The 57,671-nt window shown below is 60.5% G+C and carries 47 protein-coding genes and 3 pseudogenes (2 of these 50 only partly in view); 23 read left to right on the top strand and 27 right to left on the bottom strand.

Translation table 11 applies throughout. The annotated features are described in order from the left end of the window. The 4 genes from RFM68_RS25225 to bglB form a co-directional block, all read right to left on the bottom strand. On the bottom strand, positions 1–1,209 hold the 5' portion of the coding sequence (locus RFM68_RS25225; protein WP_320235743.1) for an ABC transporter substrate-binding protein. 60 nt of this gene lie to the left of the window's left edge; only the first 1,209 of its 1,269 coding nucleotides appear in the window; its start codon is at positions 1,207–1,209; the stop codon falls past the left edge of the window. A gap of 86 nt (positions 1,210–1,295) precedes the next feature. After that, on the bottom strand, positions 1,296–3,815 hold the full coding sequence (locus RFM68_RS25220; RefSeq protein WP_320235742.1) for a hypothetical protein: 2,520 nt from the start codon (positions 3,813–3,815) through the stop codon (positions 1,296–1,298). Beyond that, entirely contained in the window at positions 3,812–4,645 is an 834-nt protein-coding gene (gene kduI / locus RFM68_RS25215; protein ID WP_320235741.1) for a 5-dehydro-4-deoxy-D-glucuronate isomerase, read from the bottom strand. The genes RFM68_RS25220 and kduI overlap by 4 nt, the downstream gene beginning before the upstream one ends. Next, positions 4,642–5,745 carry a beta-galactosidase BglB gene (gene bglB, locus RFM68_RS25210; protein WP_320235740.1) on the bottom strand — a complete coding sequence of 368 codons (1,104 nt, stop codon included), beginning with the start codon at positions 5,743–5,745 and terminating at the stop codon, positions 4,642–4,644. Before bglB ends, kduI begins: the two co-directional genes overlap by 4 nt. Before the next feature lie 103 nt (positions 5,746–5,848). Between bglB and RFM68_RS25205 the strand changes: the two genes are divergently transcribed. Beyond that, positions 5,849–6,916 (top strand): LacI family DNA-binding transcriptional regulator, encoded by a 1,068-nt coding sequence (locus RFM68_RS25205; RefSeq protein WP_320235739.1) that lies wholly within the window; start codon positions 5,849–5,851, stop codon positions 6,914–6,916. On the opposite strand, the gene RFM68_RS25200 is transcribed toward RFM68_RS25205, so the two are convergent. Further along, entirely contained in the window at positions 6,901–7,371 is a 471-nt protein-coding gene (locus tag RFM68_RS25200; protein WP_320235738.1) for a flavin reductase family protein, read from the bottom strand. The genes RFM68_RS25205 and RFM68_RS25200 overlap by 16 nt on opposite strands. 11 nt (positions 7,372–7,382) lie before the next feature. After that, a complete protein-coding gene (locus tag RFM68_RS25195; protein WP_320235737.1) occupies positions 7,383–8,540 on the bottom strand; it encodes an LLM class flavin-dependent oxidoreductase in 1,158 nt (385 codons plus the stop codon). 127 nt (positions 8,541–8,667) lie between these two features. Between RFM68_RS25195 and RFM68_RS25190 the strand changes: the two genes are divergently transcribed. Further along, positions 8,668–9,405, top strand: a complete 738-nt coding sequence (locus RFM68_RS25190; RefSeq protein ID WP_320235736.1) for a GntR family transcriptional regulator — start codon at positions 8,668–8,670, stop codon at positions 9,403–9,405. A gap of 21 nt (positions 9,406–9,426) precedes the next feature. After that, positions 9,427–10,542: a Gfo/Idh/MocA family protein gene (locus RFM68_RS25185; RefSeq protein ID WP_320235735.1), complete on the top strand. Its 1,116-nt coding sequence runs from the start codon at positions 9,427–9,429 to the stop codon at positions 10,540–10,542. Between the two features lie 361 nt (positions 10,543–10,903). Here the strand turns inward: RFM68_RS25185 and RFM68_RS25180 are convergent. Beyond that, a pseudogene (locus RFM68_RS25180) lies at positions 10,904–11,299 on the bottom strand (VOC family protein). A 236-nt stretch (positions 11,300–11,535) separates the two neighbouring features. On the opposite strand from RFM68_RS25180, the gene RFM68_RS25175 reads away from it, so the two are divergent. The 3 genes from RFM68_RS25175 to RFM68_RS25165 all read left to right on the top strand — a co-directional run bounded on the left by RFM68_RS25175 (position 11,536) and on the right by RFM68_RS25165 (position 14,667). After that, complete coding sequence (locus RFM68_RS25175; RefSeq protein ID WP_320235734.1) at positions 11,536–11,841, top strand: ribbon-helix-helix domain-containing protein; 306 nt, start codon at positions 11,536–11,538, stop codon at positions 11,839–11,841. 171 nt (positions 11,842–12,012) lie between these two features. Then, positions 12,013–12,486 (top strand): hypothetical protein, encoded by a 474-nt coding sequence (locus RFM68_RS25170; protein WP_320235733.1) that lies wholly within the window; start codon positions 12,013–12,015, stop codon positions 12,484–12,486. A 105-nt stretch (positions 12,487–12,591) separates the two neighbouring features. After that, entirely contained in the window at positions 12,592–14,667 is a 2,076-nt protein-coding gene (locus RFM68_RS25165; protein ID WP_320235732.1) for a sigma-54-dependent Fis family transcriptional regulator, read from the top strand. Positions 14,668–14,768: 101 nt separating this feature from the next. Here the strand turns inward: RFM68_RS25165 and RFM68_RS25160 are convergent, their stop codons facing one another. From RFM68_RS25160 to RFM68_RS25115, 10 genes are all read right to left on the bottom strand, one after another. Continuing rightward, positions 14,769–15,266, bottom strand: a complete 498-nt coding sequence (locus RFM68_RS25160; protein ID WP_320235731.1) for a DUF1097 domain-containing protein — start codon at positions 15,264–15,266, stop codon at positions 14,769–14,771. A gap of 137 nt (positions 15,267–15,403) precedes the next feature. Continuing rightward, positions 15,404–16,093, bottom strand: coding sequence for an MIP family channel protein (locus RFM68_RS25155; RefSeq protein WP_320235730.1), 690 nt, complete (start codon positions 16,091–16,093; stop codon positions 15,404–15,406). A 70-nt stretch (positions 16,094–16,163) separates the two neighbouring features. Next, positions 16,164–17,207 carry an NAD(P)-dependent alcohol dehydrogenase gene (locus RFM68_RS25150; RefSeq protein WP_320235729.1) on the bottom strand — a complete coding sequence of 348 codons (1,044 nt, stop codon included), beginning with the start codon at positions 17,205–17,207 and terminating at the stop codon, positions 16,164–16,166. Between the two features lie 37 nt (positions 17,208–17,244). Next, the gene (locus RFM68_RS25145) at positions 17,245–18,876 is read right to left on the bottom strand and encodes a molecular chaperone GroEL (RefSeq protein WP_320235728.1); all 1,632 of its coding nucleotides are present in this window, start codon (positions 18,874–18,876) and stop codon (positions 17,245–17,247) included. Positions 18,877–18,953: 77 nt separating this feature from the next. Continuing rightward, on the bottom strand, positions 18,954–19,751 hold the full coding sequence (locus tag RFM68_RS25140; protein WP_320235727.1) for an iron-sulfur cluster assembly protein: 798 nt from the start codon (positions 19,749–19,751) through the stop codon (positions 18,954–18,956). A 5-nt stretch (positions 19,752–19,756) separates the two neighbouring features. Further along, complete coding sequence (locus RFM68_RS25135; RefSeq protein WP_320235726.1) at positions 19,757–20,779, bottom strand: amidohydrolase family protein; 1,023 nt, start codon at positions 20,777–20,779, stop codon at positions 19,757–19,759. A 71-nt stretch (positions 20,780–20,850) separates the two neighbouring features. Then, positions 20,851–21,222, bottom strand: coding sequence for an MmoB/DmpM family protein (locus RFM68_RS25130; RefSeq protein WP_140756853.1), 372 nt, complete (start codon positions 21,220–21,222; stop codon positions 20,851–20,853). A gap of 17 nt (positions 21,223–21,239) precedes the next feature. After that, positions 21,240–22,298, bottom strand: a complete 1,059-nt coding sequence (locus RFM68_RS25125; protein WP_320235725.1) for an aromatic/alkene monooxygenase hydroxylase subunit beta — start codon at positions 22,296–22,298, stop codon at positions 21,240–21,242. 49 nt (positions 22,299–22,347) lie between these two features. Further along, positions 22,348–23,409: an NADH:ubiquinone reductase (Na(+)-transporting) subunit F gene (locus RFM68_RS25120; RefSeq protein ID WP_320235724.1), complete on the bottom strand. Its 1,062-nt coding sequence runs from the start codon at positions 23,407–23,409 to the stop codon at positions 22,348–22,350. 55 nt (positions 23,410–23,464) lie between these two features. Next, positions 23,465–25,138 (bottom strand): aromatic/alkene/methane monooxygenase hydroxylase/oxygenase subunit alpha, encoded by a 1,674-nt coding sequence (locus tag RFM68_RS25115; RefSeq protein WP_210243101.1) that lies wholly within the window; start codon positions 25,136–25,138, stop codon positions 23,465–23,467. Positions 25,139–25,739: 601 nt separating this feature from the next. Here RFM68_RS25115 and RFM68_RS25110 point away from each other — a divergent pair. From RFM68_RS25110 to RFM68_RS25090, 5 genes are all read left to right on the top strand, one after another. After that, the gene (locus RFM68_RS25110; RefSeq protein WP_320235723.1) at positions 25,740–26,177 is read left to right on the top strand and encodes a hypothetical protein; all 438 of its coding nucleotides are present in this window, start codon (positions 25,740–25,742) and stop codon (positions 26,175–26,177) included. After that, entirely contained in the window at positions 26,174–26,506 is a 333-nt protein-coding gene (locus tag RFM68_RS25105) for a hypothetical protein (protein ID WP_320235722.1), read from the top strand. Before RFM68_RS25110 ends, RFM68_RS25105 begins: the two co-directional genes overlap by 4 nt. 43 nt (positions 26,507–26,549) lie before the next feature. Continuing rightward, positions 26,550–27,647, top strand: coding sequence for a WD40 repeat domain-containing protein (locus RFM68_RS25100; protein ID WP_320235721.1), 1,098 nt, complete (start codon positions 26,550–26,552; stop codon positions 27,645–27,647). A 31-nt stretch (positions 27,648–27,678) separates the two neighbouring features. Beyond that, positions 27,679–27,852, top strand: a complete 174-nt coding sequence (locus RFM68_RS25095; protein ID WP_320235720.1) for a hypothetical protein — start codon at positions 27,679–27,681, stop codon at positions 27,850–27,852. A 456-nt stretch (positions 27,853–28,308) separates the two neighbouring features. Beyond that, positions 28,309–28,482 (top strand): hypothetical protein, encoded by a 174-nt coding sequence (locus tag RFM68_RS25090; protein ID WP_320235719.1) that lies wholly within the window; start codon positions 28,309–28,311, stop codon positions 28,480–28,482. Between the two features lie 222 nt (positions 28,483–28,704). On the opposite strand, the pseudogene RFM68_RS25085 reads toward RFM68_RS25090, so the two are convergent. From RFM68_RS25085 to RFM68_RS25050, 8 genes and pseudogenes are all read right to left on the bottom strand, one after another. Beyond that, positions 28,705–29,487 (bottom strand): annotated as a pseudogene (locus tag RFM68_RS25085) (aldehyde dehydrogenase family protein); the annotation flags it as partial. 204 nt (positions 29,488–29,691) lie between these two features. Further along, positions 29,692–31,395, bottom strand: a complete 1,704-nt coding sequence (locus RFM68_RS25080; RefSeq protein WP_320235718.1) for an acyl-CoA dehydrogenase family protein — start codon at positions 31,393–31,395, stop codon at positions 29,692–29,694. Between the two features lie 8 nt (positions 31,396–31,403). Beyond that, complete coding sequence (locus RFM68_RS25075; protein WP_320235717.1) at positions 31,404–32,192, bottom strand: crotonase/enoyl-CoA hydratase family protein; 789 nt, start codon at positions 32,190–32,192, stop codon at positions 31,404–31,406. Further along, entirely contained in the window at positions 32,189–33,805 is a 1,617-nt protein-coding gene (locus RFM68_RS25070; RefSeq protein ID WP_320235716.1) for an AMP-binding protein, read from the bottom strand. Before RFM68_RS25070 ends, RFM68_RS25075 begins: the two co-directional genes overlap by 4 nt. Then, positions 33,802–34,848, bottom strand: a complete 1,047-nt coding sequence (locus RFM68_RS25065; protein ID WP_320235715.1) for a glycine cleavage T C-terminal barrel domain-containing protein — start codon at positions 34,846–34,848, stop codon at positions 33,802–33,804. The genes RFM68_RS25070 and RFM68_RS25065 overlap by 4 nt, the downstream gene beginning before the upstream one ends. A 178-nt stretch (positions 34,849–35,026) precedes the next feature. After that, on the bottom strand, positions 35,027–36,073 hold the full coding sequence (locus RFM68_RS25060; protein ID WP_320235714.1) for a quaternary amine ABC transporter ATP-binding protein: 1,047 nt from the start codon (positions 36,071–36,073) through the stop codon (positions 35,027–35,029). Further along, positions 36,066–36,953 carry an ABC transporter permease gene (locus RFM68_RS25055; RefSeq protein WP_320235713.1) on the bottom strand — a complete coding sequence of 296 codons (888 nt, stop codon included), beginning with the start codon at positions 36,951–36,953 and terminating at the stop codon, positions 36,066–36,068. Before RFM68_RS25055 ends, RFM68_RS25060 begins: the two co-directional genes overlap by 8 nt. Before the next feature lie 73 nt (positions 36,954–37,026). Then, entirely contained in the window at positions 37,027–38,037 is a 1,011-nt protein-coding gene (locus tag RFM68_RS25050) for an ABC transporter substrate-binding protein (RefSeq protein ID WP_430694925.1), read from the bottom strand. Between the two features lie 285 nt (positions 38,038–38,322). Between RFM68_RS25050 and RFM68_RS25045 the strand changes: the two genes are divergently transcribed. The 10 genes and pseudogenes from RFM68_RS25045 (at position 38,323) to RFM68_RS24995 (ending at position 52,767) form a co-directional block, all read left to right on the top strand. Beyond that, on the top strand, positions 38,323–39,234 hold the full coding sequence (locus tag RFM68_RS25045) for a LysR substrate-binding domain-containing protein (RefSeq protein WP_320235712.1): 912 nt from the start codon (positions 38,323–38,325) through the stop codon (positions 39,232–39,234). Between the two features lie 201 nt (positions 39,235–39,435). Further along, positions 39,436–39,537 (top strand): annotated as a pseudogene (locus RFM68_RS25035) (proline racemase family protein); the annotation flags it as partial. Between the two features lie 884 nt (positions 39,538–40,421). Beyond that, on the top strand, positions 40,422–41,453 hold the full coding sequence (locus RFM68_RS25030) for an IS110 family RNA-guided transposase (RefSeq protein ID WP_320235711.1): 1,032 nt from the start codon (positions 40,422–40,424) through the stop codon (positions 41,451–41,453). 419 nt (positions 41,454–41,872) lie between these two features. Beyond that, a complete protein-coding gene (locus RFM68_RS25025) occupies positions 41,873–42,703 on the top strand; it encodes a site-specific integrase (RefSeq protein ID WP_320235710.1) in 831 nt (276 codons plus the stop codon). A 78-nt stretch (positions 42,704–42,781) separates the two neighbouring features. Then, positions 42,782–45,787: a DUF8727 domain-containing protein gene (locus RFM68_RS25020; RefSeq protein WP_320235709.1), complete on the top strand. Its 3,006-nt coding sequence runs from the start codon at positions 42,782–42,784 to the stop codon at positions 45,785–45,787. Next, complete coding sequence (locus RFM68_RS25015; RefSeq protein ID WP_320235708.1) at positions 45,778–47,379, top strand: hypothetical protein; 1,602 nt, start codon at positions 45,778–45,780, stop codon at positions 47,377–47,379. Before RFM68_RS25020 ends, RFM68_RS25015 begins: the two co-directional genes overlap by 10 nt. Continuing rightward, positions 47,376–47,597 (top strand): hypothetical protein, encoded by a 222-nt coding sequence (locus RFM68_RS25010; RefSeq protein ID WP_320235707.1) that lies wholly within the window; start codon positions 47,376–47,378, stop codon positions 47,595–47,597. The genes RFM68_RS25015 and RFM68_RS25010 overlap by 4 nt, the downstream gene beginning before the upstream one ends. Positions 47,598–48,170: 573 nt before the next feature. Next, positions 48,171–48,908: a transcriptional repressor LexA gene (gene lexA / locus RFM68_RS25005; protein WP_320235777.1), complete on the top strand. Its 738-nt coding sequence runs from the start codon at positions 48,171–48,173 to the stop codon at positions 48,906–48,908. Positions 48,909–48,958: 50 nt separating this feature from the next. After that, on the top strand, positions 48,959–52,042 hold the full coding sequence (locus RFM68_RS25000) for an HsdM family class I SAM-dependent methyltransferase (protein WP_320235706.1): 3,084 nt from the start codon (positions 48,959–48,961) through the stop codon (positions 52,040–52,042). After that, positions 52,039–52,767, top strand: coding sequence for a hypothetical protein (locus RFM68_RS24995; RefSeq protein WP_320235705.1), 729 nt, complete (start codon positions 52,039–52,041; stop codon positions 52,765–52,767). Before RFM68_RS25000 ends, RFM68_RS24995 begins: the two co-directional genes overlap by 4 nt. Positions 52,768–53,021: 254 nt before the next feature. On the opposite strand, the gene RFM68_RS24990 is transcribed toward RFM68_RS24995, so the two are convergent. After that, positions 53,022–53,666, bottom strand: coding sequence for a dTMP kinase (locus tag RFM68_RS24990; RefSeq protein ID WP_320235704.1), 645 nt, complete (start codon positions 53,664–53,666; stop codon positions 53,022–53,024). After that, positions 53,659–55,950, bottom strand: a complete 2,292-nt coding sequence (locus tag RFM68_RS24985) for a metallophosphoesterase (protein ID WP_320235703.1) — start codon at positions 55,948–55,950, stop codon at positions 53,659–53,661. The genes RFM68_RS24990 and RFM68_RS24985 overlap by 8 nt, the downstream gene beginning before the upstream one ends. A gap of 289 nt (positions 55,951–56,239) precedes the next feature. On the opposite strand from RFM68_RS24985, the gene RFM68_RS24980 reads away from it, so the two are divergent. Together RFM68_RS24980 and RFM68_RS24975 are read left to right on the top strand one after the other, a co-directional pair. Further along, the gene (locus RFM68_RS24980) at positions 56,240–57,346 is read left to right on the top strand and encodes a thymidylate synthase (RefSeq protein ID WP_320235702.1); all 1,107 of its coding nucleotides are present in this window, start codon (positions 56,240–56,242) and stop codon (positions 57,344–57,346) included. Positions 57,347–57,653: 307 nt separating this feature from the next. Then, on the top strand, positions 57,654–57,671 hold the beginning of the coding sequence (locus tag RFM68_RS24975) for a hypothetical protein (protein WP_320235701.1). It continues 354 nt past the right edge of the window; the window shows 18 of its 372 coding nt (coding positions 1–18); it begins with the start codon at positions 57,654–57,656; its stop codon lies beyond the right edge, outside the window.

Below are 57,671 nucleotides of genomic sequence, written 5' to 3'. Positions count from 1 at the left end.
GAGGGTGAGTTCGCCGGCCATCACCTGGCTGACGCGGGTCACCAGTGCGGCGTAGTAGGCGTTGGCCCATTTCCACGGCGGCAGCGCGTCGGCTGCGGGCAAGGTCTCACCCGCCGCCTTGACAAACCTGTCGAGCGCCGGGCCGACATTCTTGTCGGCCGAACCCCACTTCAGCCCGCCTTTCGCGACAACGCCCTTGTGCGCCGGCAGGAACAGCGTGCGTTCGCTGAACTCCTTCACGATGGCTTCGCTGGCCAGGTAGTCCATGACCTTGGCGACATCCTTGGGGTTCTTGGTGTATTTGATGGCGACAAGTGCCGCGCCGCCTTTCACGCCCGAACAGCCGGCCGTGCCGCAGGGCGAACCGGTTGCCACCCAGTCGAAACTGTCGCCGATCTTGGTCGACAGATTGGCGACCTGCCAGCTGCCCGAATAATAGAACGGGATCTGCGCGTTGATGAAATCGTCGGTCGCCGCGCGGTAGGTCGATCCCGCCGCCGACACCCAGGTATCCTTCAGCATCAGGCCCTCGGCGGTCCAGTCGACGAGCTTGGTGACGAACGCCTTGGTGCCGTCGTCCACTTTCGCCGGCTTGCCGTCGGCTCCGATATAATTGGCGCCGTAGGAGACATTGGCGCCCGAAATGCGGTGGCCGGAGCGGTCGATCGCAAACGCCGCCGGTAGCTGCTGGCTCTTCGCCACCTCGGCGGCGGCATTGATCCAGTCGTCCCACGTCGCCTTGTCGCCGGGCAGCGCCACGCCGGCCTGTTCGAACAGCGTCTTGTTGGCAAAGCCGCCGGTCAGCGTCAGCTGCGTCATGAAGCCGGTGATGGCTTTGGAGCCGTCGGGGCGCATCCAGTCCAGCGTGTCGCCGAAATTATCGTCCCAGTATTTCGGGTCGGCAACCAGCGGCCTGAGATCGAGCCAGTGCTGGGCAAGCTCCTTGATGTTGGTGACGCGGGCGATGTCCGGGCCCTGGCCGGCTTCGAGCTGGATCGGCAGCTGCTCCTGGATCACCTTGTAGGCGACATTGTCCAGCGTGACGTGAATGTCGGGATTGTCCTTCATGAAGCGGTTCAGAAGGTCCTGGATGACGTCACCTTCGACGCCGTCCGAATACCACATGATGCGCACATCGCCGGCAAACGCGCTGGTCGATGCGAGCAGGCTGACCGATATCGCGGCCAGCAAGGTGCGGGTCCTGATCATGCTACGTCTCCTCCTTTGTCGGGGCTCAGCCCCTATCAATTCAAGCCGCCCCGCCCTCTCCTCATGAGGGCGCGGCCTGATCCTCCCTATTCCCTGCGTTTCATGCGTGTCGCCTCGCCGCGCACGGTCCAACTGGCCGGATCGAGTGTCCGTCCCTCGGCCACTATCGTTGCGTCGGCGAGGAAACGGACAGTGCCATATTCCGGATCCTCGACGGTGAACTGGCCATCGGCACCCGAATGCAACGACAGGCCGGCGAAGGCATCGCTCCAGCTTTCGAGCGTCGGCAGATCTGTGTTCCGGTCGCCGAGACGGACGATCCACGTCGCCTTGCGCCCGGCCGCACGCAATTCATTGCCGGCGGTCGGGCCGCTGGTAACCTGGGACAGCGGCACATCCGTCATGAGCATCGCGAAAGCGTCGCCGGCCTGCGCCAGCGCCGACTGACCGTCGATGCGGACCGTGTCGAAGACACCGGCCGGAAACCAGGCATGGGTGAAATCAGGCTGTTCGTCCGAACAGGAGAAGCTGACGACGGCGAGATCGCGGTATTGGTGGACCCTGGGCAAGGTGCCGGAGCCGCCCCAGTAGGACGGCCTGCCATAGCCGGACTGCAAGACTTCGCCCGGATGGTTGATCCAGATTTGCGCATCCGCGTTCCCGCCCAGCCGGGCGTGAAGGACCGTTTCTTGGTATCCCCACTGGTTCCAGCGATAGCCGGCGGCGCTGCCCATGGCATGGCCGCGCGTCTTGTGGTGATAGAGCCGCGCGAAGCGGTCCTGTCCTTGCGCGAAACTCCACTCCCACGCCGTATCGTCAGCAACCGAGGCAATGGGTGCAAGCTCGGCGGGAATGCTCAGGCCGTGGTCGCGCAGGCACAACGCAAGCTGCGGCAGCGCATGGAAGCGCATGCCGTAATTGCCCTTGCCCCAGACCATGCGGCAGATGCCCGACAACTCCAGCGAGCGCGCGGCGCGCAGCGTGTGCTCGTAGGAGCGGCCCTGAGCACCGGTCAGCATGCCGTGATGGGCCGAGCGGGCGACGATCTCCAGTAGGCGGATGACAGCTTTTCCGGCACGATCGGCAATGTCCTTGTCCGGGGCCAGCGCGTAAAGCGCACACAGGCCCTTGAGGTCGATCGGAAAGTAGGGCGCCGAATTGAACTCGGCCATTTCCCAGGTCTCGAAATGGTCGAGCCAGGCCCGCACCCGCGCAGCACCTACCGCGGACTGCTCGCGGCCGGAGCGACCCGAGCGCACGAAGCGAGCTTCGGGAAGAAGCCCACCGGCGAGATAGGCCGCGGTGTGGAAGAGCAGCGCGTGGTTCTCGGAAAAGTACCACTGCACGTCGTTGCCGGGCTCGTCCATCCAGTAGCGATAGCCGAGGATCGCCTTGTCGACGCGCCCGCGCAGGCTGGCGTCCAGCCGATCGCCATAGGCCCTGCGGCACCACAGCAGCGGCACCAGGATGAAGTCGGCGCAGTCGTGACAGTCCTCGATCGCCGGCAGCACGCCGGAGATCATGGCGTCGGTCTCGGCACCCTCCTGCCCTTTCGCCAGCCGCGCCAGCGCGCGCACCGTGTCGGCCTCGGCATGACCGGCGACTTCGCTCAGCGCCTCGTCGATGCGCGCCGCAAGCGTTTCCGGCGCGCCGCCCTGTCGTCGCGCGTGACAGATCTCGACGCCGAAGACGCGCGATGCGGCATGGCCACCAATCGTCAGCGTCACCTTGAAATGACGAAAATCGGAGGGCAGTTGCTCGGTGTCGGCGATCGGCAGCCGCGGTTGGCCGGCGGACAATTCGAAGGCAAAGCGCACCGGCGCCTCGATCGACATGAAATCGCCCTCAATCTCGACCGCGACCTGGGCATCGCGCGGCAGCGCCACGCCGGTGACCAGCGCCACCTCGCCGCCATCATAGGCAGGACGCTCGAAACGCATGTCGTCGAGCGCCGCCTCCATCGCATCGGCGACCGCACCCTCGACCTCGATCGGCAAGGCGACCGCAGCGGCCGGGCCCGACAGATAGTCGAGCTGGAAATAGTAGCGGGCGTCACGCTCGGCGAGATCGTCGAACCAGATGCGGATATCGTTGCGGCCGGCGCTGAGAGCGACCCGGAAGTCCTCGGCGCTTTCCAGATTGCGGCCGTAGGGCGCCATCCAGCCGGCTTCCCCGCCGTTGACGAAGAGTATGGCGCCACCGCATGTGCGCAGCCGCAGCAGCGCCTCGCCGGCCGAGGCAGCGTCGATGATCGTCTCGGCCCAGGTTCCAAGCACCGTCGGCCGGAACCAGAAGCCCGACAGGTCAACACGCGGCGAAGCGAAAGGCAGCCAGATGCGCCCGGAGCTGAATTCGGCGCCGACCTGAGGCCGCTTGCCGCGGCGTTCGGCTGCGAACTGCGTGCGGCACGGATATTCATGCGGAATGAAATTCTTGTGCTTGGTCAGGAAGAAGAAGGGATCCATCTCCCCCTTCATCGGTTGGTCGGCCACGTCGTAGCGCTGCTCGGCGATAGGCCCGAGCCGCCAATGAACGACCGGCTGTCCCGCCGCGAGCGGCCGGCGCAGCGTAAAATCGGTCTGAACGGTCTTCGCCGCCACGCTCATCGCAAATCCTTCACAGCAATCGGGTCGACATCGGTGTAGGCTTGGTTCTCGCCGGTCATCCCCCAGACGAAAGCGTAGGGGCCGGTGCCGGCACCCATATGGATCGACCAGGCCGGCGACAGGACGACGTCGCCGTCGGCGACCATCAAATGGCGTGTCTTGTCGGGCCGGCCCATCAGATGAACGACCCGGTCGGCCGCGGCGAGATCGAAATAGCAATAGGCCTCCATGCGCCGTTCGTGCAGATGCGGCGGCATGGTATTCCAGATGCTGCCCGGCGCCAGGTCGGTGATGCCCATGAGCAGGAGACAGGATGGGGCGACCTCGGGGTGGATATACATGCGCAGCGTGCGCTTGTTGGCGCGTACGTCCTCGCCCAGCACCAATGGCTTGGCTTCGCCCTTGGCGATCAGGCGATGCGGGATGTCGGCGCCGGCCGGCACCGAATTCATGTAGAAATGTGCCGGCCTTGCCGCATCGTCGCTCTCCAGCATCACCTCGCGGGCGCCGCGCCCGACATAGACGACATCGCGGTTGGCCACGGCAAAGCGGGTGCCATCGACAGTAACGGTGCCGTTGCCGCCGAGATTGGCGATGCCCATCTCGCGCGCGATGAAGAACAGCTCGGTGCCGACATCTGCGCCGTTGCCGAACAGCAGCGGATTGGCCAGCGGCACCGCGCCGCCGACGATCATGCGGTCGATATGGGTGTAGACGAATTCGATCGTGCCGGGGTGGAAAAGCCCGTCGACCAGGAACTCGGCCCGCAGCCGCCCCGTGTCCATGCCGGCGATGTCGGCCGGCGATGCGCCGTAAACTGTCCGCATCATGCCGCCTGGACCTTTGCTTGAATATGCCGCGTCCCTTCGGCCAGGCACAGGATCGCCAGCGCCTGGCCGTAGCCGGTCGGCTGGATCGGGATGTCGCGGTAGAATTGGAGGTCGTGGCCCATGCGCGTGCCATAGGACACGTTGGCGACCACGCCGTCCGCGTCGATGTTCGCAACCACCGCCTCCAGGGCGCGGAGCCCGGCGGCCCGGCATTCCGGCGGGCCGATCCCCAGCCGTGCGGCCTTCATCAGCCCATAGCCGAATCCGGCCGTGGCCGAAATCTCCTCGTAAGAGGTCGGGTCGTCGAGCAAGGTATGCCATGCGCCCGAGCCCGACTGAACCTTGAGCAACGCTTTGATCTGCGTCTCAAGCACGCCGAGCAGGTAGGCCTTCACCGACGGCGTGATGTCGGCAAATTCGATCACGTCGAGGATGCCGACGGTGATCCAGGCATTGCCCCTGCCCCAAAGGGCGCCGGCGAAATTATGTCGGCCCGCGAAGGTCCAGCCGTGGAACCACAGTCCCGAGGCCGGATCGGCGAGATAGCGGGCGTGGATGAGGAACTGCCGTTCCGCCTCCTCAACGAAGCGGCGCTGGCCGGCGGCCTGGCCGTAGGATGCGAGAAACAGCGCCACCATGAACAGCGTGTCGTCCCACAATTCATCGTCGTTGACCCGGTCCGAAACATTGTGCTGGAAGCCGCCCTCGGGCGTCCGCGGCATGGCGGTGATCACCCGCTCAGCCCATTCGCGCAAGACCGGCTCGAAGCGCGGCTGGCGCTGTCGGCGCCAAAGCTCGCTCAACGCCAGCAGCGGTGCCGTGGTGTTGACGTTCATCGCTGGCAGCCCGGCGGCGATGCGCCGGTCGTACCAGGCTTCCAGCGTCTGCAGCAGGCTGTCGTCGCCGGTCTGCGCCCAAAGCCGGACAAGACCATAGAGCCCGACGCCCTGCGGCCATTCCCAGCTCTCGAAGCTGACATAGTCGCCCGGCGTCCCGTCGAGATTGGGTTCATCGAACCGCCCGTCATGGCGCAAGCCGGTCATGCCGGCCACGAGGCTCGCAAGCGCGGAATTCAGGCGTTCGGCCGACAGCGGCATCATTCCTCCCGTTTCCTCCACCCTGCCGAAACTGTCTCACAGGCATTTTTCTTGCGCAATCTGAAAATTTTTTGCAGGATTATGCAACTTTTGCTGGAGAAGGCGCATGACGATCCACGGAAAGAGCGGCCGACCCAGCCGTCGCGTTCGACTTGAGGAGATCGCGGCGCGTTGCGGCGTGTCGGTCAGCACCGCCTCGCGTGCCCTTAGCGGCGCGGTCGGCGTAAGGGATGAGCTTCGCAGCAAGATCATCGAAATGGCTAAGTCGATGAACTACGTCATTCCGGCCTCGGTCGCCGGCCGCAAGGTCATCCTGGCCGCAAGCAGCGTGGCCATGGTCGACAGTGCCCGCAGCCAGTTCACCTACCATGTGCTCGACGGGCTCAACGAGCGCGCCCGCCTGCTCGGTGTCGAATTGGTGACACGGCCGGTCTCGACGTCCGATGACGAGATCGCCCTGCTGCGCGAATCCGAGCATGACAACAGCGTCGCCGGCTGCCTTTTCCTGACCCTGGACGACAGCGCGGTCCTGACGCTGACAGCCGGTTTCTCCAAGCCGATCGTGCTCATCAACGGCGACGATCCGTCGATGCGCCATTCCAGCGTCACGCCTTGCAACCGCTCCGCCGCCATGCTCGCTGCGCAGCACCTGATCGGCCTCGGCCACCGCCGCATCCTGTTCCTGATGCGGCGCGGCCGGCGCACCATCGAGCGCCGCTATGAAGGCTGGCGCGACGCGTTGATCGCCAGCGGCGCCGCCGGCTTCGACGATCTCGTGGTCGAGGTGCAGGACTGGCTGCCGGAGCTCGCCTGCGAGGTGGTGAAGGAGCGCGTTGCCGCGCGTGGCCTCGATTTCACCGCCGTGCTGACGGCCGGCGACAGCCTGGCCTTCGGCGCCATCGCCGGCATCCAGGAGGCCGGATATTCGGTGCCCGGCGATGTCTCCGTCGTCGGCATCGACGACCTGCCGCTGGCGGCCTTCTGCAATCCGCCGCTGACGGCGATGCACATTCCCATGCGCGAAATCGGCTCGGCCGCGCTCAGCCTGCTGCTCGACGACATGGCCCATTCGATGCTGCCGCCGCGCCGCGTCGAACTCGCCTGCCATCTCGTGTTGCGCCAATCGACGGCACCGGCCCGAGCCGGCGCGGATATTCATCACACCGCGCCGTGAGCCTGGGACTTGCCGCCGGCAAACAGCAATGGCGATCCGTCCTGCGTTTCCAGTTCCAGCACGCGCCCGAGCAGGATCATGTGATCGCCGGCCGCGAAACGGTCGGCGACGCAGCATTCGAAACGCGCCAACGCCCGGGCCAGCAGCGGCACGCCGTGTGCGTTCCAGGAGAGGTCGAGATCGGCGAAATCGGTGCCTGACTTCGAGAAGCGCCAGCACAAATCGGTCTGATCCTGCGCCAGCACGTGGATGGCATAGTGGGCGGCGTTGGCGAAAGCATCGAACCGGCGCGAGTGGCGGCCGATCGACCACAGCACCAGCGGCGGGTCGAGCGACACCGACGAAAAGCTGTTGGCGGTGATCGCGACCGGGCCGTCGGCACCGCCGGTGGTGACCACCGTGACGCCGGTGGCGAAGCGCCCGAACGCGTTGCGCAGACTGCGCGGATCGCACACGACATGCTCCATCAGCGCCGCGCCCCCATTCCCAACGGTGTGCCCGGCATCTGGTTCGGCACCCGGCCATAGGCATGCGGCAAGGAGCAGGTCTTGAGCTGCGGCAGCACCTTGGTGCCGAAATGCCGCGCCTCGTCGAGATGCGGATAGCCGGAGAAGATGAAGGCGCGGATGCCCATTTTCATATACCCCTCGATCTCCGACAGGATCTGATCGGCCGAGCCCACAAGGGCCGCGCCGCAGCCCGAGCGCGCACGGCCGACACCCGTCCACAGATGCGGCTCGACATAGCCTTCCGCATCGGCGATCTCGCGGTTCCTGGCCTGATGCGACACGCCAAGCGATCGGGCATCGAGCGCCCGCTCGCGGATCGCTTTGCCCTGTTCGTCGTCGAGCTTCGAAACCAGCTCTCGCGCGTATTCCTTCGCCTCGGCCTCGGTGTCGCGCACGATCATGTGGATGCGCAGGCCATAGTCGAGCGTGCGCCCGTGCCGCGCGGCGCGCTCATGCACGGCCTTCATGCGCCCGGCCAGTTCTTCCCTGGTTTCCGGCCACATCAGGTAGACATCGCACTGTTCGGCGCAAAGCTCGAGGGCGTCCGGTGAATAGCCACCGAAATAGAGCAACGGACCGCCATTCCGCTGATAGGGCTTCGCCGGAGCCGTCGGCACACCCTTGAACCGATAGACCTCGCCCTCGAAATCGATGCTGTCGCGGGTCCAGGCCTGGCGCAGGATCTGCACCACTTCGCGCGAACGCTGGTAGCGGTAGCCGCTCTCGGCCGTCTCTCCTGGAAAATCCGAGGAGATGACGTTCACCGTCAGCCGGCCTTCCAGCATATGGTCCAGCGTCGCAATCGTGCGCGCCAGCATGATTGGCTGCAACTCTCCGCAGCGCACGGCCGCGAGCAGATTGATCTTCGACGTGAGCGGCGCACAGCCGGCAACGAAGCTCAGCGTGTCCTGGCCGACCTGATAGGACGACGGGCACAGGATGTTGCGGAAGCCGAGTTCCTCCGATGCCTTCACGATTTCGGAACAATGCGCCCAACTCGAACGCAGCGCGCCGTCCGGTACGCCGAGATGGCGGTAGTCGTCCGAGCACAGCGCGGCGAACCATGAGACTTCGGCCGCGTCGAGATCCGGCGAGGTGATGGGGACGATGGTCATGCCGGTTCCTTCGTGAAGCGCGTTGGCCTTGGCGGTGGAATAAGGCTTGCGTAGCATCCGTTTTGATGTAGATCAATACTGTATCAATTTTCGATGCAGCCAAGAAGGCGGATTGGAGAAAGTGGAAATGCCGCTGACACGGGCCGAGCCCGGCCACCGATCGAGCCAGATGCGCGGTCCCCTGCCCGTGCACCTGCAGATCAGCGAGATGCTGATCCGCGAAATCGCGGTCGGACGGCTGGCTGACGGGGCGCGGCTTCCGCCCGAGCGTGAGATGGCCGCCAACCTTGGGATAGCAGTCGGCACGTTGCGGCGCGCGCTTGCCGACCTCACCGACAAAGGGCTGCTCGATCGCATACAGGGTTCAGGCAACTATATCAGGGCGCGCGGCGACCTGCTCGGGGTCTACGCCTTCTTCCGGCTGGAGCGCATCGGCGGTGGCGGGCTGCCGACCGCCGAGGTGCTGTCGGTCGAACGGCTGCCCAAACCCGCCGGCCTGCCGGAGTTCGGCAACGCGCAGGAAGCCCATCGCATCCGCCGGCTGCGGCGGCTCGACGGCGAGCCGGCAGCGGCAGAGGAGATCTGGCTCGAAGCCGGCCGCGCCGAGCGGCTCAAGCGCGAGGAACTATCGGAATCGCTCTATCTCCATTACCGGCTGGCGCTCGGTTTTTCGATCGTCCGCGCCGAGGATCTCGTCTCCGTCGCGCCGGCACCCGACTGGGCGCCCGCCGATTTCAGGCCGCCGCCGGGGACGGTCGTCGGCTTCATCGAACGTGTCGCCTGGGCTGGAGACGGAGCCAGCGTGGAGTATTCCCGCAGTTGGTTCGATCCCGACGTGGCGCGCTACGTGACCCGTTTCAAATAAGCATTGGAAGGAAGACGCAGCGTGACCACATCATCGATCGGCTACGGCATTATCGGCTGCGGCATGATGGGCCAGGAGCACATCCGCAACATCGCGCTGCTGCCTGACGCGCATGTCGCCGCGATCTTCGAGCCGGACCCAGCCATGATGACGGCCGCGCTCGCCCTGGCGCCGGATGCACGCCCGGCGGCGTCGGTCGCCGAATTGCTGGCTATGGACACGGTCGACTGTGTTCTAATCGCCAGCCCCAACCACCGTCATCTCGCCCAGTTGGAGGAGATCGCAGCGCTGCGGCCAGTGCCTGTGCTGGTGGAAAAGCCGCTGTTCACCGACGCCGCCGATGAAAGACGGATCGCGGCGCTGACAGCCCGGCTTCCGTTCGTCTGGGTAGCGATGGAATACCGCTATATGCCCCCCGTCGCCAACTTCATCGAGCACGCTGGCGATGTCACGGGGGGCATCCGCATGCTGACCATTCGCGAGCACCGCTTTCCCTTTCTGGCCAAGGTCGGCGACTGGAACCGCTTCAACCGCAACACCGGTGGCACCTTCGTCGAGAAGTGCTGCCACTTCTTCGATCTGATGCGGCTGATCCTCAAATCAGATCCCGTCCGCGTGATGGCGAGCGCGGGACAGGCGGTCAACCATCTCGACGAACGCTATTGCGGCGAGACGCCGGATATTCTCGACCACGGCTATGTGCTGATCGACTTCGCCGGCGGCGCGCGCGCCATGCTGGAACTCAGCATGTTCGCCGAGGGCAGCCGCTACCAAGAGGAGCTCTGCGCCGTCGGCGGCGACGGAAAGATCGAATGTCGGGTGCCGGGACCCGGGCGCTTCTGGCCACAGCATCTGGGCGCCACCCCCGTGCCGGAGCTCATCATCAGCCCGCGCAATCCGCCGGGGCCGCGCCTGCTGGAGTTTCCGGTCGACCCGCGGCTGCTTGCGGCCGGCGATCACAACGGCTCGACCTATTTCGAACACGCCCGCTTCGTCGCGGCGGTGCGCGGACAAGGCAAGGTGGAGGTGACCCTGCAGGACGGCTGGTGGGCCGTCGTCATGGGCCTCGCCGCTCAGAGATCGGCCCGCGAAGGCCGTACCGTTCACCTCGCCGGTGAGTTCACGTTGCCAACTTAGGGAGCGCTGCCCTGGCAAGATGGCGTCCAGCGGCCACCATCATTTTCAAGCCAGCCACGGCCAAATATTCTCGTATCGTTCGTTGCTTCGAATATCCGAGGGTTCGAGTCCAAAACACCGAGATTGGCATGGCCATAAAATATAATAAAATCAATAGGTTAAAGTATTGGTGGGCCCGGAGGGTCATCGTTTTCCACAGGAAATCAATATGTTAGCAGTTGGTTCGCCAACCCATTTCCTTCGTATGAACTCGTATGGGCTGGCGAACCTGGGGACCAGGTGGAAGACTAGTTTTCAATGCAGGCAGTGTCTCTCACCATCAAACGTTTGCTCGTCTACCGCTACAGAGGCGCGCAACGCCTTATTTGTAGCGTCCATGGCGCTGCAGCACCTCGATCTGGTAGCCGTCGGGGTCGGCCACGAAAAAGAACCGCGCAAGCAGCGCGCCTTCGCGGTTGAACTCGGCAATTTTTCGCGGATTGAAACCTGCGGCCGCCAAGCGCCTGTATTCTGCCTTGAGATCGTCAACGCAAAGGGCTAAGTGGCCGTAGCCGTCGCCAAGCGCGTAAGGCTCTCCCCTGCCCTAGTTGATCGTCAGTTCGAGTTCGAAATCGGCTTCCGCATTGCGCAAATAGATCAGTGTGAACGTGTCGAAATCCAACCGGTCCGCAACATCGAGTCCGAATGCGCTTCCGTAAAAACTGACGGACAGATTCTCATCCGCCACCCGGATCATCGAATGGATTGCTTTCGCCAAAGGAGCCTCCAGTCTGCCGCGTGGCCGAACACCGCCCCACGATGGACCATTAGTTTCAAAAAGGGGTGGCAGCCGGTTACCACGTCAGGAAATTGGCGTAAGGCTGGATCACGCACTAAGGTCCGATTGTGGGCACCGCAAATTGAACGGAAAATGCGCTTCGGGTTAGTATCATCAGGCGAGCGGGCGCAGAAACCGCGCTTAGCCCAAAGCGGCATCAAACGGGAGGTCTTCGCATGTGTAGGGTCTTTGCCGGGCAGGATCCGGAAGGGTATCGGCTACTCAATCGCTCAGTTCGAATAGGTGGCCATTCGACGAGCATCCAGCTCGAGGCCACTTTCTGGACCCTGTTGGACGAGATCGCCCATGGACAGGGGATGACGGCGCCGAAATTCCTCTCGACGCTTTATGATGAAGCGCTGGAGATCAACGGCCGTATCCCGAACTTTGCCTCTATGCTGCGCACCACGTGCGCACTCTACCTGCGCAACAGGCAATCACTTGACAGCGAAGCCTCCGAATTGGCGAACAAGGCAGCCTGACACGGTATTTCTCAAAACACCCGACCCCGTGTAGCAGCCGCCTGCTACCGACGACCTGAATTTTGGCGCTATGGGATTAGAATGGCGAACTTCACCGAGGCGGTGTAGAGTTCACATCAAAAGAGGAATAAGCCGTACTAGCGGCGACGCCAAGCGAATCTGGGAGGATTCATGGTTGAGATCATCTCCAAGCGGGATGGCCCGCGGCGCGAGGACGTACAAGTCAAGAAACTGATTGAGCAAAACCGTTCGACCATCGTTCGCCTTGCCGATCAGATCAGCGGGGGCGGCTATTCGGCTTCCAGGAAGCCGCGCCAGCAACCGAAGGCGGAAGGCCTGATCATTCATGTTGGCGCCACCGCCGCGCGTGTGGCCGAAGCCAAGCAATCCATCCAGGTCACCATCAACGGCCGCGTGATCTCGAAGGATCAGAACACGGGCCGCCAACTTCATCACATCGGCGATATCCGCAACCGGGGCGGAGACCAGATCTTCGTGCTGGCAACGAAACAGAATGGCTTCTTCTCGCCGGTCGACGCAACCGTCGCCGAAGCACTTGCTGGGCTGGACGGATCCCGCCTTGCGCCCACCTATACCGAAGAACAGCTTGCCGCCGATATCGGCGCGAAACTCGGCATCGACTAATGAGGCAGACGCCCGGGCGTGCTTGTGCACGTCCAATCCGCGTCAGCTTGCGAAACCCGACAGCATACAGAAATAGCATACCTCAATAGGTTCTGTGATGACTGAATGAAACGCGAGATAGGCCCCAATCAGATGAAGATCGATGCTCTTCCGGCGCGTGCGTCGCTGACCGCCGGGCAAATTCTGGGCAACATCGACTATGACGAGCGCGCCACTATGCGCGCCTGGGAAGATTTTCTGGCCGACGCGCCCAAATGCGCCCGCGACGCTGTCCGACCAAACCACGTCCGCTCGCTTATTCACGATTCCTGGTATCGCAGCGTCACCGGCGGCATCAACGCCCAGGGGATTGAAGCGCCGCTAAGCAGTGATCGCGACGAGATCGAATATCTGACCCGGTCCAATGCAGAACTGCTTTCGGCGGCGCGGCGGTCGTTCGACTCCCTTGGCCAGTTGTTGCAAGGGACAGGCGCGATGCTTGTGCTTGCCGACAGTGACGGCGTGCTGATCGACGCCATCGGCGACAAGAAGACCCTGCACGACGGCATGGATATCCATCTGGGCATCGGCGGCAAATGGAACGAGGACGCCGTCGGCACCAACGGCATCGGCACGGCGCTGTGGACCGGTGAGCCGACTTTCGTTCATGCGGCAGAGCATTTCTGCGCCGGGATTAAATCCTGGACCTGCGCCGGCGCACCGATCCGCGACCCGCTCGACGGCAAGATCATCGGGGTCGTCGACCTCTCAGGCTATTCGCCGATCTTCCGGCCGCACAACACCGCGCTCGTCGCCGCTACCGCCCGGCAGATCGAAAAGGCGTTGGCCGAACAGCAGCAGGAGCAGCGCACGCGCCTGCTCGAAGCCTTTATTTCCTCGGCCCCCAGCTACCGCAGAAAGGACGGGCTGGTGATCGTCGATCACCGTGGCCGGGCGATCTTCTGCAACAATGTGCCCAACGGCGACACGACGGATATGATGGACGGCCCGATGGAACCGGGCCGCGGCCGTTGGCTTATGAACCTGCCGGCGTCCGGCTCCGACGCCGATCTCGCCAAGGCGCTGCCGACGCATCTGCGATCCTGCCAGGTTACGCCGCTGAAGCTCGACGGCGACCTTCGCGGCGCAGCTCTGGTGTTCCCCTCCGTGCCGGCCGTCTCCAGCGCGATGACAATAAGCCGGGAGGTGAACAAACACCTGCAGACAGCCGCGGCGATGATCGTCGGTGAAAGCGAGAAGCTGCTCGCCGCCGTCGATGTAGCCTCCCGCGTGGCGCGGTCGAACGGCGTCACGTCATTGCTCATAGAGGGTGAAACCGGCGTTGGAAAAGAGCTGTTCGCGCGGCTTGTCCATGCCGGCAGCCGGCGCACCGAAAATGATCCGTTCATCGCAATGAATTGTGGGGCGATAACCAAGGAATTGTTCGGCAGCGAATTGTTCGGCCATGTAGCCGGGGCCTTCACCGGAGCCTCGCGTGAGGGCAAGCCTGGCATCTTCGAAATGGCCAATGGCGGTGTGCTCAGCCTGGACGAAATCGGCGAGTTGCCACTCGAGATTCAGCCATTCCTGTTGCGCGTCCTGGAAGAGCGTGTGGTCCACCGCATCGGCGACTCAAGGGGCCGGCCGGTGGACGTGCGACTGGTTGCCTCGACCAACCGCGACCTCAAGCAGGAAGTGGCGGCCGGGCGCTTCCGCAGTGACCTCTACTACCGGATCGGCGCCGTCTCGATTCAAGTCCCGGCCTTGCGCGAGCGCGGCGACGACATACTTTTGCTGATTGAGCATTTCAACCGCCGGATCGCGGCGCTGGCCGGCAATAAGCCGTTGGAGTTTTCAAGCGCCGCATTCGACGCGCTGCTCGCCTATCGCTGGCCGGGCAATGTGCGCGAACTGAAGAACCTGGTGGAGCGCCTGCACATACTGGCACGCGTCAGCACGATCGAACTCCAGGACCTCCCCGGGGAAATCAATGCGGGCAACCGCAACAACATCCACAGCGACCCCGCAGCCATGCTCGAAGAACCGGTGTGTTCGTTCGAGGATGCCGAACGTCAGGCGATCAAGAATGCGCTTGCCGCGGAGGGCGGCAATCTCAGCAAGGTCGCACTGAGGCTTGGGATTTCGAGGCCGACGCTCTATCGCAAGCTCGGCCAATACGGCATTCGGCGGGGCTTCCTCTAGGGTCAGACCTGCCACCGGCAAAAAATCCCGCGGCATTCGCGCCGCGGGCTGGAAAATGTTCGGCGACTGGTTGCCTTGGAAGCAGCGGTCGCCAGGCATGATCAGGTCCTTACGACAGCCCCAGTCACTTTCTCTGAGACATAGCCGAGAACATTGCCGATGATCAGCGAGATCACCACGGCGGTTGCGACCTTGATTATGCCGCTGGCACCATCACCATAGGCGGCGGCACCAAGCAGAAAAAGTGCGGCGGTCGTTGCGTAGCCATAGACCGCTGACGGAATGGCGCTGAGCAACGGCAGCTTGGCGGCGAGAATCAGGACCACAATTGAAATACCGACGCAAATACCGGCCATCATCGCCGTAACACCGATGGACGTCAGGGCTACCAATGCGGCGGCCGCACAGATCGCCCCCCAGAGGTTTGCAACCGCCGAATTCCTGAACCCGGCTTCCTTGCCGCTACAGTGATAAAAGCTACCCCAGCCGACAAATACCGCCCAGATCAGCAGATAAGGACTGCCTATCGTGATTGCCGCCCATGTTGCAATGCCACCCATAATGCCGATGACCACGGCCAGTCCTGTAATAAGATCCATGTTGTCCTCCCTTTTCCAAACCTCGAAGCCAAGAAACTCGTGTCAGGATCGCGCTTCGCTGACGTCCCCGACACGCAAAACGCCATGGCGTCCCCCACTGGGTTGAAGAAGAATTGCAGGCCGAGTCCGGCAAGCAATCAGGCCGGCTGCGCAGCCGTTTCGGCCGTGCCGATTACGCCAGCGCGCAAGGCCAGCCCGGCGGCGGCGGCGCCCAGGCAGGGCGCCACGATGTAGAGCCAGAGCTGCGATAGCGCTGCGCCGCCAGAGAACAGAGCCGGGCCAAGCGAGCGGGCCGGGTTGACCGATGATCCGGACACAGCAATGCCGGCTAGATGGATCATGACCAACGTCAGGCCGATCGCCAGACCAGCCAGAGGACCGGCGCCGCCTTCGGCGGTGGCGCGCAGGATCACCAGCAAGAACAGAAATGTGGCGATCGCCTCGAACAGGAAGGCGGAAGTTGCGGAATAGGCCGACCAGCCGTTCTGGGCGAAGCCATTTGCCGCCACGTCGTAGCCGCCGCCCCTGCCTTGCACGATCACGTAGAGCACCGCCGATGCAACGATCGCCCCAGCGCATTGCGCGACTACATAGCCGATGAGATCATTGGATTTCATTCGGCCGGCGAGGAAGAAGCCGAGACTTACTGCCGGATTGAGATGGGCGCCGGAAATGGGTCCGATCGAATAGGCCATCGCCACCACCGACAAGCCGAAGGCCATTGCGACGCCCAGTAGGCCGACTTCGGAGCGCATGAACAGAACCGTCGCGCAGCCGAAGAAAACCAGCGCGAAGGTTCCGATGAATTCACAGACGTATTTGTTCATATGTTTCTCTCCCTCTGGATGATAATGGGACCGGACGCGCACGCGCCCGCGCGAAGTCCGGTTCAATGTTTCAGGGTACGATGACGCCGCGGCCGGTGAACCGCCGGTTCTTGAAATCGTCGAGGGCGGTGTTGATGCTGGCGAGGTTGTACTCGGTGTAGTGCATCTTCACCTTGCCGTCGGCGTTGAGCTCCATCAGTTCGACAAGCTCGGTAAAGTTGCCGACCAGGCTGCCGCCGATGTTGATCTCCTCGATGACGAGATGCGCGGTCGGCACGTTGATGTTGCCGCCATAGCCGACGACGAACAGTTGTCCGCCCTTGCGTACCATTTTCCAGCAGATGTTCTCGACGCCGAGCTCGCCGACGAAATCGATGACCACATGGGCGCCGCCGCCGGTGATCGCCTTTACCTCCTCGACGACGTCCGGCCCGCCATCGAGAACGAAGTCGGCGCCGAGATCCTTGGCCAGCACGCGCGCAGCCGGTTCGCGATCGACGGCAATAATGCGGCAACCCGAGATCGCGTGCAGTGACTGCAGAGCGATATGGCCGAGTCCGCCTATGCCGAGCAGGACGCAGTAACTCCCGGGCCGCAAGAGCTTCGCCGCCCGCTTGGCGGCACGGTAAGCGGTGATGCCGGCGTCGGCCAGCGGCGCCACTTCGATCGGCGTGACGTTGGCGTTCAGCTTGATCAGCGAGCGCTCGCTGGTAATGAAGTACTCGGCGAAACCGCCGTTCATGCCAAGGCCGGGGAACTGGCCATTGTCGCAGTACATGTCCTCGCCGTGTCGGCAGTTGAGGCAGATGCCGCACGAGCGGAAGGGATGGCAGATCACGGCGTCACCGCGCTTGACGGACCTGACGCCGCTGCCAACCTCCTCGACCCAACCGGCATTCTCGTGGCCCATGATGTAAGGCAAGAGGGTGCCTTCGGGATCCATCGTCGGTTTCCACACACCCTCGATGATGTGCAGGTCGGTGCGGCAGAGGCCGGCGGCACCGACCCGCACGATCACCTCGTCGGGAGCGGTGATCGTCGGCGCCTTGACCTCCTCGATCTTGAGCTGGACGTTCATCTTCGGGTCATATTCGTAAAGTCTTGCAGCTTTCATCGTCGTATCCTTTCAACGTCGAGATTGTTCGGATTGCCTAGGCGCGGCCGAGCTTTTCAGAGCCGCCGCCGCGAGCCGGTCCGGCCGTCGGATCCTCATCCTCTGCGAGATGGCCAATCAGCGTTTCGGTGGTCAGGATCAGCGTCGCCACGGAAGCTGCATTGGCCAGCGCGGTATAGGTGACGCGGACGGGATCGATGATCCCTGCCTCAAACATGTTCTGGTAGCTGCCGGCGGATGCGTTGTAGCCGTAACCGCCATTGATGCGTGTGACTTCCGCCACGACTGCCTCGGGATCGGCGCCGGCATTGGCGGCGATGCGCCAGAGCGGCTTCGACAGCACCGACCGCACCAGGCGTACGCCTTCGGCGACATCGCCGTCGACGCCGGCCACCACCTTGTCGAGCAGCGGCGCGATCTGGGCAAGTGCGGAGCCACCGCCGGCGACGACGCCTTCTTCGAATGCGGCGCGCACCGCATTCAGCGAATCCTCGATGAGCTGAATGGTTCGCTTCTGCTCGACCGGGGTGACGCCGCCGGCATAGAGGATCGCGGTGCCGCCGGAGAGCTTGGCAAGGCGTTCGCGCAGCTTGTCCTGGTCGATGTTCGGCGGCGAGGCTTCATACTGTCGCTGCACCTGGGCGCGACGCGACGCGATTGCGGCATGGTCGCCGCCGCCGCGAATGATCGAGGTGTAGGACGAACTGGTTTTCACCCGGTCGGCGGTGCCAAGGTCTTCGGCGGTGATGTCTTCCAGCCGGCCGCCGAGTTCGCGAGCGATCACCTTGCCGCCGGTGATGATCGCCAGATCCTCCATCATCGCCTTGCGCCAATGGCCGTATTCCGGCGGATGGACAACGAGATATTTTCCAGGCCCCTGCTTGCCGAGCAATGTCACCACAACTTCCGGCGACATTTCCTCGGACACGATCAGCAGCGGTCGACCATGCTCGTCGGCAATGCGGCGCGTCGCATCCAGCGCTTCGGGCTCCTTGATCTTGAGATCGGTGATCAGGATGTAGGGTCGTTCGAGAACCGCCTCCATCTTCTCCTGGTCGGTCACCATGTGGTGCGAGAGATAGCCGCGTTCGAAGGACATGCCCTCGACCACATCGAGCGTGGTCTCGGTGGTGACGCTGAAGTCCGTGGTGATGACACCTTCGGCTCCTACGCGCTGATGGGCTTCCGCCACCAGGGCGCCAAGCTTCGAGTCGGTCGCAGCAATATTGGCGACCGAAGCCAGGATGCCGTTGCCTTTGGCCGGCTTGGCCGAGGCCTTGAGGGCGGCCACCACCGCAGCCACCGCAAGGTCGATGCCCTTGCACAGATCGACGGATTTGACGCCGCGTTCATTCGCTTCGATGCCACCCTGGATGAGCGCGTTGGCAAGCACTATGGCGGTCGTGGTGCCGTCGCCGGCGACCTCGTTGGTCTGCATCGATACTTCGCGGACCACTTGCGCGCCCATATTCTCGAAGCGGTCGTGCAGTTCGATCTCGGAGGCGATGCTGACGCCGTCGCGGGTCACCATCGGTGTGCCGATCGGCCGATCGATCATCGCGTTCATGCCTTTGGGGCCGAGCGTGGGCTCGACGGCAGCGGCCAGGCGAAAGACGCCGCGGGCAAGAGCACGACGCGCCTCGGAATTGTGAAGCATAATTTTGGGCATGATTCCTCCTTCCGCCTTACGGGCGGGTTGTTGGTTAGGGGCCTCGTGCGAGGGAGGCCGTTGTTGTCAGTTCAGCCTCAGGCGGTCGGCGCGGCTCGAGCCGGCACGCGATCCATGATGAAATCGACCAGCGTCGGTTCGCCGTCGACCACATCCAGTTCCTTGTATCTTGTTTGTTTGAGCCCCCGGCAAAGCGCGCCGTTGAACTCCATGTTGATGCGTACACCGCGCAGTTCGCCGAGATACCCAGTCAGGGCCGTGGGCGGAATCCGCTCCCCATCCCACGTCACGAAGACCGGATCATATGCCCGGCGATCGGGAAAACGTTCAAGCAGGGCGGCCCTGTATCTCGGCTTCTGTTTGGCCGCTTCGCCCGGTTCGAACCCGGCGACGTCGTATACCGGCAGATCCATCTCGAGGATTTCCCGATCCGTTAGGCCTTGCTGCCGCAGCCCGCGCAAAACCGCTTCCTGGCGCCGTTTGAATGCCTTCATCCTGAAGGTTTCGCGCAAGGCCCCGAGATCCTGATCCTCGGCAAGCTCGGCGAAGATGTCGCCGAATGTCTTGCCGGCTTCCATGCCGCGATTGACCTCTTCCGCGAACATGTGATCGTGCAGCTTGACGCGATAGGCAGGCGACCAGGAAAGCTGGTCGAGCGCCTTGCGGACGCCGTCCAGCATGAGGAAGGCAAAGTTGGGCGAGCACCAATAGGTCGGCAGGCGGAAATCTATATCCACACTGCCATCGCTCGTCACCTCGGCCCGCTCGACGAAGCCCATCTCGGTAATCGGTTCGTCGAGCTCGGGGTCGTTTACCTCGCCAAGGCACCGCCAGAGTTCGTTCTTGCGGCTGCCGGAAACGCTGGCGGTTGCCATGGCCCCTACTCCGCCGCGATGCTGAAGGGCGAACTGGCGAGCGCCTTCTTCTTGGCTTCGATGTCGATGTTGTAGAGGCGCGCGGCGTTGAGGCCGAGGATCTTCTCCTTGATCTCGTCGGTCAGCTGCACACCGCGTTCCGCGGCGATATCCTCGGGGATCTGGTAGGCCCAGAATTTCTCGACAAGCCAACGCGGCGTCCAGATCGCGTAGTCGGAACCGAACAGGATTTTCTCCGGCCCAATCCAGAACAGCAGTTCGGCGATGACCTCGCCAAAATAGCGCGGGCGGGAGTGGATGAAGGGCAGCGCCACGGCCAGTCCGCCATAGACGTTGGTTTCCTGCGTGGCAATCCAGCAGAAATCGTCGAGACGCGGCAGGCCGCAATGCTCGACAATCCAGTTGAGGTTCTGGAAATCCGTCGCCGCGTGGTCGACGTCATGCACGTCGAAGGCGTCCTTGCTGAGCGGGATGATGGTCGGACCCTTGTGGACGTGGATGTTCCTGATGCCGAGCTTGTCGCAGAGTTCGAAGCATTTGTAGGCATCGGGGTCAGTGAGCTTCCAGCCCTTGGAGGCGCCGTTCCATTCGGCCGTGTACATCTTCACGCCCTTGACGTCGTAGGTCTCCTTGAGGAAGTGGATGTACTCAAGCGCCTTCTCACCGTCGCGCGGATCGAAGGCGCCATTGACGATGAAACGCTGCGGATAGCGCTTGGCCACCTCGGCGTTGCGCTCGATCGTGTTGAAGCCGTTCTTGTAGAAGTCCTTGAGATAGGTCGACTGGACGATCGCCACATCATCGGGACCGTCGATGAACAGGTCGCGATAGAGGTCGTCGGCACTGTATTTCTCGAACTTCGACTTCTCCCACAACTGGTCCTTGGGGCTCAGGCCGGTGTGATAGGCATAGAAGCACTCGATGAACTGCTTGCCGTGGATGTTCTTCTGGTTCTCGGGGCTGCCGTCCCAGAAATGGGTGTGGCCGTCGACTACGAAAATATCCTTGCCTTCCGGTGTTCTAAACATTCTTTCCTCCGCAGGATGGCGTTGATCGGTTCGGCGCGCCGCACGTCGGCGGCGCGCCAGTTTCTTGGCGTCTACTCGATGTATTCGAACATCTCGTCCATGTTGCCGAACAGGATCACCGTGTTGTCGTCGACACGAACCATGCGGCCGTAGTGGGTGGAGGTGTTGACCTCGAAGGTCTCGGCTGAAATTTCGCGGCCGAGGTATTCACCGATGGCGTCCATCTTGAAGATCAGCTTGCCGTCACCGTCGATGCGGATCAGCGCCGGCTGGTAGGTGATCGTCACCCCAGGCTTCTTGCCCATGAATTCAGCGATGGCCCTGGCTTCGACGGAGTCGTTCATGGTGACGCCGCACTGGTGCGAAATCGTCTGTTCGAAGGTGATGTCCTTCATCTCCTTGAAGATGTTGGAATGCGTGGCATCGCGTGCTGATAGTGACATGATAATTTCCCCTTTTTTCAGCGCTTGAGGCCGAGTTCGCCAAGGATCTGGCCAATCCGTTCGTCGGATTTGGCACGGACATCTGCGAACGCGACCGGCTTGGAATGCGGCATCGACCAGATCGGCTGCAGGCCGGTGGCTGCCTTGTCGGCGAGCGCGCCGTGTTTCTTGACCCAACCTTGGAAGAGCTTGCGGTTGGCGGCGCCATGCGTATCGTCATTGGCGAGAAGGTGCATGAGGTCGATCGTATTGGCGAGGTTGCGCTCATAGTCGGCTTCGGCTGCCGAGATCACCGCCGGTGTGATGAAGTCGTGGTTGGCGGCGGCGATCTGCATCAGGAAGCCGGAGCGGAACACCTCCCCGACCAGCGGTTCGAAGACGATGTTGATGGCGAAATACTGTTCGAGATAGTCGGTCGCGCCCATGATGGTCTCGACCGCTTCGCGGGTGCCTTGCCAGTTGTTGTCCTCGAGCCAGGTCTTCTTGCCGAGTTCGTCGTCCCAGCCGGGCAAGTCCATGCCGATCTCGGCAAGGTAGAGCGTGATGTCCTGCGCAAGCCGCAGCTTGTACGATGAATTGGTCAGCGTCGCGTTGTTGATCATCTGGGTATAGCCGTAACGCTGCGCCTGCATCAGCGAGGTGCCGAGCCCGAATTCGGCATGCTTCCAGGCGCCGAGCTGGGCCTGGAGGATCTTGACCCAGGCCTTGTCGAAGGTCTTCGGTGCACCGGATTTGCGCGCATTGTTGATGACGCTCTGCACCATCGTCTCGATCTTCGACTGGCGCTGGTAGTGCGTGCGCTCCCATTCCTGATCGGGGGCGCGGAAGGCATGCCAGTTGGAGCTCTGCGCGGCGGTGTTCTGCTTGACATAAGCGCCCTTACCGTCGGCGAATGAGATGATCCAGTCCTGGATCAGGTAACGCTCGGGATCGGGCTGCACGTCAACCGTCATGTCCTCATAGTGGGTGGCACGCTGGCCCTTCGGGTCGAAATACCGGTACTTCCGGCTGTCGGAGTCGGCAAAGATCGCCGCGCCGGCGGCTCCTGATCCGACTGAACTCGAGGTTGCAGGCATAGTTCTCTCTCCCTTGTTGCAGTTGTGATTGGCTTTGCGTGGCCGCCCCTCAATGGGCCGGCGTTGCACTTGCCGATGTGGTGAACTTGTCGAAGAAGATTCGCTCCGCTTCGAACCCGTTCATGAACAGCACCGGCTGAAGCGCATCGATCATCGGCGGCGGGCCGCAGGCATGGACATCGCCCTGCCCGTCGACCGCCAGTTGCTTGAGCGTGGCGTCGACACTCTGGTGTACGAAGCCGCGTTCGCCTTGCCACTCGGCATCATCGTTCGCGTGCGACAGCACGGGAATGAAGGTGACCTCCGAATGCCGGCCGACCAGCTCGGCGATCCTGTCGAGATAGAACAGGTCGTTGCGCGTTCGGGCGCCGTAGAAGAAATAGACCGGACGTTTCTCGCCGCTCCTCACATGGTCGTTGAGGATCGACCAAATCGGTGACATGCCCGATCCGGCCCCAACGAGGATCAGGGGTCCCTGCCGTTCGTCCCGGCGGAAACAGGTTCCGTAGGGTCCGACGACGGTGACCTCGGCTCCGGCCTTGATGCCTCCGGAATCGAGTTCTCCGGAGAACTTTCCCTCAGGGTATTTTTTGATGATGAAGGAGAGTTTTTCGGTTTGGTCCGGCGTATTTGCCATGGAGAACGAGCGCGTAATCGTCTCCCCTTTTTGCGTGGTAACCGTGATGTCGACATATTGCCCCGCCCAGAACTTTATCGGCGAGCCGAGTTCGATCTCGATGCCGCGAATGTCGTGGGTCAGGTGCTCGATCCGAGCAATCCGGCCCTTGAACGTCTTCACGGCGATCGCTTTCGCCAAAATCTCCTCGTCGTAGTTGAGAAGCTCGACTTCCAGATCGGAGTAGGCGATGCAGCGGCACAAAAGGACGTGGCCGCTCTCCTTCTCCATGTCGTTCAACGCGAAGGTCGAGTATTTCAGCATGTCGACTTCGCCATCGAGCAACACGCTTTTGCAGGCCGAGCATTGCCCCTCTTTGCAGCCATGCGGCAGGGCGATGCCCTGGCGGAACGCGGCGTTGAGCACCGTTTCGCCATGCTCGACCTCGAAATCGACGCCGACCGGGCTAAGCCTGACCGTGTGGGTTTCCGACATGCGGACCTCCAGTGAGATGAGCCGGGGGCGGGACGAACCCGCCCCTTTGGCCTGATCAGTTGCAGGGGGTGATGGTGAAGCCCTTGGCGTAGTCCGCCAGGTGCTTCTCGCGGTCCGCTGGTGACATGCCACGCAGCGCATTCAGCGGCGATCCGAGCTTGTTGCCGCGCACGTCGTCGAGCGTCCACATTTCCTTGTCGTCGAAGCGCATATGCGGCTGCGGAACCAGCGTCTTGCCGTCGGAACGGACGAAGTTCAGGTCCTTGATCGCATCGGCCAGGTCCCAGCCGTCATAGAGCGTCTCCCACTCGCGCTTGCCGCTGAAGCGGCCCATGGCGGGCGTCGGACGGCCCTGATACTCGTCGGCGAAAGCCACCGTCGCGGTCCACTTGTCGAGTTCGTGGGCGAAGGTGTGCAATTGGCCGTCGATCTCGCCGACCACCATGTCCTCGCGGATCAGGCAGGGAACGAGGCAGGACCAGCAGCGGTGCGGATAGACGTAGCCGACGTCGCTGTTGAACAGCAGCACCTTCTCGCCCTTGTGGCTGAGCTTGGCGTACCATTTCCAGAAATCGCCGAACTCGGCGTACCAGCCCGGATATTTGTGCTCGAACCACTCGAAGTCCTTGTCGGTCTGGGCTTCGATGCGCCAGAAGTTGACCGGCCAGCCGACCGCGAAGAACTGCCCGACCTTGTGGACGTAGTTCTTCTTGGTGATGCGTTCCCAGGCCGCCTGGACGTCGTCGTGATGGACCTTGATGCCGTATTTCTCAAGCGGCAGCATGTAGGTGCGATAGTAGTCCTCATAGATCCAGCGGTGCCACATTTCCGCATAAGATTCCTTGTTCTTGTCGCGGTTGGTGGTGCCGTATTCGATGAAGGTGCCGATGGCGGCATCGACGATCGCGTGGTTCTGCCAGAAGGCGTAGCGCAGGTCGCGCTCGAGCAGCAGGTGGTTTTCCGGTTCCTTGAGCGCCGCCATCAGCAGTGAGTGGCCGTTGCCGATATGCCGGCTCTCGTCCGATTGCACCGACAGGAAGACGGTCGGAAGCGCATAGTCACCGTTGCGGGCGGCCTCCGAAGGCATGGCGACGAACAGCGTGTTGGTGAAGGCCGTCTCGGCGACAACGGTCAGGTACATGCAGGCAGCGGTCATCGTGTCGCCGGTGATGAAGCCTTCGGCGAACTGCCGGCCGATGGTGGTGGCGTAGCATTTTCCGAAGGCTTCCTCGGTGATGTCGAAGCCCGCCGGATCGATGTAGTTCTCCATGTACCATTTCTTCAGGTTCATCTGGATCGTCGAGTGACGGAACTCGTCGATCATCTGCATCGTGAAGCCGGTTCTGAGTTCCTCGCCGGGCGCGATGCGGGCGACCATCGCCATTGAGCGCGCGGCGGAGATTTCCGGGAAGGGAATGATGGCCAGGAAGAGTTTCATCCACTCGACCCAGCGAGGTTCCACATTGCGGAACATGTCGCCGCGCAACGCTGCATCCAGCGCGCCATAGACACGGTTGTCCTTCTCTTCCTGCATTGGGAAATAGGACCGCAGGACCTGCTTCATCGGGTCGCGCGGCGTCTTGTTGATCTTGTAGTCGGTCGGAAACGTCATCGCTTCCTGGACGTAGGAAGGATTCCAGCCGAGGTCGGCGATCTTCTTGGTTGCTTCGCCCACGGAGATTCCGCGTTGCGAGGTGATCTTGTTGAGCGTCAGAGACGTCATCGTCATAAGCCTCCACCAGGTTTGAGCCGCGGGTTCCTTGACCCCGGCATGAAGCGGCGCACGGCACCGCCAGTGAGAGTGCGAACGGCACGACAAAGGGTTGCGCATTCAGGCGCGACTCATGGTCCGGCCATTCAAGTGGATCGCGGCAAAGGTTTTCGAGGTGTCTGGCAGGGGCCGCGAGACGCCAGCCGCATTTTGCGTGGGCGTATCGAAGCGGATGCACCCTGTCCCTGCTTCCTCCGGTCCTTCGTTCTTTTGGCACCGCGTCAAGCGCGATGGGCTTCTTATGCAAATAGGTAAAGCAATCGCCGTGCCAGTTTGAAAATTGGGGCCGTGAGCCACGCGACGAGCGAAATCTCAGCCTGTTCCGCTCATAGACGCATAGGCAACTGTAACGATATTTTACACATGTATATTACGACCGTAACATTTATTCATGTTTGCACTGCAATATATTCGGTTAGCTTCCGCAATATAATCAAATCCTTTCGAGATCTATTTATTTTAGGATCTTGCTCTACTATCTTAGGCGGGCATTGGACGAGCGCAGTGCCAGAGAAGGATGATGTCGAACGACAAAGACAACCGGGGCCCAGCCCCGCCGATGTCCAACCAGGCCGACGGGGTGACGGGCGATCTGGTCAGGCTGATGCCGCGCGACCTGGTTTTCGTCATGCGTTTCATGGGCGAAAGCCAGTACCGGCTGCAAAGCCATTTCCAGGACTTCATCCGAGCCGAGCTTGCCGCCGGTGGCGTCACGACGCAAACCCATCCGATGATCCATCTGTTCATCGAGAGCCATGCGATCCTGCTGCGCGACTTCGTGTTTTCCGGTGTTTCGCTGACGCGCCAGTTCCGCGTCGACGAGATCGAGCGCCTCACCGGCGACACCACATCGATGATCCGCGTCGATATCTGGGACCAGCTCAAGAGCCACATCGAAACGGCCGAGAAGCAGTTCCAATCGCAGGCTGACACTCTGTCTAAGCTGCTTTCGGCTTTCGAAAACCCGGCCGGGCCGGCAGCCGGGGAGGAGAAATGACGACGGGTTCAGTGAAGAGGCAAGCCGCCGCGCGCAAGAGGCTGCTTGAGCGCCGGCTGGCTCTTGTCGGCAGCGTGTCGGCGCTCACCGCCGAGGCATTGCGGCTCAATCAGAAACTCGCGGGTCTCGAGATGGATATGCTGCGCGTGGAACTGGAGATCGGCAGGAGCGGCGCCAGCGCGCAACTGGTGCAGGATTTGCATGAGGCGGAAGAGAGCGCCGAGGCGATCATGAACGCACGCTCGGCGTGCGAAGACCGCATCGCCGCTGCTGAAAGCGAAGTCGCGGATGTCGATCGCGAGCTCGCGACGATAGTGAACGAGGACTGATGGGAGAGACACCGTGAACCAGCAGACGATGCAAAACCTGACCTTGTTCGACCTGCTGGCGCGCAGTTGGCGGCGCCCGTCGGCGATCGCCGATCTGTGCTTCAGCGCCGATGGTTCGACCGTTGCTTTCACATCCGTGGACGGAACGCTCGCCCTAGCCGCGATCGCCGACCAGGAATCGCCGGAGTCGCGCATCAGGGTAAGCGGAGATCTCGGCCAGACGACGATCCGCCCGCGCGAGAGGCCGCCGGTGCCGTTGATCGCCTCCGCGGGGTTTGGCGATGGCGATGCCCCCCTCGCCTCCCATCTGGATTCCAGCTTTCTCATCGGAACGGCGGCCGGCAAGGTAGTGCATCTGACGGCTGACGGCGAAGTTGCGGAGACACAGATCAAGATCGAAGGGCCGATAGTCGCGATCGACCATAGTGCCGCGACAGCGATGACGGCGATCAGCGATGGGCGCGATGTCTTCCTCTCCAGCAACCTCGGTGATGTGACGAAGCTGGAAAGCGGTGCGACATCATCGACGGACGCACTGGCCTTCTCCCCCGGCGGACGCCGCCTCGCCTGTGGCTTGGGCAATGGGTTGTCGATCTGGGCGGTCGAAGGGCCTGCCAGCCTGATACGAGACTTCGCCTTTCCAGCGCGCCCCACATCGATCCGTTGGAGCGGCGATGGTGCATGGCTGGCCAGCGGGCTCGAAACGGGCGGCTTTGCCCTGATCAACATCGCCGATGGTCTTAGCGGCATCATCTCGGGATTCCCCTCGCCGGTCCGCACCGTGTGCTGGAGCCAGCCGGCGAACGCGCTGCTTGCCTCGGGTGCGTTCCGGATTGCCGGTTGGTCGATGATCGCGCCGCCGCTTGAAGGCGAAAGCGCCGGAGCACTGGAGACCGGTCGCGCCGGTCTCGTTCTGGTCGAAACGTTGGCGGCGCATCCGGAGAAGAAACTCGTCGCGGCGGGCTACGCCGACGGTCGGATCACCGTCGCCCAGATCGGCGGACGCGACGAGCTTCTCGTCCGGCACTTGGGCAGTGGGGTAACCGCGCTTGCGTGGTCCGGCGACGGACGGCATCTGGCTGCGGGCATGGTCGACGGCACCGCGGCGATCATCACCTTTCCGGCGCAGATGTTCAAATAGCGGAGCAGTCCGCGCGAAACAGGAGGATAGAATGCAGACTGAAATGACCACAGAGGAAGAGAGCAAGGATGCCTTCTTCGAACAACTCGCCAAATTGTCGGAAGAGATGGTCGCCAAGCACGGCAAGGATTTCAGCATGGGCGCGCTGGTGCTTGCTGCGCGCTGGATCGCCGAAAACCGGATTGGTCAACTGAAGACGAACTAGGGTCGGAGGCAACAGGATTGACGATGACTGACTCATTAGGGCGTCGACTATTTAGCGCGGCCGCCCTGACCGCCCACCGTTGTTGGCTCCGGCCTGGTTGGTCATGGGGCGTTCCTTCAAGGGAATCGGTGACGTTGAGCATCACCAGCCTGCCATGACCGCCCCCTCTCAGCGAATTAGGGCTTTAGTGGGAACTACACCTGGGTTCTCGATGTCGATGAGCCGCTCCCTGAGGTCGCCAAGGATACACTCTTCTCAGCCGATTGCCGGCATAACCACACGCCTCTGCCGTTGGCGGCTTTGCCGTAGGTTATTCGGCGGCCCGCCGCACGCCCGTTACGTCCGACCCCGGCGACCCGCATTTTGACCTGCACGAGAGCTTAGGCCTCTTCGCTGGCCTTCGCCTTTTGGAACCTTTTCAGCGCGCGAGCATCAGGGCTAACGAGATTTCGAGGGATGATGAAACAGAGCGCTTTGCCTGCCGGCATGGCGGGATTTCTTTATAACGAGGATAGCCGTCAGTTGGCCGTCCAGAACATTGCACCCGTCGTCGGCAATCTGCGAGGCTTCTCAGAGAGCGCGGCGGTTGCTCTCCATCTGGTGGCGGGAGATGGGGGCATCCCGATCTGACTGATGCGATCGACATCAAAAATGTCACAGAGCTGTTGATGGCCGTGGAATCGGCTGCAGCTGTACTGGCTGCCGAACGACGGTCTCTTCAGCAGCTTGCGCGATCGAGAAGCGACTGCATCCCATCCAGCAGGCGTTCGACTATAACGAAGCAGGCGTCGAGGAAGAGTTGGCTTTCCCATCGTGAAATTGTCAATGCTTCCGGCAATCCGGCTGCTGCCTTCAAGGGCCGGCGCCGGCGGACTGCCCGTGCCCTACGATGCTCTTGACCTCAAGGAAGTCGTGGATCGCCCATTCGCCGCATTCGCGGCCGTTGCCCGACTGCCTATAGCCGCCGAAAGGCGCGGATGGATCAACATCGGGATAGTTGATCGATACCTGTCCAGCGCGCAGCTGTGCGGCCACGGCCGCCGCGTGCTCGAGGTTTTGCGACTGCACGTAGGCGGCCAGACCATAAACGCTATCATTGGCGATCCTGACCGCATCCTCGACGCTGTCATAGGACATGACGGCAAGAACCGGCCCAAAGATTTCTTCCTTCTCAATCCGCATGCCCGGCTTGACGTGGCCGAACACAGTCGGACGTACGTAGTAGCCGCGATTGAGATTTTCCGGCCGTCCCGATCCGCCGGTCACCAGCGTCGCGCCTCCCGCGATGCCGGCTTCGATCAGCCCCTGGATCTTGTCATACTGGATGTTCGAGACCACCGGCCCAAGCTTGGTGTCCTCTGAGCGGGGATCGCCTACAGTGAAGGCTTCTGCGGCTGCCTTCGCGATAGCCAGCGCCTCGTCGTGCCGGGCGGCTGGCACGAGCATCCGCGCCGGTGCGTCGCAGGACTGTCCACTATTGCTGAAGCAGCCCTCGACGCCCTTCGCCACCGCAGTCTCGAAATCGGCGTCGGGCAGCACGATATTGGCAGACTTGCCGCCGAGTTCCTGCGCCACGCGCTTGACCGTATCGGCCGCCGCCTTCGCTACGATGATCCCGGCCCGGGTCGAGCCGGTGGTCAACGATATAATCGCCAGGCGGCGTGGCACGCGCGGTAGCGCTTCTCTCTCAAGCCTGCCAAGGATGCCGGATCGCTGGGGTAAGGCGCGATTGGCCTCGAAATCCGAGTTTGGGGAATTCGCATGCCCGAGACCAGGAAGCCGAGCAGCGGAAGGATGTGCGGCCAACCGTGTTCTCAGTCGCGCGGCTCAGGTAACCGATTATTCAAGGCCATCCGAACCTGTCGCATCGGCGCCGGATAATGACGCTTTCGCCGCAGCAACTGCCGATACCAATTCAACGGCGATGAAAAACCTTGCGTTGACTGCAGCTTCTGTCTCAAGCGCGCCGCCTCGTGCAAGCGCTGCGGCTTCAGCCAGATGAGCACCGGCGACGACGTTGGCCAAGGCACGCTGGAATGGCACGGCAACCGCGAGTGACAACGAACCGCCGGGCGCATCGCAGAGCATTTTGGCCAAATCCTCCGTGTCGGCCACAGCTTGCATGGCCGGTAAACAGCTTTCGAAGGCGGACAATGTCCTGCGACAAGACTCCAAAATCTGGGACAGCGTCTCTCCGCCCCCAAGGAGCAGTTTGCGCGTGACGAGGTCGATAGCCTGGATGCCATTCGTGCCTTCGTAGATCGGAAGAATGCGCGCATCGCGGTAATATTGCGCCACACCGGTCTCCTCGACGTAGCCCATGCCGCCATGAACCTGGATTGCGGTCGAGGTCACTTCCACCGCGATATCCGTCGAGTACGCCTTGGCCAAAGGCGTCAGTATTGAAGCTCGCGCGTAGGCGCGGTGCCTTTCTTTTTCTGTCTGCGCGTTCACGCTTGAATCGAGCGCGGAGGCCGTCGCCATGCACAGCATGCGCGCCGCGGCCGTCCGGGTTCGCATCTCAAGCAGCATTCGCCTGACATCGGGATGGTGGATGATGGGGCTTGTAGTTCCATCTCTGCCCGGGGCGCTGCCCTGGACACGTTCCCTTGCATAGGCGAAGGCCGCCTGCGTCGCCCGCTCCGCGAGCGCGACACCCTGGGTCCCGACCAGGAGCCGCGCATTGTTCATCATCGTGAACATGCAATTGAGACCACGGTTCTCCTCGCCGATGAGCCAGCCCCTTGCGCCTCCGTTGTCGCCATAAGCCATGGCGCAGGTGGGCGACCCGCGAATGCCGAGCTTGTGCTCGAGCGAAAGACACCGCAGATCGTTGTGTGAGCCGTCAGGAAGGATCTTCGGAACCAGGAACAGGGAAATGCCGCGCGTGCCAGCGGGCGCGTCCTCCAGCCGTGCAAGAACCAGATGTACGATATTCGGCGAGCAATCATGATCGCCATAGGTGATGAAGATCTTGTTGCCGGTAATGCGGTAGCTGCCGTCGCCCGTCCGTTTGGCTTTGCAACGAAGATTTGAAAGATCGGAACCGGCCTGTGGCTCCGTCAGGTTCATGGTCCCGGTCCATTCACCGGACACAAGCTTGGGCAGGTAGCGGTCCTTGAGCTCTTGAGAGGCGTGTTCGTAGATGGCTTCGATGGCGCCCGCAGTCAAAAGCGGGCAGAGGGCGAAAGCCATGGCGGAGGAATTCCAGAACTCGGTGCAGGCCACGGCCAGCGAGATCGGAAGCCCCTGGCCGCAATATTCGGTTGGTCCTGTGAGGCTGTTCCAGCCCGCCTCGCACCAGGCCTGGTAGGTTTCGCGCCAGCCCGGCGGCGTGGTCACCTTTCCGCTTTCGTCGAGGGTCGACGGGGTTCGGTCGCCAACCGGATTCAAGGGCGCGATGCGCTCGCTCGCAAAACGCCCTGCCTCGGAGAGGATGGCCTGGACGTCTTCGGGGGAAAGGTCCCCGCTCTGCGTCGCGGCAAACCGATCGGCAGTCTGCATCGCCAGAAGGATTTGGGGGATGGGCGGATTGTAGGTCATCGCGAACGTCAACTCACGCCGGGTTCGAGGCGCTTGGTCTTCTTGGAAAAGAACGCCTCCAGCCGATCCCTGATCTCCGGATTGGTCTGAACCGCCATTGCGAGGAGGCCCTCCGCAAACAGGCCGTCCGTGGTGGACATGTCGTTGATGCGGGATATGCCGGTGACGATAGCGAAATTGGTGGTCGGCGGATTACGTGCGACCTGTGCGGCCAATTCTCTGGCGCGCGACAATGCTTGCCCGGCCTCTACCACTTCGTGGCACAGGCCAAGGTCCAGGCCACGCCGCGCATCGTAGGTGCGGGCCGACAGCATCATATCGACCATACGCGCCGGGGTAACGATCCGGGCCACGCGCACGGTCGCCCCGCCGCCCGTGAAAATGCCGCGCTGGCCTTCCGGGAGGGCAAAGAAGGTTCCTTCTTCGGCGATGCGTACATGGGCGGCCGCTGCCAGCTCAAGCCCTCCGCCGACGACCGCTCCCTTCAGGGCGGCAATCACCGGGGTTCCGCTGAACTGAATGATATCGAAAGCACGGTGCCACTTCTGGCACATGGTCATGAACTCGATCGGAGACCGGTCCTTGTCATAATGCTCGCGAAGATCCAGCCCAGCGCAGAAGTGGTCGCCCTTGGCCGCAAGCACGAAGGATCGCGTGCCCTCCGGCGGCGCGCGAAACACGTTTTCGATTTCCAGCAGCATGTCTTCGCTGATTGCGTTGCGCCGGTCCTCGCGCACCAGCGTTACGATCGTTACCGGACCGTCCGTCTCGATGGTGATGAAGTTCGGTTTCGTCATGGTGTTGTCTTCACTTTCTCGCGCAGTTTGTATTTTTCGATCTTTCCCGTTGAGGTCTTGGGCAAGCTCTCGAAGACGTAGCACTTGGGAACCTTGAAGCCGGAAAGATGCTGGCGGCAAAATTGGTTCAACTCGTCAGCGGTGACGCTCGCCCCCGGCTTCAGTTCCACAAAGGCACAGGGCGTTTCGCCCCACTTGGCATCCGGCTTGGCCACGACAGCGGCGGCGCTGACGGCCGGGTGCCGATACAAGGCGGATTCCACTTCGATCGAGGAAATGTTCTCCCCGCCGGAGATAATGATGTCCTTGTAGCGATCGCGTATTTCGAGGAAGCCGTCGGGATGTTGCACAGCGACGTCGCCGCTATGAAACGCGCCGCCGGCAAAGGCGGCTTCCGTAGCCGCTTCATCCTTGTGATAGCCTTTCATGATCGTGTTGCCGCGCAACACGATCTCGCCCATCGCGGTCCCGTCCTTCGGCAGACGTTTTCCCGATTCGACGTCCCGGATCTCGGCAGTCTCCATCATCGGGAAACGCACGCCCTGGCGTGCCTTGATCGTCGCGCGCTGCGCGACGTCCATTTCGTTCCATTCTTCCTCCCAAGTGGACTGAACGACGTGGCCGTAGGTTTCCGTGAGGCCGTAGACCTGCATGACTTCGAAGCCCAATGCCTCGACTTTCTCGAGGATCGCCGCTGGCGGAGGCGCCCCCGCCGTCATCACGCGCACCTTGTGAGGAAGCACCGGCCGTTCTGCTTCCGCGGCCTCGACCAGCATGCCCAGCACGATCGGCGCACCGCCGAAATGCGTGACGCCGAAGGAACCGATGGCATCGTAAACGGCCTTGGCCGATATCTGCCGGCAGCAGACGATCGTCGCGGCGAGCGCGGTCATGGTCCACGCATGGCCCCAGCCATTGCAGTGGAACATGGGCACTGTGTAGAGATAGGTCGGATGACCCGACAGACCCCAGCCGGCAATGGTACCGAGCGCCATCAGGTAGGCGCCGCGGTGATGGTAGAGCACCCCTTTCGGCCTGCCACTGGTACCGGACGTATAGTTGAGGCACAGGGTCTGCCACTCGTCGGCCGGGACCACCGGCTGGAAATCTGCAGGCGCCGATCGAACCAGATCCGAATGGCGCTGGCTGCCTGGCAGGGCATCTCCCGGCCCGCCGAGATCGATGATGACGGGTCGGCCGCCCTTGGTGCGCTGCAACGCCACCTCAGCCATCAATGCGAACTGCCTGTCCAGCATCAGGACCCGGGTTTCCGCATGATCCAGGATATAGGCCATCGTGTCGGCATCAAGGCGGATGTTGATGGTGTTAAGAACGGCGCCGGCCATTGCGACGGCAAACTGCGCCTCGAACATCTCCGCCGTATTCGGAGCAAGCACGGAAACCACGTCACCCGGCTTGACACCGATATCCATGAGGGCGGCGGCCAGAGCGTCGCAGCGTTGGCGCACCTCCTGCCAGGTAAAGCGTCGATCCTCATCGATAAGCGCCAATCGGTCTGGATAGAGTTCGGCCGTTCGCCCCAGAAATGAAAGGGGCGTCAGCGGGACATAATTGGCGGGCCTTGGCCGGAGATAGGGTGCTTCGGCGCTCATAGGAATGGGAGCTCCACAAGCCGCGCAGCGGTCGGACCGCCGGGGCGGTGAACGATGACAGTCTCGCCTGCCTTCATGCCGGCGGAGATCAGGGCGTATCCGATGTTCGCCTTCATGCGAGGCGACCATGTGCAATTGGTCATCACACCGACCATGGTGTCGTCACGCGTGATATCCTCGCGTTTCGTGCCGAGCGGCGCAGGCGTTGCACCGTCGAGCACGAGACCCAGTTGGTGCCGCTTCGGCCCCTCGGCCTTGATCCTGCGTAGCGCCTTGATGCCGACGACATCGTCCGGAACATCGAGGTCCACATATTTGCCCAGCCGCACTTCGAAGGGATTGGTATCCTCGTCGGTGTCACCGCCGACGGAAACCAGCCCGCTCTCCGTGCGCTCGGCCGTCGCGGGCGCTCCCGGTCCGATCCCCCAGGGTTTGCCTGCCTCCTTGAAGATGTTCCAGAGCTTCGTGCCCTTCATGCCATCCTTCAGGTAGATCTCAAACCCGCCCTGCTTGGACCACCCCGACCGCTGCACTGCGACGGGAATGCCTTCGATCTCGGTTTCCTTGAACCAGAAGTACTTGAGCGTGCGTACCCAATTGCCGACGACATGGGCCACCACGTCTTCGGCCTTGGGCCCCTGAAGGGCCATCGGAGAGACGTCGGGTTCGCTGATATCGACCTTTAGACCACGCTCCGCCGCGACGGCGCTTGCCCACAGCCACATGTCGCAGTCCGCGATTGAAAACCAGTAGAGATCGTCGGCGTGCTTTAACAGGATAGGGTCATTGATGATCGTGCCGCGATGATTACAAAGCGGCACATATTTGCCCTGGCCGACCTTGCAGGTGGAGAGATCGCGCGGCGACAGGATCTGCGCAAGCCGGCCGGCGTCCTGTCCCTTGAGCTGCACTTGGCGTTCCACGCCTACATCCCATTGTGAAACCCCGTTGATGAGCCGCCAGTATTCGCCTTCCGGATCGCCGTAGGACGTCGGCATGATCATGCGATTGTAGACGTTCGCGGCCACCATGCCTTCCGCCACCGCCGCCTCGAAAAAGGGGGACGGTCGAACGCGTGCCGTCGGTGAAAATGAAAACATCGAGGTCTCCTGTTGCGTCCCGATGGGCACGGGAATTCCGATTGCCGGTTCTTGCGGTTACGCTGCCCTCGCGGCCGCGATATCTTGATAGAAATGTGCCGCCCAAGGGACGGCCGTCAGTTCAACCGATGTCATCAGCCGGAGTCACGATCGCGCGCAAAAGCTGTCGCAGGCTGATCTGGCCGACCGGCGTTCCGGCTTCGTCCATCACGGTGAGATGCTCACAGCAATGCTGCATCAGCACATTCGCTGCGGCATCGAGCGTCGTTTGCCTTGGCACGGTAGCCAATGACCGATCCGCCGGCCTGAACGGCGCCATGACTGCCTCGACATAGACGACGCGGCCCCGGCTGACCTCCTTGACGAAAGCCTTGACGTAATCGTCTGCGGGTCGCAGGACGATGTCTTGGCTGGTGCCCTGTTGCACCACTTCCCCGTCGCGCAGAATGGCGATCCGGTCGCCTAGCCGGAGCGCCTCGTCGAGATCGTGGGTGATGAAGACGATGGTTTTCCTGATTTCCTTCTGGATATCGAGCAGCACCGTCTGCATGTCCGTGCGAATGAGGGGGTCGAGCGCCGAAAACGCCTCGTCCATCAGCAGGATCGGAGCATCGTTTGCGAGCGCCCGAGCAAGCCCAACACGCTGCTGCATGCCCCCGGACAATTGGTTGGGATAGTGCTTTTCGAAGCCGGCAAGACCTACACGGTCGATCCAGCGGATGGCCGCCTCGACTTGCCGGCGTCGCGGCACACCTTGTATCTCCAGGCCGTAGACGACGTTTTCCAGCACGTTGCGGTGCGGCAGCAGCGCAAATTTCTGAAACACCATCGCCGTCTTATGCCGCCTGAACTCACGCAGTTCGTGGACCCCCATTTTCACGACGTCTTCGTCACCAACCAGAATCTCGCCTGCGGTCGGGTCGACCAGTCTGTTGATGTGGCGGATCAACGTCGATTTGCCGGAGCCGGAAAGCCCCATGATCACCTGTATCGCTCCGGCCGGCATGGTGATGTTGACGTTCCTGAGACCGAGGACGTGGCCGTGGCGTCCGTTCAGTTCGGCCTTGGAAAGTCCCTGCTTCAGCAAAGGAACCATGGCTTTGGCATTCGGTCCGAAAACCTTCCAGAGGTTCCTGACATCGATCCCGGGCTGGTTCGCTTCAGCCATGGACAATCTCTCGGTGCTTTTGCAGGCGGCTGCCGTAAGCCTGGCTGATGCGGTCGAAGATGATGGCGATACCGACAATGGCGAGGCCGTTGAAGACGCCCAGAGTGAAATATTGGTTGGCGATTGCCTTGAGCACCGGTTGGCCGAGCCCCTGCACGCCGATCATCGAAGCGATCACCACCATGGAGAGCGCCATCATGATCGTTTGGTTGACGCCTGCCATGATTGTGGGCAGCGCAAGCGGGAGCTGGACGTTGCGCAGCTTCTGCCAGCTCGATGAGCCAAAGGCATCCGCCGCCTCCAGCACATCCTTGTCGACCATACGGATTCCGAGATTGGCAAGACGTATCATCGGCGGGACAGCGTAGATAACGACCGCAATGACGCCGGGCACGCGGCCGATCCCCAGCAACATGACGACGGGGATCAGATAAACGAAACTGGGCATTGTCTGCATGACGTCGAGTACCGGATTGACGATGCTCTGCAACCGGTTCGAACGGGCCATTCCGATCCCGATCGGTATTCCGATCACGATTGCAAGCACGGTGCAGACGAAGATCATCGACACCGTCTTCATCGTGTCGTCCCACATATCGAACCAGCCGATGACCAGAAGCGTCGCGACACAGCCTGCGACAATCTTCATGCTGCGACTTGCGATCCAGGCAATGACCGCGACCGCCGCAATCACGACCGGCCAGGGGGTTGCGAGGAGCAGACGTTCAGCCCAGATCAGGAAGCTCTGAAGCGGGTTGAAAACATTCTCTATGCTGTCGCCGTAGGCGCGTGTGAATGCACGGAAGCCTTCATCGATATTCTTCTTCAAGAGACGCAGCGTATCTGCGTCCATCGTCGGAAATTTCCAGAACGAATCCATTCCCAGTTTCCCCGTGGAAAAGACAGGGCGGCACCAGCTCAGCGATGCCGCCCGCGACCGCTTGCGCGGGCAGTCAGAGGGAGGCCCTGATCTTTTCGACCGCCTCGGGAGAAACCCAGGCTTTCCAGATGTCCTCATTGTTTTTGAGGAAATGCTTGGCGCCGTCCTCGCCGGTCGCCTGATTGTCCGCCATCCAGGCGATCAGCTTGTTGACCGTATCGTTCGACCATGCGCGCTTGTTCAAATAGTCCATGATTGCCGGACCGGCGCGATCGGCGAAAGTCTTGCTGACAAGCGTCTGCACGTCGTCTGCAGGCCATGCATTCGGCTTTGGGTCGGGGCAGTCGCCGATCGATGTGCAGCGCTTCCATTCAGCTGCATCGTAGTCGACCCCATACCCGAGCTTGACCATTGGGTACTTGCCGAGGAGCGAGGTCGGAGCCCAATAGTAGCCGACCCAGGGCTGCTTGGCCTCGTAGGCTTTCGCGATCGAGCCATCGAGCCCGGCCGCGGATCCGGTGTCGATCAGCGTGAAGCCGGCTTTCTCTCCCCCGAACGCCTTGAAGAGCTGCGTGGTTACGACCGTACCGCCCCAGCCTTGCGGACCATTGTAGACGGCGCCCTTGCTCTTGTCCTCCGGAGCGGGAAAGAGCTCGGGATGCTTGAAAAGGTCGGGGATCGTCTTGATGTCAGGATGTGCCTCGGCGACGTATTGCGGAATCCACCACCCTTGGATCGCCCCGTCGGAAAGGATTTTCGATGCGGCTACCGCCTTGCCTCCGTCCAGAGCGCTTTTGACCAGTTCCGGCTGCAGGCTGACCCAGGCCTCGGGAACGATATCCGGTTGCCCCTTTTCGGCGAGCGAGGTCAGGGTTGGTACAGTGTCGCCGGAAACGACTTCAGCGGAACAGTCGTAGCCCTTCTCCAGGATGAATTTGTCGAGACTGGCCGCCACGTCAGCGGATTGCCAGTTCATCGTGGCGATTGTCACTTCGCCACATTCGGCCGCAAACGATGCCGATGCCATCGACAGAAGGCCGAGGGTTGTCCCGGCGAGGCATGCAACAATGTGTCTGTATTTCATTTCGTCCTCCCAAGCGGTTGATGCAGACTTCGCTGTTTGACGACCACCGCTTCCTCAAACAGCTATCGAGAACAGCGCCGGCTTTCGTCTATGAAAGCTTTCCTCCAAGCCGGCGATGGCCGAGGCCGGGCCGACTCCCTATTCCCGTTCTCCCAGATTGTTTTTCTCACCCGGCTTGAGGAATGGACAGACAGATAAGATTCATCGGTGCATTACTTTTTTTGATGATGACTGCTATTCTTCACATTGCCGTTCGGCATCGACAGGCAAAGTGGCTGCTCCAGAATGCATGATTTACCTCCTTTAAAACCGTTGCGTGTTTTCGAGGCCTGTATCCGGCTCGGGAACTTTACCCGGGCGGCAAGAGAACTGAATGTCGGGCAACCCGCCATCAGTCACCAGATTCATGCTCTGGAAAGAGACCTCAACGTTCAGTTGTTCGAAAGAAAGGGCCCGCTCGCCGTGCCAACTGCCGAGGCGCTGTCGTACTACCAGGCGACAGCGAACGGCCTCTCGGATATCGCCAGGGCGAGCGCCAAGCTCCGAAGGAATAACCGACAGGATGCCCTGACGCTCGCGACCTATCCAGGCATTGCCATGTTCTGGCTTATGGCGCGTCTGGAGAGAGTCAGGCGCCTCTACCCCGATCTGGCTGTCAGGGTAACGACGGCGGAACGCGACCAAGACATCCCGTTGGATGAGGTGGACTGCGCTATTCTTTTTGGCAGCGGCGATTGGTCCGGGTACGAAAGCCGCGTACTGATGCAGGAGATTGTGGTTCCAGTGGCCGCGCCCGCTCTTGCTTCGCGCATTGCCGGGGTTTCTCGCGCCGATATGCTCGCTAAGGGGCCTTTGATCCACCTTGAGGATCGAGAACAGCGCTGGTTCACTTGGTCGGACTGGCGGGACCTAAGGTCGCCGGACAGTCAGAATATCGATGCCGGCATCACGGTGACCAACCATGGCATTGCCATTCATCAGACTTTGATGGGGTACGGAATTGGGCTGGGCTGGAGCGGCGTTATCGACGAGATGATCGAGAATGGGCTTCTGATTGCAATGGATCCAGAACCGATCTCATCCGAGCGAGGCTATTTCTTGGTCGCAAGGCAGGACTTTCTGGATAGCAAGATCGGAAGGCTTGTGGTCAATTCCTTGGTCGATCAGGAAACGACATTGCAGGGCAACTCATTGTGAAGTTCGTGTCTTTTTGTCAGCCGCGCATCGCCGCTTTCCACTTGGCGGCGCAATGCTATCGAGCACCCTGTTCGATGACCTTCGCCGATCAAACCATCCGAGTGCGGCGTTCATTCACGGGCTAACCTATTCGAGCCATCCAATCGGATGCGCAGTCGCGATCCGCCATTGAGCTATTGGAAGACGGATTGCTTGAGCAAAGGTATCAAGCCCAGTGTCGGTGGCTGGGGACGGATCATCGGCCACAACACGATCTTCGTCGACGACCGCGATCCGCTCGCGCATGGGTTCCAGATTCGGTGATAGAGCCAAGTTCGAGGCTGAACGTCCGCTTCCAGGTGATGGAGAGGTTGACTTTAGCGACCGCGATTGGGCGCAAAGGCGTCGTTCACTAGGCGCGGCGAGAACGACGGCCATAAATGCCGGTTCGGCGGAAGCTGGCTTCCAAGTCAGGAACGCAGTTGCAATGACCATTGGGACACGGGTTGCTGTTTTCACACCAGCTTATTTTGATCCGACCTATCGATGTGACGCTCCAAACCACCCGGATCGCACGCCGTTACCGCCTTTTACCGCCCCTCTTGTCCAACGATCTTTTCAGCCTTGAAACAGTTGGGCTATGAATGGGTATGCGCAACCCGATTGACGGACAGGAGCAAGGGTAAAAGATAGACAGGCGTAGATCGTCCTCCCCGGCATGGATCATGTTCATGCCAGAGCGATCGAACTGAGTCGTGCGTAGAACAAGCGAACTGGCCCACTTCAGGTCGAAGTTGGCCATAAGTACTTGATATTGAAAGATTTTGGTGGGCCCGGAGGACGACCTCAAATCTTTGATTTTGTTAAGCTTTTCGTGGGCAGAAATCGAGATCTTTCCCGTATCGTCCCGTATGGTTCCGGCACTCATTCGCTCGAACCCAATTCTCAGACGAACCTGCTGGTGTCTGGCAGATGGCACCCAAGCCATCCCCGACCGGGCGGCGTACTGGTGCGGTAGCCGCCGGAGCTTGTCTCATCGGCGGATGTCTGAATTGGGCCGGTGAACGAACATGACGTAATCGCGGGAGCGGTGGCCACCTGAGACGTGACGGCGATGTTCGAACCTCTAGCCGGCTGGCTGTCCCCCGATAGGATGAAGAACGGGCTCACGATCGACACCGGGCCCAGGCATCGAACGGAGGACAGCCATGAAGCAGTATATCGGTCTCGACGTATCCATGAAAGAGACGGCAATATCGATCCGGCAGGACGGCAAGAGGATTTGGCGGGGCAAGTGCGCGTCTGACCCGCAACTGCTCGCGGCGGTGATCCGCAAGCGCGCTCCGTATGTGCGGCGGGTCGTGTTCGAGACGGGGCCGCTGTCGGTGTGGTTCTACCATGCGCTGACGGCAGAGAGCCTGCCGGTGATCTGCATCGACGCGCGGCATGCCAAGGCCGCGCTGAACATGGCCGCGAACAAGACCGATGCGAACGATGCCGATGGCCTAGCACATCTGGCCGAGGTCGGCTTCTACCGAGAGGTTCGGGTCAAGGGTTTCGACAGCATGCTGATCCGCACGCTGATCACCGCGCGGCGCCAGCTTCTGAAGATGCGTTTGCAGATATCCAACCAGATCCGCGGGTTGATGAAGACGTTCGGCCTCGTCGTGCCCAAAGGCGCCGGCAGCGTATTTGAGCGCAACGTTCGCAACCTTCTGCAGGGTGAAGAAAAGCTGGCGCGCATCGTTGTGCCAATGCTCCAGGCATGGAGTGATATCCGATACCAAACAGCAGAGCTGAGCAAGCAGCTGGCTGCGATGGCGCGTGAGGACCAGCACTGCCGTCAGCTCATGTCAGTGCCCGGTGTAGGCACCGTCACAGCCACCGCCTTTGCCGCAGCCGTGGAGGATCCGGCGAACTTCAGAAACTCGCGCGCCGTGGGCGCATGGGTAGGCCTGACCCCGAGACGCTACCAGTCCGGCGAGGTCGATAATGACGGACATATCTCGCGCCGTGGCGACAATCAGTTGCGCGGACTGTTATACGAGGCGGCCGCGGTCATCCTGAACCGGTCGACGGATACCAGCACCCTGCGAACCTGGGCGTTGGAGCTCAAAGAACGGCTCGGCTTTAAGCGAGCGGCCGTGGCCCTGGCGCGCAAGCTGGCAGTGATCATGCATGCGATGCTCCGGACGGGCGAGCTATTCGATCCGCACGGAGGAACGCACGCCGCTGCCTGATCTTCAGACGCTCCCTGCGACGATTCCGTCAGGCCATTCAACCAACAGCGTTCTTACAGGACGCACCGAGCCGTCCCTGCCGGGACGTGGCTGAGATCATTCCGCGAAGCGGGAAGCAACTGCCTCGTTTAGCAGATTGCGCAACGAACATAGGAAGATCTCACCTGCGAAACTCATCCTGCGGCGATCAGCTTTGTGTCGACCGCGTAGACGACCCTGTACCCGGCATACGAACGAGTATCGGCAAAAAGGACGACTGCCTTGCACCTACCCCCTTGACGGTCGGGCGATTAGACGACCCGCTGCGCGGGATGGGCGCGTGGGGTGAGGTAGAGATCACGAGCCGGACGTCGCGCTCGCATTGAGGGTGGTTCGGCAGCGGCAGAGCATCACGGGCTTCTTCAACAAGGAGCCTGACCATGCCCTATCCCGTTCTTGATGCACCTATCAGTCCACTTCGTCAGCGGCTGATCGACGACATGAACATGCGGCGTTTCTCCCAGGAGACGCAGCGCAACTATCTGCGCGACATCGGACGCCTGGCGACGTTCCTCGGCCGGTCGCCGGATACAGCGACAACCGACGACCTGCGCCGGTTCCAGATCGAGCAGCAGGACGACGGTGTTCCAGTGCCGACGATGAACAGCATCGTGTCAGCGCTGCGCTTCTTCTTTACGCATACGGTCGATCGTCCCGATCTGGCGCGCAAGCTTGTTCGTCTGGCGCACCCGCGCAAGCTGCCGGTGGTGCTCAGCCGCGACGAGGTCGCCCGGCTGCTCAACGCCACCACCTGCCTCAAGCACCAAGCCGCACTGTCGGTTGCCTATGGCGCGGGCTTGCGCGTCGCCGAGGTCTCGGCGCTGAAGGTCGCCGACATCGACAGCGAGCGCATGCTGATCCGGGTGGAGCGCGGCAAGGGCGGCCGGTATCGCAACGCCATGCTGTCACAAGACCTGCTCTTGTTGTTGCGTCAGTGGTGGAAGGTTGGACGCCAGCAGGGCGTGATGCATCGCGACGGCTGGCTGTTCCCGGGGCAGCATGCGATGAAGCCCATCAGCACCCGCCAGCTCTATCGCATCGTCGTCGAGGCGGCACAGGCCGCCGGCATCGCCAAGCGGGTCGGGCCGCACACGTCGTGCCGTGGCAGCGGGCCGAACTCGGTGTGGACTATGTCAAAAGCACAGCAATTTAGAGTTGCCCAGGCGAAACGAAGGTGCAATCAACATCTCGATGAGATCAGCATCACTTGACCGCCCCGATTTCGATTTGATTTTCACCCAACTTGTGAAGCGTCAGAGCTGTTCGACCACGAAAATATAGCCAAAAACATGCCCGAGCCTGCTTTCCAGTTCCTATTGCAACACGACGGTCAGCCCTTCTATCCCTCTCGGTGCTACATTATCGCCGACCCGACGGTGAAGGACCGCAATCAGTGGACCTTGCAACTGGAGCCTCCCCAGGATCCGGCCTGGGTCTACCAACTGGACGACATAAAGGGCTGGATGCTGCACGACAGCAATGCGGTGCGCCAGATCATTTATGATCGAAAGGATCCGCGTACGCCCTACCGAAATTTGCAGCGGGACGAAGTCTTCCGGGAATATCTAAGAAAGCTTCTCGAAAGGCTGCCACCCGACTGTCAGCACCGTCGAAAATACGCCTTGATGCCGTCGATCGCCGACGACAAGACGCGTACCCGGTACAGGGATGCAGTCGAGGCAGCCATTCCCGGAATAACGGTCATGCCAGAGCCGGAGATGGTCGCCGAATATTTCCGGCTGCTTCAGCGAAACCTGGAACTCGAGGCTGGGAAAAACAACGTACTTTTGGTTGTTGATGTCGGCGCTTCAACCGCCAACATGACTTTGATCCTCAGCCGACGCGATCGCACGATCGTCGATCTCGATTCAACGGGCGCACAGCGCGATCTGCGGCTTCGTGCGCTTCGTGGCGACAGCGTCAGTCATGCTGGCCGCTGGGTCGATTTGCGTCTCGCCGAAGTCCTGGGAGTGCCCGTATCCGATTTGGCTCTGCGTGAAATCGAAAAGGCAAAGGTACGATCAAGCCTGAGCGGGGAGACGATCTCGTTCAAAGCGCCGTCGGCGAACGGGCAGCTTACCATTGATCGAGATACACTCGTGTCGGTCTCGGGCGAGCTGTGGAATGAATTGCGCCCCCTTTTTGAAAGACTCTGCGAGCGGCTCTACGACAACCAGAATTCGTCGGAAGCCGCGAAGCGCAAAAGTCAGGAGCGGCTCAAGGAGCTTGGCGTGAACGCTCCGACTGATGCCCATCGACTGATTGATACGATCTTGTTGGCCGGAGGTACCAGCTTGCTTCCCGGTTTCGAAGATGCGATGATGGGGACCCTGTTTCCCGATGGCCACCGGGCAAAGGTTCTCCGCGTTGGCGGCTCCTTTGCAATTGCGGCAGCAGCGGGCGGTCTGGCCCACATTCTTCACAATTACGACCCTCCGCGTTTGCGCGAACCGCACGCACCACCGAGCGACGTTTTTGCCGCTCCGCTTGAATCGACCCTTCCCTATCCCCTGCTCCTAGGAGTGAAACAATTCGCCGACCGCGAACAACAGTTTGCGGTGCTTGATCCAAATGATCCGTTTGTAGACGACGGCGGAAGACGCCCAATCGACAGCTTGCCCGCAATGGCAAAGGGCTCACAGCCCAAGATGCGGCTGGTCCCGGGACTGGCTGCTGGCGTGTCCGCTCGCCAAGGACGTCAATTTCGCGCCATGCGCGTACGTCAGTCCCCTGGCAAGATGGAGCTCGAATGGGATCCGTCTCGTGAGCGCGCAAAGATTCATTCTCAGCAGGTAGATGGAACTGATTACCTTTGGATCGATGCCTATAAACTGCGAAGGCGGCAGGAGCCTGCGCTTGACCCCTTTGATGGGCCGTTGGATCCAGGAGTACTGGCGGTCGATGCCGCCGACGACGTGATATTGGATTTGGGCATGTCCAAGATCGTCGCGGTCACCGCCAACCGTGGCTGGATCGCGGCCGAAGAGCTCGAGCGCGTCATGCGCGATGGACTCGATAGCGACACTCATCGATCCGCGGCGACTGCTGAACGGAAAGTCGCTTCGGAAGCAACCAGCCTGGATGTCCATGAGCGCTCCGCTCCTCAACGAATCTCCGACGAAAGCGCCTCAGAAGCCTCATTGCCGACAGGCATGTCATCTGACGACATGCCGGATGGCGGCGTTGTAGCGAAGGGCAACGACGGAATCGTTCGCGACAACCTTAAACCCGTTGAGGTACAGGCGACCGCTACAGCGATTGGTTTGCCACCCCCAGGCGATACCAGGCATGAGAAGGACGATCGCTTCGACTGGGGTGAACGGGTTACGGATTCGGAGTTTTCTCACGCGCTCGCGTCACTGAGAAAGACCGTCAAGGAAGCAGAGCCCCACCTGAATTTCGACGACATTGTCGTTGCTCTGCTTGCGCTCGCGGTTAGGCCAATCGTGCTCCTGGCGGGACCTCCTGGATGTGGAAAATCAACGCTCGTGCGCCTTATAGCGCGCGTGCTTGGCAAAAAAGGAGGCGAGACGTTTCATGAAGTCGCTGTGCAAGCGCACTGGGAAAACGACGCCGTTCTGTTTGACAGCGGGGGACTACTGCATCCCTTGCTCGACAAGAACACCCTTTCGCATCTGATCCTCTTCGACGAATTCAACCTGACGCGGCCGGAATATTATCTGTCTCGGCTTTTTCATGCCCTGGACGGTGGACACGGCGCTATCGCCAAGGAGCAGAAGATCGCTCCATGCCGCGTTTTTGGAACATTGAATATCGACGACTCGTCGCGTCCACCCTCGCCAAAGGTCCTGGACCGATGCTTCCTGTTGGAGCTTTCGCAAGTCTCATGGAATGCCGAGGCGCCAACAGGACTTTCGAACCTAGCCTCCATACCAGCACTACCGGGACTGCCCATGGTATCGATCGGCGGTGCAAGCACGGATGGACGCGTCGACGACGTTCTGAACGCTCTACACGTCGCGGTTCATGAGCATGAGCTGCGGCATGATCTTTTGCCGTCCCGCCGTGTCCTTTCCGATATCAAGGCGCTGCTCAGTCTTCACCATAGCTTGGATCTTCAGGGCAAGGGCCTTTTGGAGCGAGATGATTTGGTGGACCGTCTGGTTGCAAGTCGAATCCTGGTCAAACTGTCGGGAGCGTTCGATCAGCTGCAACCTGCCTTGGACGCGCTGGAAAAGGTCGTGGAGGGCGCTGAGGAACTCCCCAGAACACGGCGGCGATTGAAGCTGGCGCGTCAGCAAGCGCGCCTGGGATTCATCTCGCCTTGGCAGTAGATCGCACCATCATCGAAAGCGTCCGCCTGGTAGGCGCGGACGGTGTTGGCGTTGAGTATCCATGGCAGCCGAACATCTGGTACCTCATCCGCGACGACCACCCCTATCTTGACATTTTGACCCGCGGCCGCCTCGCGATGGCCAGAGGCGACACCAAGTTACAATCTCTGGACGAACCAGTCCAGGATGGCACCCAATGGCAGCGCTGGGATTTCGAAACCGAATTGGCGAGGCAGCGCCGTTTGGGCGAAATGAGCCTCCCGCTGAAAGTTCCCAAGGATTGCGCGTTACGCTGCTACGTTATTCCAACATCGCTTCTGAACTACCGTGACGTTGTCGCCATGGTCGAGGACATCGAGGAGCAAGTTGGTTTCGCGGCGGCTTGGGACATGATCGCCGAACGTCCCGAGCGATCATGGAGCCGCCGCAGCAGCGGCAGCCGGATGGCGATGCCGTCGGAACTTGTTCGATGTCTCGATGAGGAATTGCGTGCCGCGCTCTCGATACGCAGCAACCCGTTCAAGGAACTTGGACCTCATTCCAGACGCGGCGTTCCGCTGGCGGAGAATGCAATAGTCTCACATTGGGCAATGCGCAGGTGGGGTCAATTGCGAGATTCAGCCGGCGGCGTGGCAATCGAACTCCGGTCGCTTCGGTCGAAAGGCGGTCGAAGCAACCCTGATGGAAGGCAAGTGAAGCTCGATGAGCAGATAAGACAGCTATCCTTGATCGAACAACGATTGGAACGCCTGAAGAGCACTTTGGCCCGCCTCGGCAATGACTCTGAGATGGCGACTGTCGTATATCCCAGTCCGCTGTTCCAGCGTGACTATCGTCTTCGAACTCTTCTGCGCGCCTTCGCTCCGCCAGTTTCTGAAGCACTTTCCGATATTGAATCGTCAAGATCGCACTATCCGCCCGTTTTTCTCAATAGCTTGTGGGAGCTATGGGGAGCCGTTTGGCTTGTGAAGGAGCTCCGACGGCTTGGCTTTTCAGGGTCGTGTTTAACGGATGGGCCCAATTTAGGCAGATCGTGCTCCTGGCGTCTGAAGCGAGATGACATCGTCATCGAACTGGACTTTGAACCCGAACCCGTATTTGTCGACTACGAGAAGCTTCCGCCCGCTCATGAACGCGATGTCCCTGCATTGGAATGGGCCGCGCGCAATCAGGAGCTCGACCCTGAGCGGCCCTATCTCGGATTGGAGATGCGCTGCTCTCCCGACTATCTGGTGAGGATCACGACGCCAAATGGAAGGTTCCTGATGGTTGGTGACGCCAGCCTGGCAAGCCCAAGGCACCACGGCAAGAAGGTCGAGAAAGCGGACGCAAAGCCATTTACGGTCGAACGGTACAGAAGGACCATGGGTTGGTCTATCGAAGATCAGGTCGTACGCTGCCACCCGATGGGGGGGTTTGTTATATTTCCCTCGCCTGCAAGCGCATGGGTTGATCTTCAGCGACTACCGGGAGCGGGCGATTGCACACTCCTTTGTCCGAGTCCATTGGGAGACCGGGAGGCAAGCCGTCGATTGGAAGGCTTGCTCTTCGTGGTGGCACCGGAGATTCGCACATCCATGTCCAGCGCTTGATCGACGAAGACAAGGATCCTGAGATCTGGCCAGCCACAGCAGGCTACGCGCGCTGGCTCCACGAACAGTTTTGCAAGCGCCTTCCCGAGGAGGTGCGAATGCACGATGGCATCGGCCACCGCGGCGAACCCGGCATTGATAGCGGATTCATTGCCGCTGTGATACGCATATCCGCAGTGAGAGGACTGACCATGGGTCGAAAGAGTGAGATCGTTTGAAATTTATCTGACCGACATTTGAAGCAGATGACGGATGTCAGTTCGCTGCCTAGCCATGTCCGATTTTGGCGCTAGGCCGAACCCGAAATAACTGAAATGAGGCGCAAAACAGTCATCTCGCCTGGATTAACAAGGATCACTCGTAGACCTTCTCAGGACAGATCCGAAGCGCTTCTGTGTTCACACACCCACCTTGAATCAGTTGTTGAGGATCGCCTGATTCAAATTCTCGGCAACCAGGTCCAACCGCTTGGTTGGATTGGCCAATTCTGATCCCGGAAACACCCGACTTCGGCGGAGTGTAGCGGACGTGCGACCAAATCAGTACTTGGCCAGAACTAGGGTTCGATTCCGCGCCGCGGGTCATATCTGAAAAACTCATAAAAATCAGTCACTTAATCAGTTGTTCTGGTGGCCCTGGAGACAAACCAGCGCTATTGATTTTATTGAGTTTTTCGCGGGCATGTATCGGGGAACCTCCCGTATCATTCCGTATCGTTCCGCAGGAGACAAAGTTCCGCAGGAGACAAAGCCCACACGGCGCCAGTGTCATTGGTCTGCTGAAACAAATTGGTGGCTCTGCAGGGGGGCATCAGCCAGATCAGCGATGGCTCCCGCGTCAAGCCCGTGCCTTGTGCGGAAACCACCCTTGAGTACTGTAAATTTTTACAGTATCTTGGCGGCATGAGCACTGACCGGGAACTGACGCCTAGGCAAAGGCAAATATTTGAATATGTTGAAGAGCGCATGGTCACGGCCGGAGCACCGCCCACTCTCAAGGAGATTTGCGGTCGGTTCAGGTTTAGAAGCCCAAATGCTGCACGCGAACATCTCCGGCTGATCGAGCAAAAGGGCTATCTCAAACGCGAACGACGTCGCGCCCGTGGAATTCGCATTGATCGCGAAAATTCTTCTTTGGACGAGCTCGTACGAGTGCCACTGTTAGGCCGAATCGTTGCTGGCAACCCAAATGACGCTATTGAGAACATCGAAGCTCGGATTCCGTTGCCGCGAGCGCTTTTGCGGGGCACCCGTCTTTTTGCGTTGCGTGTTGGGGGAAGTAGTATGGAGGGCGCAGGTATCTTCGACGGCGACATCGCGATCCTGAACAGCCAAGCGGAGGTCACGGACGGCGAAATTGCTGCCGTTCTCGTCGGCGATGAAGCGACCCTCAAGCGTGTTTTCCGAATCCGTGACGGTATTCGGCTTCAGGCCGAGAACTCGGAGTTTCCTGATCTGGTTCTCGACCAATTCAACGCCGGCGCGCTGCGCGTCGCGGGTGTTCTGGTTGGAATTCTACGGACGGTGTGAACGTGGCTGAACCGTCTCCCTCACCCTCGCTTGCCAAGCTCGAACGCGAGATGAACAAGATTGGCTGCCCAGAGCTGATCGCGCTCGACGGGCCACCAAGCGCCGCCCATCTCAACTACCTGGATCTGATGTCGGGCCGACGCGCCAACGATTTGTGGCCGAATGCTGTCGCCGAGTTTCAGGGTCGTCCGATCCTCTACCTGGTGGATGGCCTGACGGATCGCGATCAGCCGAGCGACGCGCAAGTGCGCGACCTCGGCCAGTTGCTCGCAAACCGAAGTGAGCATGCGGTGCTAGGCGTTGTGCGGCCCGGCGAACTGACGCTCTATCCGATTAACCTCAGTCGCGCGGAGCTAGATGATGCAACACCGAAGCCTGCCTCGCTGACGAGCCCGGATCCCCTGCTCTTTCAAGGCCTGGCAACAGGCTTGGTGAGCGTTGAGGGACAGCCCACCGCTCCCGACTATGTGTTCGATGAGATCCACGAACTGCTGACGGAAGCAGGCGAGGCCCTCGCTGGGTGCATGTCTCCGCTTGAAGTGTTGTCCGTTGCGGGGCGAGCTTTGTTTTTCCGATTTCTCCACGACCGTAGGATCGTTCTGCCAGCCGAGCTCCACGAGATCTCGCCAAGTGCAAGAGACTTGAAAGATGTCTTTTCCGATGCCGAGCGCGCGGCTGCGACGTCATGCTGGCTCGACGAAACATTCAACGGCGATCTGTTGCCGCTCGTGGACGAAGTGGCACATGCCGATCCAGTGAAACGGCTTGCCGCGTATCAAAAGTTCTTTTTCGAAGCCCACGAGAAGACTGACGGGAAGATCTTTCTTCATCTGCAAGCGATCATGCGTGGTTGGAAGCACCTTGGCGATTCAACATTCCAGACGAAGATCGATTGGGACGACTTCGATTTTGCCCATATTCCGATAGGCGTCCTAAGCCAGGTCTACGAAACTTTTAGCCGCCGCTGGAATGAGGTGCACGCCGAAGAGACGAGTGTCCATTATACACCGAAAAATATAGCCCAACTCCTCGTTGAGGAGGCGCTTGCCGGAGTGAAGAATGCGCACGATGCAGTCATTCTCGACCCGGCATGTGGCGCCGGCGCGTTCTTGGTCCTGGCGTTCAGGCACTTGGTGCGATTGCACTGGCAGCAGGAGGGTCAACGACCTGACAAGAACACCATTCACCGCATCCTTTATCAGCAGATACGTGGATTCGATGTGAGCGAGTCCGCGCTTCGTCTTGCTGCACTCGCGCTGTATATCACGGCAATCGAATTGAATGGCACGACGCGACCGCCTAAGATTCTGAAATTCCCTCGCGCGTTGCAGGACGAGGTTCTGTTCAATTTTGATAGCCGGGACGCAAAAAGTTCTACGCGAGGGTTTGTTCTCGGGAGCTTGTCTGCAGCGGTTCCAAGCAAGTTTGACGCGTTCTTCGACGTCGTCCTTGGTAATCCGCCATGGACACGCCTAAGGTCGAAAGCCAAGACTCCCGCGGAGAAGGCCGCTGATCGGGCACGCTATGCGGAGATCAACCGGGCATTCACGGCAATCACACGGCGGGCGTTGAAAGCGCGGAATCTTCCGGATCTCTCGGCGGACGAGTACGAGAATCCAGACAATAATCCGGATTTGCCATTTATCTGGCGTGCGACCGAATGGGCGAAGCCCGGCGGCATGATTGCATTTGCGCTACCCGCTCGGATCATTCTCAAGCAGAGTGACGCTGGGAAAAAGGCACGCAGAGCGCTCTTCCGCGGCCTGACGGTCACGGGAATCCTCAACGCATCCGATTTGGAGAAGACGCCTGTTTGGCGCAACATGGACGTTCCCTTTATGTTGTTGTTCGCACGCAATGCGCCTGCAACGTCAAAGCATCAGTTCCAATTTGTAACGCCATTGCGCGAGAACCCGCTCATTAAGCGGGCAGAGTTTCGCATTGACTATCAATCTGCCCAGCCCGTGTCGCTTGCCGACACCCTCCATCGACCATGGACTCTCAAGGCGCTCGGTGTTGGCACCGTCCTCGACATTGAAGTATGGGACAAAGTGAAGGACCGAAGCCTGTCGACAGTCGGCGAGGTGTGGTCTCGAGCCGGACTCATATCGGGAGAAGGATACAACATCTCTGCCGGACTTTCTCAAGTTCCGGCGCCGCATCTTCTTGATCTGCCGGACTTCGAATCGCCTGCGAATGGTTTTGCCGTCGACTTCGAAAGTTTCGACCGGTGGGAGACTAAGCACAGACGCAAGACAGCAAACAGGCCAAGAGAAAATGCACTATACCGATCACCACTGGTCATCATCCCACAGACCCCGGGTGAGACCAGAGAGCAACCGAAGGCATTCCTGTCGGTAGAGCGGCCGGTTGCGTTCTCCAAGAGTTACTACGGCTACTCCACATCTAAACACCCAGATGCAGAAATTGCGGCGCGGCTGTTATACCTAGTTGTTCATAGCGAGCTTTGGCAACATTACAGTCTCACGCACAGCTCGCGCATAGGTGCAAGCTATCGCACAATCCTCAAGGAAGAACTGGATGCGTTCCCGTTCGTGGAGCCATCGAGTCTGACGGTTCCGCAGGAACACCAGGTCCGCGCACTGTCAACGCAGCTCGCTTCGGACGGTGTCAGACCCTGGGATAGGATCGACCATCTCATTTTCGCCTTGTACGGATTGAGCGAGCATGATGTCGACGTGGTTCGCGACACCATACAATTCGGCGCACCCTACAGATCTTCTCGCGATCCCGCTGCCCTGCCGCCCGATGGGAGCTACTGCGAGCAGTTTTGCCGATATCTTCAGGACATGCTGCAGCCGTTTGTAGAACCTACTGCTGGCGAACTCCGTATCGAGACATTGGCTGACCCCGCGGACACATGGATGCCTTCGTGGAGATTCATTGTGCTTGCACCGGCAGACGTACCTTCCAACGTTTCGCCGGGGCTGGTTTCGAAAGTGATGCGCGAAGCCAACCGCACTGCGGCCAGCCGCGTGATCATGGTCTTAACGGAGCAGCAGGGACTTCTTATTGGGCTACTCAATCAGCGACGTTTCTGGAGTAAGAGCCGAGCTCGTTTGTGCGGACTGCATATTGTTCGGCAGCATCTGGGGGCATTTCGGCGCCGATGAGCATTGCAGGGTTCTTCGCTGACGGTATCGACTATAATCTACCGCATCCGGCGCTGGACGATTCCGTCCTGTTGATTGCCCACAACGCGATCGCACAGGCGTTCTGTATGTTGCGCGTTGCGCCTCCGGCAGGTTTTGAACTTTCATCCGCCCCAGAAAATGCCATAACCCAACAATTGGAATGGATACTGGAAAATCATCTCCGAAAGACTGGCAAAGTGGCTGGCTTCGACGAACGCATTTTTCAGAAAGTTCGCCGTGGCGCCGAGGTCACAAATTTTGATGGAAAGCACCCCAGCAAAAAACCAGATCTCGTCTTCGACCTTGCGAGAGATGCCCCACTCGCCCTCTCTAGTTTGGACGCGCTATTCGTTGAATGCAAACCAGTCGACAAGGCGCACCCGCTGGAGAAGCATTATGGGAGTATGGGTGTGTTCCGGTTTGTCAACGGCGATTACAGTTGGGCGATGCAAGAAGGCATGATGGTCGGTTATGTTCGTGACGGAAAAACGCTTTCCGCTAGTCTCGCCCCCGTCTTCTCCCAGGAACCCCTGCATTCGCTACTTGGAAAGCCCACCGTTATGACTCTTGTTGCACATGGAGCCTGCAGTTGCATGGCCGAGTGGTTGCACGTCACGACGCATCTACGAAATTTTCAGTGGCCACAGAATAAGGGAGGCGCCAGCCCAATCCGTCTCTTTCATTCGTGGCATAGATGCTTATGACGCAAAGGAGTGCTGAGATTTTCGAATATTTGACCCAATCGTTTGGTAGACTTCGCTCTTACACACCGCGCTTGGCTACTGATTACGCTTTGCCCTTTGAGATACCTCGGTCGAATCCAGCATTGGGCCGATTGGCTGCCGTCGCGGTTAAGTCATGTCGTTGACACTGTGCTGAAGCAGCTGCGCCTCATCCCCAAGTAACATGCGTATCTCGGGTGAGGTCAAGCCGATGAAGCAAGAAGCGCATTGCGCGGTTACGCTTCCAAGAGCGACGCGATCTTTGCGGTGGTGTTCTCGACTGTTCCGTCGTTGTTGACTATATACGTGGGATAACGCCTGTTTTCCGACTGTACAAGGTTTCGATATTGTTCGCGAACCGCCCCAATGAAACTGGTCTGTTCAACCCGCAGAACCGACGTGTCCCTGTCAAGAACCACAACGAGGGTGGGCACTTGACCGCCCCATGCGATTAGCTCCGTTGAGATCAGACTCTCCAACAAGCGTTTCGATACCCCCGCCGCGGTCCCATATGCGACCGTCGACCACCAGTAGCGATCGAGGATCACATTGATGCCGGATCCAAGCTTGGGGAGGATGATGCTCTCGATCGCGTCCAGGTGAGCCGCTACGTGTAAAGCTTGAAGTGCTGTGGGCGAAACCCCTTGGACGTCGAACTCACGAGGCGTGTGGTGAAGTCGATGTACATGAAGCCCAAGAGAGCCTGGAGAGCGTCCAGGAAACGAATGCACTTCGCTGCGAGTCCCCCGCTCGTTGAGCCAGTGGGCAAGTGCCTGCGAGATGGTGGTCTTGCCGACCTCATTGGGTCCTTCGAGCACAACCAACCGGCCGGTCCGAGGTTGCGGCAATCTGCGTTGCGTTTGATGTTCGGACTCACCCATTGGTGACTAATCCGGTGTTGGCAGGCCCTACTTGATCCGCATCAGCCAAGGCGACTGGGATGGCTGTAAGCAGATCTTCGCAGAGCTGCCTGATGCCAAGCGACCAATTGTCGAAAGCACTGCGGTCTTTCGATGAGACCTCGTAATTTCTATTCTCCCGTGCCAGCCTCCTAAGCATATCGGCCAATTCCCGAATGTCGTCTGCCGCACCTGAATGGGCTTCTATATATGAAGCCAAAACTTCCAGAGCATTGACGGCAACGGGACAACCATCGGGGTTGAACGCAGACGGATCCGCAGATCGGCGCTGCGACTTGAGGTAGTCACGCCATTCCTCGATAACGTTGCCGGCGCCCCAGGTGTCGCTGACGCCACACAGCAGGCAAGCGAGGACCATGAGTTTCTCAGGGGCCTGGTCGAGCCATCTATCGACGACCGGAACCGCAACTTGGCCGGGTGAGCGGGCCGCCACGGCCCGGGCGTCAGCCGCGATCGTCGTGATGCGGCCTGGATGACAGCTGACCTGGTTAGCGACTTCGACCTGGAGGCGTCGTAACTCCGCGACGTTTATTGGCCACCAGTGCTTAAATTCCTGTGCCCGGTAATACGCCGTGCAGTCAAGGTAGTTTCCGTCCTGCTTTCCAGGGCGTCGGCGAAACTGGACGAGACAGAAGGACGCGAAATCTTCGCCCTCTCCAGTCGGGCCAAAATCGCGTAGGGGATCAATCAAAACTGCGACAGCCCGTGAGGTCCCGCTATACGACTTAAGAAGCGACACGATGCGTTTGATTTGATCGAAACGGCCGGCGAAGCGCCTCAGTCGTGTACCGTGGATGTACGGGATGCGAGATTCAAGGGTTGATCTGGAAAGTTGCCACCACGAGGCGAGGTCGTCCACCCATGCCGCAGTGGTTTGCACCTTCTCGTCGTTCGGTGTCTCGTCAGGATTTGGGTAGGCGGTGGGAAACGGAAGACTTTTTGGTTTCCCGTCCCTGTCTAATTCAGGCTGAGGCAGATCGAGATGGACGATGAGCATGCCCATGTGAGCTTCCTCATTCGCAGCTCGAACCGCACGAGCATAAACATCATCAATGTCCTTACCGTGAATGACAACGGGACCGCCGGGGATCTGCTCATTTGTACGCCATAGGCGAGCTGTGTAGAGTGAGGACTTCGCCAAATCGAAGCCTCGCCGGCCCAAAGGGATGCGCTCGACCTCAACTCGTGGGGCTCCGGGAAGGCCCGCTACTCCGATCAGGCTCATTGAACTGTGATCATAAGCCCCATCGAAGGTTCCGCCGGACAAAACCAGCAGACGGCGGGGATCGGTCTGTTGTCTTGCACCATGATCGTAGACGGAGTCGTAGGCAATGGCATCTACGTGCTTATGCCCATGGATGACAATGTCGATCTCGCTCTGCCGGAGATAGGTTCGCAGCGCACTGAGATTGGTGATATCCGCGAAGGGCCTTATCTCCTCGCGCAGGGTGGGAGCCATCAGATGGTGATGCAGAAGGACGATTCGCAAAGGCGGCCTCTGCGTCCCTGATCCGGCTCGAATGATAGGCTTCAGGGCCGCTAGCTGGTCTTCGGAGACGCGAGCAATATCGTAGAGCAACTGCTTTTCAATAGGTTTGCGAATGTCGTTAGTTACCAGCTCCCTGAGAGAGGGCGCACTCGCAGCATCCAGGTTATCAAGTTTGCTGACCAACTGAGCGAAGGCGGTTTCGACCTTTTCCGGGAGCCTGACTTGCGTGTGCGACCAATTGCAACTGTTGATGGGATAGACTGCCCAGGTCCCGTCGGGGGCAAGCAAGCTGTGATCTGTGTAAGCCTCTCTTGCAATCGGAGAGGCGTCGATCCCATCGAGCCAAGGAGTGACAGCTGGCGGCTTCGTATCACGCCAGGCACACTTGAATTCTGCGTACCGCAGCTCACCGCTGGGGTCGCTCCCTTGCGGTACGTCGTGATTGCCTGGAGTGGCCACGAAACGACAATGCGGCTGCATCACCCCGGAAAGGGTGCCGGCCAGCACTCTGCGCAACTCGGCGTGGCCATTCGGAGCCGCCTTGTCCTGCGCATCGCCGGTGAAGAGAATGCCGTCCAAAAGACGCTTCTCCTCTTTCAGGCGCTCAGCCAGCAGCTCCGCGGTCACGCCCAACGCTTCGATTTTCGTTGTGACCGCTATTCCGTCGATCCGAACCTTATGATCTGCCTGATTGCTCGAGTAGCCGTCGGCGAGATGAGTGTCAGTCACGTGTAGGAATGTTGCAGTTGTCGCCATGCGCCGTCCAGCCCCCCCTGTCGATATAACGAATGTCTGCCAGACTATTCCGCCGCAATCAAAATCGGCGAGAACGACAAAGATGATAGCGCAAGAAAGGTGTGGAAACCGTAATATGGGACGAGGCCGCCAGCGCCTCCGCTCGCAGGTGGTCAGCACGGACCTTGCACGATGTTGGATCGAGGTCTCTAATGGCTGTTCTAGGCTCACCGATTCTGTGCGACGCTGGCAATGCCATGGAGCGGCTGGCAATGCCATGGAGCGGAAGCGTCGAAAAAGACGTGAGAAGATGATCGACAATCACCAGGAACACTTGCCCTCTCTCGAAGCGCTCCCGTTCTTCGGCGGGCACTCTGCCGATGCGGCATGGGTTCGAGCTGCAAAGGCCGTTGTGGATGGGCGCCACGAGCCTCAGATCGGCCGTGGCGGCCAAACGGCAGAAATCCTGCATGCGACGCTTCGGATCACTGATCCTCGGCAACGTTGGGTAACGTCCCGGCGTCCTGCGATGAATCCAGCGTTCGCGATCGCCGAGACGTTTTGGATCCTTGGCGGCAGGGATGACGCGCATTTCGTGAATTTCTGGAATCCAGCGCTGCCTCGCTTCGCCGGGCGGAGTGCAACTTACGCCGGTGCTTACGGTCGAAGGCTCCGTCAGGCTTTCGGGTTCGACCAGATCGAGAGAGCCCTGGACGCCTTGTCGGCATCACCTTCCTCGCGACAGGTCGTCCTGCAGATTTGGGATCCGCGCTCTGATTTCCCAACAGCTAACGGAAACCCAGTGTCTGCTGACGTACCGTGCAACGTGTGCTCCATCTTAAAGGTTCGAAACAGCCGTCTCGAATGGATGCAGATCATGCGAAGTAACGATATTTTTCGGGGCACTCCTTACAATCTCGTCCAATTTACCTTTGTCCAAGAATACATGGCTGGATGCCTTGGATTGGAGGTTGGTGAGTTTGTCCTGGTCGCTGACAGCCTTCACGCCTATCAAGACGACATTGGCAAGTTCTCAATAGTCCCGTCCTCGCTTCCACCTAGCGAATGCCGCATCGCACTGACCAAGGATCTTGCAGCGATTACCCTCGGAAGATGCGTCGACCTTCTGGACAAACTGGCCGATACGCGCCTTACGAAGGACTGCTTCCACGAAATCGTTCGCGCAAGCAATATCCCAGCAGGGCATGCCGACCTCCTCCGGATTGCGGCTGCCGATAGCGCTCGGCGGAGAGGATGGCTTGAGCTTGCAGACCGAGCAGTGGACGCTTGCACAGACAGTTTCCTTCGGGAGGCTTGGTCCTTGTGGGCTAGCGACCGGTCAACGGCGCAACGGGGCGGCCGCCTCGGTGCCACCGACGCGTTGGAACCTCGTTTGTCGGCCGCGGTTACCGGCTAAGTGTGGCCTTGGGAGCCCCCAGCTAGCTGACGCCACGTACCATATGACAAGAGCCGTGAGCCTTCTGAATGCTCTGAGCTAACCCGTATCAACCCGGTTTTAAGCTATTCTCGCGAAGGGCTGGCGCCGCAAAACGGGTCTGGCGCAGTGTAAGGCTTATAGCCAAGCATTTGCGAAAACACCGCGGCTCATCGTACTGAGCGGCGTCGTCAGTTGACAACGAAGCGGCGACAGCGAACCAGATTTCTGTTGACTTTCCGCACACAGAATATGTATTATGTTAGATATTCTAACATGGAGCGCAGCGATGAATGCGAGCAGGGAG

This window comes from Mesorhizobium montanum, assembly GCF_033977145.1.
Classification (GTDB): domain Bacteria; phylum Pseudomonadota; class Alphaproteobacteria; order Rhizobiales; family Rhizobiaceae; genus Mesorhizobium; species Mesorhizobium montanum.
Note: the sequence above shows the minus strand (reverse complement) of the source record. Positions and strands in the feature narration are given on the sequence as shown.

Bases quoted from the DNA above. Each gene is read 5' to 3' on its own strand.
- RFM68_RS25220 (WP_320235742.1), bottom strand. From the start codon at position 3,815: ATGAGCGTGGCGGCGAAGACCGTTCAGACCGATTTTACGCTGCGCCGG.
- kduI (WP_320235741.1), bottom strand. From the start codon at position 4,645: ATGATGCGGACAGTTTACGGCGCATCGCCGGCCGACATCGCCGGCATG.
- bglB (WP_320235740.1), bottom strand. From the start codon at position 5,745: ATGATGCCGCTGTCGGCCGAACGCCTGAATTCCGCGCTTGCGAGCCTC.
- RFM68_RS25205 (WP_320235739.1), top strand. From the start codon at position 5,849: ATGACGATCCACGGAAAGAGCGGCCGACCCAGCCGTCGCGTTCGACTT.
- RFM68_RS25195 (WP_320235737.1), bottom strand. From the start codon at position 8,540: ATGACCATCGTCCCCATCACCTCGCCGGATCTCGACGCGGCCGAAGTC.
- RFM68_RS25190 (WP_320235736.1), top strand. From the start codon at position 8,668: ATGCCGCTGACACGGGCCGAGCCCGGCCACCGATCGAGCCAGATGCGC.
- RFM68_RS25175 (WP_320235734.1), top strand. From the start codon at position 11,536: ATGTGTAGGGTCTTTGCCGGGCAGGATCCGGAAGGGTATCGGCTACTC.
- RFM68_RS25170 (WP_320235733.1), top strand. From the start codon at position 12,013: ATGGTTGAGATCATCTCCAAGCGGGATGGCCCGCGGCGCGAGGACGTA.
- RFM68_RS25165 (WP_320235732.1), top strand. From the start codon at position 12,592: ATGAAACGCGAGATAGGCCCCAATCAGATGAAGATCGATGCTCTTCCG.
- RFM68_RS25160 (WP_320235731.1), bottom strand. From the start codon at position 15,266: ATGGATCTTATTACAGGACTGGCCGTGGTCATCGGCATTATGGGTGGC.
- RFM68_RS25155 (WP_320235730.1), bottom strand. From the start codon at position 16,093: ATGAACAAATACGTCTGTGAATTCATCGGAACCTTCGCGCTGGTTTTC.
- RFM68_RS25150 (WP_320235729.1), bottom strand. From the start codon at position 17,207: ATGAAAGCTGCAAGACTTTACGAATATGACCCGAAGATGAACGTCCAG.
- RFM68_RS25145 (WP_320235728.1), bottom strand. From the start codon at position 18,876: ATGCCCAAAATTATGCTTCACAATTCCGAGGCGCGTCGTGCTCTTGCC.
- RFM68_RS25140 (WP_320235727.1), bottom strand. From the start codon at position 19,751: ATGGCAACCGCCAGCGTTTCCGGCAGCCGCAAGAACGAACTCTGGCGG.
- RFM68_RS25135 (WP_320235726.1), bottom strand. From the start codon at position 20,779: ATGTTTAGAACACCGGAAGGCAAGGATATTTTCGTAGTCGACGGCCAC.
- RFM68_RS25130 (WP_140756853.1), bottom strand. From the start codon at position 21,222: ATGTCACTATCAGCACGCGATGCCACGCATTCCAACATCTTCAAGGAG.
- RFM68_RS25125 (WP_320235725.1), bottom strand. From the start codon at position 22,298: ATGCCTGCAACCTCGAGTTCAGTCGGATCAGGAGCCGCCGGCGCGGCG.
- RFM68_RS25120 (WP_320235724.1), bottom strand. From the start codon at position 23,409: ATGTCGGAAACCCACACGGTCAGGCTTAGCCCGGTCGGCGTCGATTTC.
- RFM68_RS25115 (WP_210243101.1), bottom strand. From the start codon at position 25,138: ATGACGATGACGTCTCTGACGCTCAACAAGATCACCTCGCAACGCGGA.
- RFM68_RS25110 (WP_320235723.1), top strand. From the start codon at position 25,740: ATGTCCAACCAGGCCGACGGGGTGACGGGCGATCTGGTCAGGCTGATG.
- RFM68_RS25105 (WP_320235722.1), top strand. From the start codon at position 26,174: ATGACGACGGGTTCAGTGAAGAGGCAAGCCGCCGCGCGCAAGAGGCTG.
- RFM68_RS25095 (WP_320235720.1), top strand. From the start codon at position 27,679: ATGCAGACTGAAATGACCACAGAGGAAGAGAGCAAGGATGCCTTCTTC.
- RFM68_RS25090 (WP_320235719.1), top strand. From the start codon at position 28,309: ATGATGAAACAGAGCGCTTTGCCTGCCGGCATGGCGGGATTTCTTTAT.
- RFM68_RS25080 (WP_320235718.1), bottom strand. From the start codon at position 31,395: ATGACCTACAATCCGCCCATCCCCCAAATCCTTCTGGCGATGCAGACT.
- RFM68_RS25075 (WP_320235717.1), bottom strand. From the start codon at position 32,192: ATGACGAAACCGAACTTCATCACCATCGAGACGGACGGTCCGGTAACG.
- RFM68_RS25070 (WP_320235716.1), bottom strand. From the start codon at position 33,805: ATGAGCGCCGAAGCACCCTATCTCCGGCCAAGGCCCGCCAATTATGTC.
- RFM68_RS25060 (WP_320235714.1), bottom strand. From the start codon at position 36,073: ATGGCTGAAGCGAACCAGCCCGGGATCGATGTCAGGAACCTCTGGAAG.
- RFM68_RS25055 (WP_320235713.1), bottom strand. From the start codon at position 36,953: ATGGATTCGTTCTGGAAATTTCCGACGATGGACGCAGATACGCTGCGT.
- RFM68_RS25050 (WP_430694925.1), bottom strand. From the start codon at position 38,037: ATGAAATACAGACACATTGTTGCATGCCTCGCCGGGACAACCCTCGGC.
- RFM68_RS25045 (WP_320235712.1), top strand. From the start codon at position 38,323: ATGCATGATTTACCTCCTTTAAAACCGTTGCGTGTTTTCGAGGCCTGT.
- RFM68_RS25030 (WP_320235711.1), top strand. From the start codon at position 40,422: ATGAAGCAGTATATCGGTCTCGACGTATCCATGAAAGAGACGGCAATA.
- RFM68_RS25025 (WP_320235710.1), top strand. From the start codon at position 41,873: ATGCCCTATCCCGTTCTTGATGCACCTATCAGTCCACTTCGTCAGCGG.
- RFM68_RS25020 (WP_320235709.1), top strand. From the start codon at position 42,782: ATGCCCGAGCCTGCTTTCCAGTTCCTATTGCAACACGACGGTCAGCCC.
- RFM68_RS25000 (WP_320235706.1), top strand. From the start codon at position 48,959: ATGAACAAGATTGGCTGCCCAGAGCTGATCGCGCTCGACGGGCCACCA.
- RFM68_RS24995 (WP_320235705.1), top strand. From the start codon at position 52,039: ATGAGCATTGCAGGGTTCTTCGCTGACGGTATCGACTATAATCTACCG.
- RFM68_RS24990 (WP_320235704.1), bottom strand. From the start codon at position 53,666: ATGGGTGAGTCCGAACATCAAACGCAACGCAGATTGCCGCAACCTCGG.
- RFM68_RS24985 (WP_320235703.1), bottom strand. From the start codon at position 55,950: ATGGCGACAACTGCAACATTCCTACACGTGACTGACACTCATCTCGCC.
- RFM68_RS24980 (WP_320235702.1), top strand. From the start codon at position 56,240: ATGATCGACAATCACCAGGAACACTTGCCCTCTCTCGAAGCGCTCCCG.